The sequence below is a fragment of the Dickeya undicola genome, from assembly GCF_000784735.1.
GTDB lineage: Bacteria > Pseudomonadota > Gammaproteobacteria > Enterobacterales > Enterobacteriaceae > Dickeya > Dickeya undicola.
On the sequence record NZ_JSYG01000034.1, the window covers coordinates 1 to 57,671 of the forward strand.

General features: G+C 55.3%; 50 protein-coding genes and 1 tRNA gene (1 of these 51 running past the window's edge). 25 read left to right on the forward strand and 26 right to left on the reverse strand.

Annotated elements, in window-relative coordinates; all coding sequences use genetic code 11:
* Window positions 1–126: 126 nt before the first annotated feature.
* The 4 genes from OB87_RS15800 to lptF all read right to left on the reverse strand — a co-directional run bounded on the left by OB87_RS15800 (window position 127) and on the right by lptF (window position 4,088).
* Window positions 127–1,404 carry a tyrosine-type recombinase/integrase gene (locus OB87_RS15800; RefSeq protein ID WP_033570377.1) on the reverse strand — a complete coding sequence of 426 codons (1,278 nt, stop codon included), beginning with the start codon at window positions 1,402–1,404 and terminating at the stop codon, window positions 127–129.
* Window positions 1,405–1,621: 217 nt separating this feature from the next.
* Window positions 1,622–1,706 (reverse strand) — tRNA-Leu (locus tag OB87_RS15805).
* A gap of 191 nt (window positions 1,707–1,897) precedes the next feature.
* Window positions 1,898–2,968, reverse strand: coding sequence for an LPS export ABC transporter permease LptG (gene lptG, locus OB87_RS15810; RefSeq protein ID WP_033570378.1), 1,071 nt, complete (start codon window positions 2,966–2,968; stop codon window positions 1,898–1,900).
* Between the two features lies 1 nt (window position 2,969).
* Window positions 2,970–4,088, reverse strand: a complete 1,119-nt coding sequence (lptF, locus tag OB87_RS15815) for an LPS export ABC transporter permease LptF (RefSeq protein ID WP_033570379.1) — start codon at window positions 4,086–4,088, stop codon at window positions 2,970–2,972.
* 283 nt (window positions 4,089–4,371) lie between these two features.
* Between lptF and pepA the strand changes: the two genes are divergently transcribed.
* The 3 genes from pepA (at window position 4,372) to OB87_RS15830 (ending at window position 9,331) form a co-directional block, all read left to right on the forward strand.
* Complete coding sequence (pepA, locus tag OB87_RS15820; protein ID WP_033570380.1) at window positions 4,372–5,880, forward strand: leucyl aminopeptidase; 1,509 nt, start codon at window positions 4,372–4,374, stop codon at window positions 5,878–5,880.
* 114 nt (window positions 5,881–5,994) lie between these two features.
* Window positions 5,995–6,462 (forward strand): DNA polymerase III subunit chi, encoded by a 468-nt coding sequence (locus tag OB87_RS15825; protein ID WP_033570381.1) that lies wholly within the window; start codon window positions 5,995–5,997, stop codon window positions 6,460–6,462.
* A gap of 13 nt (window positions 6,463–6,475) precedes the next feature.
* Window positions 6,476–9,331, forward strand: a complete 2,856-nt coding sequence (locus OB87_RS15830) for a valine--tRNA ligase (RefSeq protein WP_033570382.1) — start codon at window positions 6,476–6,478, stop codon at window positions 9,329–9,331.
* Between the two features lie 132 nt (window positions 9,332–9,463).
* Here the strand turns inward: OB87_RS15830 and OB87_RS15835 are convergent, their stop codons facing one another.
* Together OB87_RS15835 and OB87_RS15840 are read right to left on the reverse strand one after the other, a co-directional pair.
* Entirely contained in the window at window positions 9,464–11,083 is a 1,620-nt protein-coding gene (locus tag OB87_RS15835) for a methyl-accepting chemotaxis protein (protein ID WP_033570383.1), read from the reverse strand.
* A gap of 141 nt (window positions 11,084–11,224) precedes the next feature.
* Entirely contained in the window at window positions 11,225–12,292 is a 1,068-nt protein-coding gene (locus OB87_RS15840; RefSeq protein ID WP_033570384.1) for an alpha/beta fold hydrolase, read from the reverse strand.
* A 550-nt stretch (window positions 12,293–12,842) separates the two neighbouring features.
* Here OB87_RS15840 and OB87_RS15845 point away from each other — a divergent pair.
* Window positions 12,843–13,346 (forward strand): GNAT family N-acetyltransferase, encoded by a 504-nt coding sequence (locus tag OB87_RS15845; RefSeq protein ID WP_033570385.1) that lies wholly within the window; start codon window positions 12,843–12,845, stop codon window positions 13,344–13,346.
* 115 nt (window positions 13,347–13,461) lie between these two features.
* Here OB87_RS15845 and rraB read toward each other — a convergent pair whose 3' ends face one another.
* Window positions 13,462–13,890, reverse strand: a complete 429-nt coding sequence (rraB, locus tag OB87_RS15850; protein WP_033570386.1) for a ribonuclease E inhibitor RraB — start codon at window positions 13,888–13,890, stop codon at window positions 13,462–13,464.
* Between the two features lie 162 nt (window positions 13,891–14,052).
* On the opposite strand from rraB, the gene argF reads away from it, so the two are divergent.
* Entirely contained in the window at window positions 14,053–15,069 is a 1,017-nt protein-coding gene (gene argF, locus OB87_RS15855) for an ornithine carbamoyltransferase (protein ID WP_033570387.1), read from the forward strand.
* A gap of 92 nt (window positions 15,070–15,161) precedes the next feature.
* Here the strand turns inward: argF and OB87_RS15860 are convergent, their stop codons facing one another.
* The 4 genes from OB87_RS15860 to OB87_RS20745 form a co-directional block, all read right to left on the reverse strand.
* Entirely contained in the window at window positions 15,162–16,598 is a 1,437-nt protein-coding gene (locus OB87_RS15860) for a 6-phospho-beta-glucosidase (protein WP_033570388.1), read from the reverse strand.
* 66 nt (window positions 16,599–16,664) lie between these two features.
* A complete protein-coding gene (locus tag OB87_RS15865) occupies window positions 16,665–18,089 on the reverse strand; it encodes a PTS transporter subunit EIIC (RefSeq protein ID WP_033570389.1) in 1,425 nt (474 codons plus the stop codon).
* Between the two features lie 232 nt (window positions 18,090–18,321).
* On the reverse strand, window positions 18,322–18,789 hold the full coding sequence (locus tag OB87_RS15870; protein WP_033570390.1) for a YhcH/YjgK/YiaL family protein: 468 nt from the start codon (window positions 18,787–18,789) through the stop codon (window positions 18,322–18,324).
* Between the two features lie 9 nt (window positions 18,790–18,798).
* A complete protein-coding gene (locus tag OB87_RS20745) occupies window positions 18,799–19,158 on the reverse strand; it encodes a hypothetical protein (RefSeq protein ID WP_152605904.1) in 360 nt (119 codons plus the stop codon).
* Window positions 19,159–19,199: 41 nt separating this feature from the next.
* On the opposite strand from OB87_RS20745, the gene pyrB reads away from it, so the two are divergent.
* The 7 genes from pyrB (at window position 19,200) to OB87_RS15905 (ending at window position 25,310) form a co-directional block, all read left to right on the forward strand.
* Entirely contained in the window at window positions 19,200–20,135 is a 936-nt protein-coding gene (gene pyrB / locus OB87_RS15875; protein WP_033570391.1) for an aspartate carbamoyltransferase, read from the forward strand.
* Window positions 20,136–20,151: 16 nt separating this feature from the next.
* The gene (gene pyrI / locus OB87_RS15880) at window positions 20,152–20,616 is read left to right on the forward strand and encodes an aspartate carbamoyltransferase regulatory subunit (RefSeq protein ID WP_033570392.1); all 465 of its coding nucleotides are present in this window, start codon (window positions 20,152–20,154) and stop codon (window positions 20,614–20,616) included.
* A 113-nt stretch (window positions 20,617–20,729) separates the two neighbouring features.
* The gene (ridA, locus tag OB87_RS15885; RefSeq protein ID WP_033570393.1) at window positions 20,730–21,116 is read left to right on the forward strand and encodes a 2-iminobutanoate/2-iminopropanoate deaminase; all 387 of its coding nucleotides are present in this window, start codon (window positions 20,730–20,732) and stop codon (window positions 21,114–21,116) included.
* A 249-nt stretch (window positions 21,117–21,365) separates the two neighbouring features.
* The gene (locus OB87_RS15890; RefSeq protein ID WP_033570394.1) at window positions 21,366–22,805 is read left to right on the forward strand and encodes a circularly permuted type 2 ATP-grasp protein; all 1,440 of its coding nucleotides are present in this window, start codon (window positions 21,366–21,368) and stop codon (window positions 22,803–22,805) included.
* Window positions 22,799–23,728 carry an alpha-E domain-containing protein gene (locus OB87_RS15895; RefSeq protein WP_033570395.1) on the forward strand — a complete coding sequence of 310 codons (930 nt, stop codon included), beginning with the start codon at window positions 22,799–22,801 and terminating at the stop codon, window positions 23,726–23,728. Before OB87_RS15890 ends, OB87_RS15895 begins: the two co-directional genes overlap by 7 nt.
* Entirely contained in the window at window positions 23,725–24,546 is an 822-nt protein-coding gene (locus OB87_RS15900; protein ID WP_033570396.1) for a transglutaminase family protein, read from the forward strand. The genes OB87_RS15895 and OB87_RS15900 overlap by 4 nt, the downstream gene beginning before the upstream one ends.
* A 29-nt stretch (window positions 24,547–24,575) precedes the next feature.
* A complete protein-coding gene (locus OB87_RS15905; protein ID WP_033570397.1) occupies window positions 24,576–25,310 on the forward strand; it encodes a proteasome-type protease in 735 nt (244 codons plus the stop codon).
* A gap of 125 nt (window positions 25,311–25,435) precedes the next feature.
* On the opposite strand, the gene OB87_RS15910 is transcribed toward OB87_RS15905, so the two are convergent.
* The 7 genes from OB87_RS15910 to OB87_RS15940 all read right to left on the reverse strand — a co-directional run bounded on the left by OB87_RS15910 (window position 25,436) and on the right by OB87_RS15940 (window position 33,887).
* A complete protein-coding gene (locus tag OB87_RS15910) occupies window positions 25,436–25,825 on the reverse strand; it encodes a lysozyme inhibitor LprI family protein (protein ID WP_235425290.1) in 390 nt (129 codons plus the stop codon).
* Window positions 25,826–25,940: 115 nt separating this feature from the next.
* Window positions 25,941–27,641 carry a HEPN domain-containing protein gene (locus OB87_RS15915; protein ID WP_033570398.1) on the reverse strand — a complete coding sequence of 567 codons (1,701 nt, stop codon included), beginning with the start codon at window positions 27,639–27,641 and terminating at the stop codon, window positions 25,941–25,943.
* A 198-nt stretch (window positions 27,642–27,839) separates the two neighbouring features.
* Entirely contained in the window at window positions 27,840–29,447 is a 1,608-nt protein-coding gene (locus tag OB87_RS15920; protein ID WP_033570399.1) for an ABC transporter ATP-binding protein, read from the reverse strand.
* Complete coding sequence (locus OB87_RS15925; protein WP_033570495.1) at window positions 29,440–30,261, reverse strand: ABC transporter permease; 822 nt, start codon at window positions 30,259–30,261, stop codon at window positions 29,440–29,442. Before OB87_RS15925 ends, OB87_RS15920 begins: the two co-directional genes overlap by 8 nt.
* A 28-nt stretch (window positions 30,262–30,289) precedes the next feature.
* Window positions 30,290–31,288 carry an ABC transporter permease gene (locus tag OB87_RS15930; protein WP_050515741.1) on the reverse strand — a complete coding sequence of 333 codons (999 nt, stop codon included), beginning with the start codon at window positions 31,286–31,288 and terminating at the stop codon, window positions 30,290–30,292.
* 16 nt (window positions 31,289–31,304) lie between these two features.
* Complete coding sequence (locus OB87_RS15935) at window positions 31,305–32,846, reverse strand: ABC transporter substrate-binding protein (RefSeq protein ID WP_033570401.1); 1,542 nt, start codon at window positions 32,844–32,846, stop codon at window positions 31,305–31,307.
* Between the two features lie 132 nt (window positions 32,847–32,978).
* Entirely contained in the window at window positions 32,979–33,887 is a 909-nt protein-coding gene (locus tag OB87_RS15940; RefSeq protein ID WP_033570402.1) for a homocysteine S-methyltransferase family protein, read from the reverse strand.
* Window positions 33,888–34,265: 378 nt separating this feature from the next.
* Here OB87_RS15940 and nrdD point away from each other — a divergent pair, with 378 nt between their 5' ends.
* Entirely contained in the window at window positions 34,266–36,404 is a 2,139-nt protein-coding gene (nrdD, locus tag OB87_RS15945; protein ID WP_033570403.1) for an anaerobic ribonucleoside-triphosphate reductase, read from the forward strand.
* Window positions 36,405–36,506: 102 nt separating this feature from the next.
* Complete coding sequence (gene nrdG / locus OB87_RS15950) at window positions 36,507–36,971, forward strand: anaerobic ribonucleoside-triphosphate reductase-activating protein (RefSeq protein WP_033570404.1); 465 nt, start codon at window positions 36,507–36,509, stop codon at window positions 36,969–36,971.
* Window positions 36,972–37,048: 77 nt separating this feature from the next.
* On the opposite strand, the gene OB87_RS15955 is transcribed toward nrdG, so the two are convergent.
* Window positions 37,049–37,501 carry a YhbP family protein gene (locus OB87_RS15955; protein WP_033570405.1) on the reverse strand — a complete coding sequence of 151 codons (453 nt, stop codon included), beginning with the start codon at window positions 37,499–37,501 and terminating at the stop codon, window positions 37,049–37,051.
* A gap of 490 nt (window positions 37,502–37,991) precedes the next feature.
* On the opposite strand from OB87_RS15955, the gene OB87_RS15960 reads away from it, so the two are divergent.
* Window positions 37,992–38,567 (forward strand): Ail/Lom family outer membrane beta-barrel protein, encoded by a 576-nt coding sequence (locus OB87_RS15960; RefSeq protein WP_033570406.1) that lies wholly within the window; start codon window positions 37,992–37,994, stop codon window positions 38,565–38,567.
* Window positions 38,568–38,667: 100 nt separating this feature from the next.
* Here the strand turns inward: OB87_RS15960 and casA are convergent, their stop codons facing one another.
* On the reverse strand, window positions 38,668–40,203 hold the full coding sequence (casA, locus tag OB87_RS15965) for a type I-E CRISPR-associated protein Cse1/CasA (protein WP_033570407.1): 1,536 nt from the start codon (window positions 40,201–40,203) through the stop codon (window positions 38,668–38,670).
* 181 nt (window positions 40,204–40,384) lie between these two features.
* Window positions 40,385–40,582 carry a hypothetical protein gene (locus OB87_RS20905; RefSeq protein ID WP_152605905.1) on the reverse strand — a complete coding sequence of 66 codons (198 nt, stop codon included), beginning with the start codon at window positions 40,580–40,582 and terminating at the stop codon, window positions 40,385–40,387.
* Between the two features lie 647 nt (window positions 40,583–41,229).
* Between OB87_RS20905 and OB87_RS15970 the strand changes: the two genes are divergently transcribed.
* The 5 genes from OB87_RS15970 to OB87_RS15990 all read left to right on the forward strand — a co-directional run bounded on the left by OB87_RS15970 (window position 41,230) and on the right by OB87_RS15990 (window position 47,876).
* Entirely contained in the window at window positions 41,230–42,153 is a 924-nt protein-coding gene (locus OB87_RS15970) for an aminoimidazole riboside kinase (protein WP_033570408.1), read from the forward strand.
* Window positions 42,154–42,345: 192 nt separating this feature from the next.
* A complete protein-coding gene (locus OB87_RS15975) occupies window positions 42,346–43,941 on the forward strand; it encodes a carbohydrate porin (RefSeq protein ID WP_081977405.1) in 1,596 nt (531 codons plus the stop codon).
* Window positions 43,942–44,024: 83 nt separating this feature from the next.
* Complete coding sequence (locus OB87_RS15980) at window positions 44,025–45,395, forward strand: sucrose-specific PTS transporter subunit IIBC (RefSeq protein ID WP_033570409.1); 1,371 nt, start codon at window positions 44,025–44,027, stop codon at window positions 45,393–45,395.
* Window positions 45,395–46,807 (forward strand): glycoside hydrolase family 32 protein, encoded by a 1,413-nt coding sequence (locus OB87_RS15985; RefSeq protein ID WP_033570410.1) that lies wholly within the window; start codon window positions 45,395–45,397, stop codon window positions 46,805–46,807. Before OB87_RS15980 ends, OB87_RS15985 begins: the two co-directional genes overlap by 1 nt.
* A gap of 49 nt (window positions 46,808–46,856) precedes the next feature.
* Complete coding sequence (locus OB87_RS15990; protein WP_033570497.1) at window positions 46,857–47,876, forward strand: substrate-binding domain-containing protein; 1,020 nt, start codon at window positions 46,857–46,859, stop codon at window positions 47,874–47,876.
* Between the two features lie 81 nt (window positions 47,877–47,957).
* Here the strand turns inward: OB87_RS15990 and exbD are convergent, their stop codons facing one another.
* On the reverse strand, window positions 47,958–48,377 hold the full coding sequence (gene exbD / locus OB87_RS15995; RefSeq protein WP_033570411.1) for a TonB system transport protein ExbD: 420 nt from the start codon (window positions 48,375–48,377) through the stop codon (window positions 47,958–47,960).
* Window positions 48,378–48,381: 4 nt separating this feature from the next.
* Window positions 48,382–49,320, reverse strand: a complete 939-nt coding sequence (exbB, locus tag OB87_RS16000) for a tol-pal system-associated acyl-CoA thioesterase (RefSeq protein WP_081977406.1) — start codon at window positions 49,318–49,320, stop codon at window positions 48,382–48,384.
* Between the two features lie 258 nt (window positions 49,321–49,578).
* Here exbB and metC point away from each other — a divergent pair, with 258 nt between their 5' ends.
* Window positions 49,579–50,772 carry a cystathionine beta-lyase gene (gene metC, locus OB87_RS16005; RefSeq protein WP_033570412.1) on the forward strand — a complete coding sequence of 398 codons (1,194 nt, stop codon included), beginning with the start codon at window positions 49,579–49,581 and terminating at the stop codon, window positions 50,770–50,772.
* A gap of 338 nt (window positions 50,773–51,110) precedes the next feature.
* Window positions 51,111–51,770 carry a DedA family protein gene (locus tag OB87_RS16010; RefSeq protein WP_033570413.1) on the forward strand — a complete coding sequence of 220 codons (660 nt, stop codon included), beginning with the start codon at window positions 51,111–51,113 and terminating at the stop codon, window positions 51,768–51,770.
* A gap of 95 nt (window positions 51,771–51,865) precedes the next feature.
* On the opposite strand, the gene OB87_RS16015 is transcribed toward OB87_RS16010, so the two are convergent.
* Window positions 51,866–52,780 (reverse strand): AraC family transcriptional regulator, encoded by a 915-nt coding sequence (locus OB87_RS16015; protein WP_081977407.1) that lies wholly within the window; start codon window positions 52,778–52,780, stop codon window positions 51,866–51,868.
* A gap of 204 nt (window positions 52,781–52,984) precedes the next feature.
* Between OB87_RS16015 and OB87_RS16020 the strand changes: the two genes are divergently transcribed.
* The 3 genes from OB87_RS16020 to dkgA all read left to right on the forward strand — a co-directional run bounded on the left by OB87_RS16020 (window position 52,985) and on the right by dkgA (window position 55,948).
* The gene (locus tag OB87_RS16020; protein ID WP_033570414.1) at window positions 52,985–53,725 is read left to right on the forward strand and encodes an NADPH-dependent oxidoreductase; all 741 of its coding nucleotides are present in this window, start codon (window positions 52,985–52,987) and stop codon (window positions 53,723–53,725) included.
* A gap of 21 nt (window positions 53,726–53,746) precedes the next feature.
* Window positions 53,747–54,910 (forward strand): alcohol dehydrogenase, encoded by a 1,164-nt coding sequence (gene yqhD, locus OB87_RS16025; RefSeq protein ID WP_033570415.1) that lies wholly within the window; start codon window positions 53,747–53,749, stop codon window positions 54,908–54,910.
* 192 nt (window positions 54,911–55,102) lie between these two features.
* Window positions 55,103–55,948, forward strand: coding sequence for a 2,5-didehydrogluconate reductase DkgA (dkgA, locus tag OB87_RS16030; protein WP_033570500.1), 846 nt, complete (start codon window positions 55,103–55,105; stop codon window positions 55,946–55,948).
* 60 nt (window positions 55,949–56,008) lie between these two features.
* On the opposite strand, the gene ftsP is transcribed toward dkgA, so the two are convergent.
* On the reverse strand, window positions 56,009–57,418 hold the full coding sequence (gene ftsP, locus OB87_RS16035) for a cell division protein FtsP (protein ID WP_033570416.1): 1,410 nt from the start codon (window positions 57,416–57,418) through the stop codon (window positions 56,009–56,011).
* Window positions 57,419–57,505: 87 nt separating this feature from the next.
* On the reverse strand, window positions 57,506–57,671 hold the 3' end of the coding sequence (locus OB87_RS16040) for a 1-acylglycerol-3-phosphate O-acyltransferase (RefSeq protein ID WP_033570417.1). Its footprint extends 572 nt past the window's final position; 166 of the gene's 738 nt are visible here — the last part of the coding sequence; its start codon lies beyond the right edge, outside the window — the gene reads right to left on this strand; the stop codon is at window positions 57,506–57,508.

Genomic DNA, 57,671 nt, shown 5'->3' on the forward strand with positions numbered 1-57,671 from the left:
CTGATTTATTCAACAAAGTCCGCAACGAGTTAAGAGGCACTCTCTATGAATATTTGTTTTCCCCTAGTTACTCACTGTAGGTGCCAAAACTGACCACTTCAATAAACACTAACGTGTGATAAACTTTCAAGGTAAATCATTTCGCTTTATTGTTATCCTTGCAAAATCATAAGGTGTAATATAGCTATCACGATTAGCATCAAGATAATCCGCCCACCACTGCACCATTAACCGCCGCTCATCCAGATACTCAGAAGTGTGAGTGTAAGCCGCCCGGACATTGTTCCGCTCAGAATGACTTAACTGACGCTCTATCGCGTCGTCACTCCACATGCCAGATTCCCCTAACGCGCCTCGCGCCATCGTTCTGAAACCGTGTCCGCAAACTTCGGTTTGCGTATCGTAACCCATTGCTCGCAGCGCATTATTGACCGTGTTTTCGCTCATCACTTTTTCCGGGTCATGATCACCAGGGAAAAGGCATCTGTTGTCGCCGCTAATTGTCTTTAACTGCTCCAGCAGCGCTACGGCCTGACGACTGAGCGGCACGATGTGCTCTTCCTTCATCTTCATGCCACGATAGGAGTAACGCACACCTTTGATCGCTTCCCGCTGTGCCGGAACCCGCCAGTAAGCTTTATCAAAATCAAACTCGCACCATTGGGCAAAACGAAGCTCGCTGGAACGTACAAACGTCAGCAACGTGAGTTCGACTGCGATACGTGTCATCTGGCGGCCACGATAAGCCGCAAGACGTGACAGGAACTCATGAAGACGTTCCGGCGGCAAGGCGGGATAGTGCCGTGCTTTCGTCGTCGTTAATGCCCCGCTCATGTCACTGGCCGGGTTAGAGTCAATATAATCGTTCTGCACGGCATAGCGCATAATCGCCGTAACACGCTGTTGCAGGCGTTGTGCTACATCGTGCTTGCCGCTGGCATCCACCGCTTTTATCGGTGCTAACAGATGGCTGGTTTTGAGTTTACGGATATCTGCCGTGCCAATATGCGGAAAAATGTACAGTTCAAGATAACGCATCACCCGTGCACGGTGATAATCGCCCCAGCGCTTGTTGCTGGCGTGCCACTGCCGGGCGATAGTCTCAAAGGTATACGCCCCCGCAGTTTCAGCCTGTGCCTCTTTTTGTTCAGCCTTTGGGTCAATACCTTGCACCAGCAGCTTTTTAGCTTCATCACGTTTAGCGCGAGCCTCAGCCAGGGTGACTGTCGGCCAAACACCAAAAGCCAGCCGGTCTTCTTTCTTGTCATCAGGACGCCGATACTTCATGCGCCAGTATTTTGAACCGCGTGGGGTAATTTCAAGATATAAGCCGCCCCCATCCGCCATCTTGTAGGTTTTCTCTTTGGGTTTGGCAGTCTCGACCTGACGGGCGTTGAGCTTCATTTTGGGGGCACATATCTTATCGAAGTGGAGATGCCCCCGATTATGCCCCCAACAACTTCTGGATTACAACGGATGCAAAAAGACCGCTGTGGAAAAAACACACAATCCACCCAGACAATAAAATCAGATTAAATCTTTATTTAACAATTATATATGGAAGTTACTGGACGATGACGGACAAAAAAAGCCACCCGAAGGTGGCTTGATTTTTGAATTTTGGTGCCGAAGGCCGGACTCGAACCGGCACGTATTTCTACGGTTGATTTTGAATCAACTGCGTCTACCGATTTCGCCACTTCGGCACGAAGTAGTACTTTGCGGAAAACGTGGGGGATTATACCGTGGTGCGAGCCCGGTGCAACCTTAATCCGTCGTATGGCGTTGCAAGCGCTGAAAAAATCGCCGTTGTCGGGGTGATGTCGATGGATGACCCATGCAACCGGATAAAAAAAACGGGCAAGCCGAAGCACGCCCGTTTGATGTAAAAGGTGAATCAACGACGTTTCAGCAGCAGCATGACGCTAATAAACAGGAACAACGCGCTCGGTAACAAAGCGCCCAGCACTGGCGGGATGTGGTACACCAGACTGAGCGGACCGAAGATCTGATCCAGCACATAAAACAGAAAACCGAAGCTGATGCCAATGACAATTCGCATACCCGCAGGGACGCTACGCAGCGGACCAAAGATGAACGACAACGCCATCAACATCATTACAGCCACAGAAAGCGGCGCGAACAATTTGCTCCACATGTTGAGCAGGTAACGATTGGCCTCTTGCCCGCTCTGGCGCAAGTAGGTGATGTAGTCATATAAGCCGCGAATAGACAGCGCATCCGGCTCCAACGCCACCACGCCAAGCTTGTCCGGCGTCAGGTTGGTTTTCCATTCGCCGCTTACCGTTTGGCTACCGCCAATCTGCTTACTGTCGCGCAGATCAGACTCTTCAACCTGAGACAGTTTCCAGGCACCATTCTCATATACCGCCGACGCAGCGTAACGAACAGAAAGCAGTTTACTTTGTTTGTCGAAATGATAGATGTTGACGCCGACCAGCTCATTTTCCCCCGCCACACGCTGAATGTAGACGAAATCGTTGCCGTCTTTGGCCCACATCCCGCTTTGGGTCGACAGCATCGAGCCGCCGTACATCATCTGTGAACGGTAATTACGGGCCATCTGCTCACCCGCTGGTGCCACCCATTCGCCAATCGCCATGGTCAACAGCACCAATGGAATAGCTGTTTTCATTACCGAACCGGCGATCTGCAAGCGGGTAAAACCAGAAGCCTGCATCACGACCAGTTCGCTGCGGGTGGCTAGCGTTCCGAGCCCGAGCAGTGCGCCCAGCAGCGCGGCCATCGGGAAGAAGATCTCAATGTCTTTCGGCACGCTGAGTAAGGTATACACCCCGGCTCCCGCCACCGAGTAACTGCCTTGCCCCACTTTGCGTAGCTGATCGACAAACTTGATGATGCCGGACAGCGACACCAGCATGAACAGCGTCATCATGATGGTGTTGAAAATGGTTTTACCGATATAGCGGTCCAGTACGCGAAACATCTCAGGCCGCTCCTTTTATTTTCTGACGATTACCCGATTTCAAGCTGGCGCGCATTTTACGCGCTGGCACGCTGTCCCACAGGTTTAGGATGATGGCAAGCGCAAGATAGGCAAGGTTGGTCAGCCACATCCACACCATCGGGTCAATTTTGCCCTTACTGGCGTTGGAACGTAGCGAACTTTGCAACAGGAAGAACACCAGATACAGCAGCATAGCAGGCAACATGCTTAGCACCCGGCCCTGACGCGGGTTGACCACACTTAGCGGTACGACCATCACCGCCATGATCAGCACCGACAGAACCAACGTCAACCGCCAGTGAAACTCAGCTCGGGCGGCAATGTCCGAAGAGTGCCACAACGCCTGCAGACTCATCTGCTCGACATTGCTCGGGTCGACCGCGGCCGATTGATAACCAACGGTGGCTTGATAATTGGTAAAATCGGTGATGCGGAAATCACGCAGCATCGCCGTTCCTTCATAACGGGTGCCTTTATTGAGCGTCACGACCTGAGAGCCGTCGCTACGCGCCGCAACCGTCCCACGATCGGCCACGACCACTGACGGCCGGGTGTTCTCACGCGGATGCAACTGCGCCAGAAAGACCCGCTCAAATTCGCTGCCGTTTACCTTGCCGACGAACAGCACCGAGTTGCCATCTTGCGACTGCTGGAACTGGCCTTCCGCCAGCGATGCCATACCAGGGTTAGCGCGCGCCTCCGCGAGCACTTCGTCCTGATGGCGCGACGACCAGGGACTGAGCCACAGCACGTTCGCGGCGGCAAGCGCTCCCGTCAACAGCGACAGCAACAACGCGGCCTTGAGCAACACGCTTTTACTCAGCCCGCAGGCGTGCATGACGGTGATTTCACTTTCAGCATAGAGCCGCCCGAAGGTCATCAGCAGCCCGAGGAACAGACTCAACGGCAAAATCAGTTGCGCCATCGCAGGCACACCCAGCCCCAGCAGGGACAAAACCAGATTCGTCGGGATGTCGCCGTCCACGGCAGCGCCCAGTATTCGCACCAGTTTCTGACAGAAAAAAATCAGCAACAGGACAAACAGAATGGCCACCTGGCTCTTAAAGGTTTCCCGGACCAGATATCGAATGATGATCACGCTTAATTACGCCTGTGAAAACTTGTATTTTTGCAGGAAAGTCGATAGTTTTTTCGCTAACTCGCCATTTACACTCATTTGTGGCAACCTTCGTAGCTAAAGCTTTATTAAAACATCCCTGTTTGTGGGATGTTTATCAGAACCTGCTGAGTATCCTCTGCACAGATTCGCTACGTCGTTTAGATTAACACAGGTTATGTTAACGCAACGGCGGGAAAATATTACGGAGTGTCACATTCTAGCCGTAGATCCTGCCGTTGTCTTTAAAGATTCAGGAGAGTACATGGAGTTCAGCGTAAAAAGCGGTAGCCCGGAAAAACAACGCAGTGCCTGCATTGTCGTCGGCGTGTTCGAACCGCGTCGGCTGTCCCCTATCGCAGAACAACTCGATAAAATCAGCGACGGTTACATCAGCGCGCTACTTCGCCGTGGCGAACTGGAGGGCAAGGTTGGGCAATCCCTGCTCTTGCACCATGTACCCAATATCCTTTCCGAGCGCATTTTGCTGATTGGTTGCGGCAAAGAGCGTGAGCTTGATGAGCGCCAGTACAAGCAGGTTGTCCAGAAAACCATCAACGCGCTCAATGAAACCGGCTCGATGGAAGCCGTCTGCTTTTTGACCGAGCTGCATGTAAAAGGCCGCAACACTTACTGGAAAGTGCGTCAGGCGGTCGAAACCGCCAAAGAGACGCTCTACACCTTTGATCAACTGAAGACCAACAAGGTCGAGTTGCGTCGCCCGTTGCGTAAGATGGTGTTCAACGTGCCAACCCGCCGTGAGCTGACTTCCGGCGAGCGCGCCATCCAGCACGGCCTGGCGATTGCCTCTGGTATCAAGGCGGCCAAGGATTTGGGCAATATGCCGCCCAACATCTGTAATGCTGCTTATCTGGCCTCGCAGGCACGTCAGCTGGCCGACGGCTACAGCCAGGTGACCACCCGCGTCATCGGCGAACAGCAGATGAAAGAGCTGGGTATGAACGCGTATCTGGCGGTAGGACAGGGCTCGCAGAACGAATCGCTGATGTCGGTGATCGAATACAAAGGCGACCCAGACAACAACAGCAAACCGATCGTGCTGGTAGGCAAAGGCCTGACCTTTGACGCCGGTGGCATCTCGATTAAACCGGCCGATAGCATGGACGAAATGAAGTACGACATGTGCGGCGCGGCTTCGGTTTATGGCGTGATGCGCGTAGCGGCGGAGCTGGCATTGCCGCTCAACATCATCGGCATTCTGGCTGGTTGCGAAAATATGGTCGATGGCCGTTCCTATCGCCCCGGTGACATTCTCACCACCATGTCCGGCCAGACGGTCGAAGTGCTGAACACCGACGCTGAAGGCCGTCTGGTGCTGTGTGATGCCCTGACCTACGTCGAGCGTTTCGAGCCAGACGTGGTGATTGACGTCGCCACCCTGACCGGTGCCTGCGTCATCGCACTGGGCCACCACCTGACCGGACTGATGTCGAACCACAACCCACTGGCGCACGAACTGCTGGGGGCATCGGAACAGGCGGGCGATCGCGCCTGGCGTCTGCCGTTGGGTGACGAGTATCAGGAACAACTGGACTCCAACTTCGCCGACATGGCCAACATCGGTGGTCGTCCTGGCGGGGCAATCACCGCCGCCTGTTTCCTGTCGCGCTTTACCCGTAAGTACAGCTGGGCGCATCTGGATATCGCTGGCACCGCCTGGCGTTCTGGCAAAGCCAAAGGCGCGACCGGCCGCCCGGTGGCACTGCTGTCGCAGTTCCTGCTGAACCGCGCCGGGTTGAATGACGCCGAGTAATCATCGGCAATCGCCACCGTCAACCGGTGGCGCATTCATTCCCTTCCGGCCTGATCCCCGCGCTTGCGGGGATTTGTTATTCTGTCTGTGACCCTCATCGGTATGCGGAGCACCATGAAAAACGCGACCTTCTATCTTATTGATCACGAAAGCCTTATTGATCACGACCACCCCAGCGGCGAACTGAACGCCTGCGAGGCGTTGGCCTGCGAGCTGGCGGCGGCGCGCTGGCGTACCGGCCAGCGAGTGCTGATCGCCTGCGAGGACGAACAGCAGGCATTAAGGCTGGACGAAGCGTTGTGGCAACGCGAACCTCACGCGTTCGTCCCACATAATTTGGCCGGAGAAGGGCCGCGACAGGGTGCACCGGTGGAACTGGCCTGGCCGCAAAAGCGTGGCAACGCGCCGCGCGACGTGCTGATCAGCCTGCTGCCACAGTTCGCAGATTTTGCCACCGCTTTCCATGAAGTGATAGACTTCGTTCCTTACGAAGAATCTCTGAAACAGTTGGCGCGCGACCGCTACAAGGCCTATCGCAGCGTCGGCTTCCAATTGACCACGGCGACGCCGCCAACTCACTGACTTTTTGAGCATAATGGAAAAGACATACAACCCGCACGATATTGAGCAGCCGCTGTACGAGCACTGGGAAAAACAGGGCTACTTCAAGCCCAACGGCGACACCAGCCAGGAAAGCTTCAGCATCATGATCCCGCCGCCCAACGTCACCGGCAGCCTGCACATGGGTCATGCTTTCCAGCAAACCATTATGGATACGATGATCCGCTACCAGCGTATGCAGGGTAAGAACACCCTGTGGCAGGCCGGGACCGACCACGCCGGTATCGCCACCCAGATGGTAGTGGAACGTAAGATCGCCGCCGAAGAAGGCAAAACCCGCCACGATTACGGCCGCGAAGCGTTTATCGATAAAATCTGGCAGTGGAAGGCAGAATCCGGCGGCACCATTACCCGCCAGATGCGTCGTCTGGGCAACTCGGTAGACTGGGATCGCGAGCGCTTCACCATGGACGATGGCTTGTCCAACGCGGTGAAAGAAGTGTTCGTCCGTCTGTATAAAGAAGACCTGATCTACCGCGGCAAACGCCTGGTGAACTGGGACCCGAAACTGCGCACCGCGATTTCCGATCTGGAAGTGGAAAACCGCGACGTTAAAGGCTCAATGTGGCACCTGCGTTACCCGCTGGCGGACGGTGCTAAAACCGCCGAAGGCAACGATTATCTGGTGGTCGCCACCACCCGTCCGGAAACCGTGCTGGGTGATACTGGCGTGGCGGTGAATCCGGAAGATCCACGTTATAAGGATCTGATCGGCAAATTCCTGATCCTGCCGCTGGTCGGCCGCCGCATTCCGATCGTCGGCGACGAACACGCCGATATGGAAAAAGGCACCGGCTGCGTGAAAATCACCCCGGCGCACGATTTCAACGACTACGAAGTCGGTAAGCGTCATCAATTGCCGATGATCAACATCCTGACCTTTGACGGTGATATCCGCCAGGAAGCAGAAATCTTCAGCACCAACGGTGAAGCCAGCACCGCTTACAGCAGCGACATCCCAGAAGCGTTTCGCGGACTGGAACGTTTTGCCGCCCGTAAAGCAGTCGTGGCCGCCTTTGACGAACTGGGCCTGCTGGACGACATCAAGCCGCATGATCTGACCGTGCCGTATGGCGACCGTGGTGGCGTGGTTATCGAACCGATGCTGACCGACCAGTGGTACGTGCGTGCTGGCGTGCTGGCTAAACCAGCCGTCGAAGCGGTGGAAGACGGCCGTATCCAGTTCGTGCCGAAGCAGTACGAAAACATGTACTTCAGTTGGATGCGCGATATTCAGGATTGGTGTATCTCCCGCCAGCTGTGGTGGGGTCACCGTATCCCGGCGTGGTACGACGACAACGGTAAGGTCTATGTCGGCCGTGATGAAGCCGAAGTACGCCGCGACAACAACCTGCGCGACGATATCGCGCTGCGTCAGGACGAAGACGTGCTGGACACCTGGTTCTCCTCCGGGTTGTGGACCTTCTCTACTCTGGGTTGGCCGGAACAGACCGCGGAGCTGAAAGCCTTCCATCCAAGCAGCGTGATGGTCAGCGGCTTCGACATCATTTTCTTCTGGATTGCCCGCATGATCATGCTGACCATGCACTTCATCAAGGATGAAGACGGCAAGCCGCAGGTGCCGTTCCACACCGTGTACATGACGGGGCTTATCCGCGACGAGGAAGGCCAGAAGATGTCCAAATCCAAGGGCAACGTGATTGACCCGCTGGATATGGTGGACGGTATTTCGCTGGAAGCGTTGTTGGAAAAACGCACCGGCAACATGATGCAGCCGCAGCTGGCGGAAAAAATCCGCAAGCGCACCGAAAAACAGTTCCCGAACGGTATCGAGCCGCACGGCACCGATGCCCTGCGCTTTACGCTGGCGGCGCTAGCTTCCACGGGTCGCGACATCAACTGGGACATGAAACGCCTGGAAGGTTACCGCAACTTCTGTAACAAGCTGTGGAACGCCAGCCGCTTCGTGCTGATGAATACCGAAGAGCAGGATTGTGGCTTTAACGGTGGTGAGAAAGTCCTGTCGCTGGCAGACCGCTGGATCCTGGCAGAATTCAACCGCACGGTGAAAGCCTACCGCGAAGCGCTGGACGGCTACCGTTTCGACCTGGCCGCCAACGTGCTGTACGAATTCACCTGGAACCAGTTCTGCGACTGGTATCTGGAACTGACCAAACCGGTGATGACAGGCGGCAGCGAAGCCGAACTGCGCGGCACCCGCCATACGCTGGTCACCGTACTGGAAGCACTGCTGCGCCTGGCTCATCCGATCATCCCGTTCATTACCGAAACCATCTGGCAACGGGTGAAAGTGCTGAAAGGCGTGACGGCCGACACCATTATGCTGCAACCGTTCCCGGCCTTTGACGCCGCGCTGGACGACGAACAGGCATTCAACGACCTGGAGTGGATCAAGCAGGCGATCATTGCGGTGCGTAACATCCGTGCCGAAATGAATATCGCGCCCAGCAAGCCGCTGACGCTGCTGCTGCGTGATGCCTCCGCCGAGGCAGCCCGCCGCGTGCAGGACAACCTCGGCTTCATCCAGACGCTGGCGCGTCTGGAGAGCATCACGCTGTTGCCTGCGGGCGACAAAGGCCCGGTATCCGTGACCAAACTGGTGGAAGGTGCCGAGTTGCTGATCCCTATGGCGGGTCTGATTGACAAAGTCGCCGAGTTGGACAGGCTGGCAAAAGAAGTGGCGAAGCTCGAACTGGAAATCAGCCGCATCGACAGCAAACTGTCCAACGAAGGTTTTGTCGCACGTGCACCGGAAGCGGTTGTCGCCAAAGAGCGCGAAAAACGCGACGGTTACGCGGTCGCCAAAGCCAAGCTGCTGGAACAGCAAGCCACCATCGCCGCGCTGTAATCAAGCCACAGGCTAACGCCAGTCAACACTGGCATTAGCCTGATGGATAACCGATTGATTAAAAGAAAAAAAGCCCCGCAGGTTACCGCTGGGCTTTTTATTTGATGTGATTCTGATGATATCGAGCGGGGGTTACCGCGCGCCAACCAGTGCCACACGCGACGGCGCATTGAGACTGCCGCCCGGCACCGATTGCGCCTCATTGTCGAGACGGAAGCTGGCGATCGACTGTTGCAGATGCGTCACCTGCGCCTGTAGCGAGCTGGCGGCCGTCGCCACCTCCGCCACCAGACTGGCGTTCTGCTGGGTCACCCCGTCCATCTGATTGATGGCGATATTGATCTGTGAGATACCCCGGCTCTGTTCACCGGAAGACAGCATGATCTCGCCCATGATATCCGCCAATTTACGAACATCCGACAGGATCTCATCCATCGTCTTACCCGCCACTTCTACCAGTCCGGCACCTTTTTCGATACGCCCCAGCGAGTTATCGATCATCGTACCGATCTCTTTGGCGGCCGTAGCACTGCGCTGGGCCAGAGTACGTACTTCAGACGCCACCACCGCGAAGCCTTTGCCTTGTTCGCCCGCCCGCGCCGCTTCCACCGCCGCGTTCAGCGCCAGCAGGTTGGTCTGGAAAGCAATACCGTCAATGACACCCACGATGTCGGAAATGCGGGACGAGCTCTGCTGGATAGAACGCATGGTATCCACCACTTCCGTCACTACATCGCCGCCGCGAGAGGCGGAATCCGACGCTTTCTTCGCCAGGTCGTTGGCCTTGCGGGTGCTGTCTTCGTTGTTGCTCACCGTCGCCAGAATCTGTTCCATACTGGCGGCGGTTTCATCCAGCGATGCAGCCTGCTGTTCAGTACGGCTGGACAGGTCGATGTTACCGGAAGCGATCTCCTCAACGCCGACACTAATGGCGTCGGTGCCATTACGCACCGCACGCACCATATCTTCCAGCCCGTCGCGCATATGCTGTACCGCACCAAACAGCTGAGCGATTTCATTATTGCCGCGAATCTCAATTTTCGCGCGCAAGTCGCCTTCAGCAATCCGGTCAAACACGGTAATCGCCTGATTGAGCGGTTTTACCACCAGATTGGTCAGAATCGACCAGGCCAACGCCGCCAGCATCAGTGCACACACGATGACGACCGTCAGAATGACCTGCATACGGCTAACGCGCGCATTAGAGTCACTGTACGCCTCATCAATGCTCTGACGCTTGTACTGCACCAGCTTTTTCGCCGCGCCGTCAAAATTGGCGTACAGCGACGTGGATTTACCCGCCCGCTGGCGATACTCATCCAGATTACCAGCCTCCAGCGCGATAAACGCCGGGTTGATGAATTCATTCATCAGGGTGTCGCGTTTGGTCGCCATATCGGAAGAAATGACCTTTTCCTGTGCCGCTTGCGGATAGGTCAAATACTCCTGCCACTTCTTGCCAGCATCATCAATTTTGCCTCTGGCGCGCTTGAGCGCTACCGTGGCGGCATCCTTATCCCCCTTGCCCATCAGCGACTCGTACAACCGTAAATCCAAACGGGCGCGCAATAACAATTCCGAACTTTCATTCAATGCCACCAGCCCCGGCAGCACCACGTTATCTACATGTGCAAACGATTTATTCCCCGACTGGACCGCCACCAACCCCAGGAGGCCCACAATCAATGACAGCACCGCCAGAGAGAACACCATAATACTGAGCGTTGTGCGGATCTTTATCTTACGAAACATAATTGTCCCTGTTGTTTGGTAATAAAAAACATGAGCCTCAGCCCATACATAAACCGCAACAAAAATGAAAAGGAAATTTCATGAAAGGAAATGGCCGACATTATGGTGTTGTTGTCGTCGGCCTAATATTATCAATTTCCGTTATTTATTATGTGGCGGAACCGCCGCCAAAAATGCACCCAGCTTATTCTTGTAAAACTTCGCCGACATCATAGTGGCGTGACCGCTGGTTTCTTTACTTGCCGGAATCAAAAACAGCTCGGCGTGTTTCACTTTTTTCAACTCACTTTCCAGTATTCCTGTTTCAACCGGATTACGTTCATCGTCGGCGGAATTGATCACCAGCAACGGAGCCTTAATACGGTTTAATTCCGGCGAGGCGTTATAATCCGCCGAAGAATTCCAGATATAAATAAAGTCGTTGGCATCGGCCGTGACCGGTGCAGCCAGACGCGCGTCCACCAGTTTGTCTGCCAGAGCACGGGTCGGTGCTTTGCTCTGGTAGCCCAGCGTACCGCCGGTGGTGGCGATGCTGAACATGATATTGGCGGTCTGCAACGACGGCGGCTGAGTCGTGTAATTACCGTTTTTCCACTCTGGATCGCGCTTGATAGTCTCAATCAGCATTCGGCGCAGCATCCAGTTACGACCGGAGAGCTCGTTCGGCTGCGACGCCATCGGCACCAACGCATCCATCATGTCCGGGTATTTTTCACCCCACATCCAGGTGTGCATCCCCCCCATCGAATATCCCATGACCAGACGCAAATGCTTAATACCCAGGCCTTCGGTCAACAGGCGATATTGCGCCAACACCATGTCATCATAGTTATATTGCGGGAATGTAGTGCGCAGTCCGTCTGACGGCTTAGCCGATTTTCCAGAACCAATACTTTCAGGAATGATGATGAAATATTTGCTGACGTCCAGCGGCTGACCGGGGCCAAATAATTCCCCACCAAAACCTGCGGCCAATAAGGCACTGACCGGCTGATTCGTACCATGCAGCAATAATACGGCCGGTTTTTTGCTATCGCCCAACGTGTAATAGTGAATACGGAGATTATTGATGGTTTCTCCGGTATGGAATCGGAATTCGGGCGCGGTCCAATTTCCTTCTTGTGGTTGTAGTGTTTCTGCGGTTGAAAAGGGGGATAAAACAAAGAGAAAAACCAGACCAGCCAGTCCAGACAACAAGCGATTAACCATAAAACAACTCTTCCGTAATCATAGGCGGGGGGACTCTGATGTTAATGTTTCCTGTAAAATATCCAATAATGCTCGCGGACTAATCATTAAAAAGATAATTATCTGCCAATAATTTTAGTTATCACGCTATATAATTTACCCCCGGACAAGACTTATGAAACAATTCGTGCCCCGATTCTGTTCAGACATACGCCATTTACCGCAAATGTCGCTTGCCGTTACCTTCCGGTTGCCGATATTGTCACCTGTACGCAGGGGTGATGGAGATAAACCAAGCCGTCATCTATAGCGACAGATGCAGGAACTGATTGGTCAGGTCATCGTTGCGGATCACCAGCGGCTCCCGTGGGGATGTGTTTGTCATTCTCTTCGGCTCCGTTGTACTTTTCGTCGTTACGCATGTTTATTTATAACAGGGTTTTGAGCCGACGTGTCGATACGTATAATCGGGGGTATGTGTAACCGACAGTGCGTAAGGTTTCATTAGGAAACGCCAGCCGGTTACCGACGTTTTTAACCTGACAGGATTCTGCCGACAAGAGTGAGCAACATGACAACCCCTGCGTCCATACCGCTGCTGACCCGTCCGATTACTGCCGCCGACAACACGGCGATTGCCAGCGTGATACGCCGTGTTTCTGCTGAATTCGGCCTCACTGCCGACAAGGGATATACCGTTTCCGACCCCGACCTGGATCGGTTGTTTGAGCTTTATAATCGGCCTCACAGCGCCTACTGGGTGGTGGAATGCAATCACGAAGTGGTTGGCGGCGGCGGCCTGGCTCCGCTGTCTGGCGGTGAGTCGGATGTCTGCGAATTACAAAAAATGTATTTTCTGCCGCTGGCACGCGGCCAGGGCATTGCCCGGCGATTGGCAGAGCAGGCGCTCACCTTCGGCCGCGAGCAAGGGTTTCGCCGCTGTTATCTGGAAACGACCGCACACCTGACCAGCGCTATCCACCTGTATGAAAAACTCGGCTTCAAACATATCACACACGCTATGGGCAACACCGGCCATGTGGACTGTGAAGTCAGGATGTTGAAAACGCTGTAGAGATCTTGAAAACACAGTAGAGCTTTTGAAAAAACAGTAAAAATGCCTGCACCGTCAATGGTACGGCGTAGAAAGCACACCGCCCGGCGATGCCGGGCGGTGGATAACAGCAGAATCAGTGACGTTTGCCGTCGTCATCCTCATCATAAAAATCTTCGTCTTCCCCGAATTCGTCTTCATCCTCGCCGTCCGGGTCTTCGAAATAGGTGCCCCAGCCGTCGTAGTTGACGCCATGACGCTCGGCCAGCGCCAGCAGTTGTTCCACTTGTTGATCAATCAGCTCAGCGTTCAATGCCACCTCACTGATAGCATCGCAGCACATCAGCACCACGCCGTCTTCCATTTCCATTTCTTCGGCGTCAGTCACTTCATAGCCCAGCTTGAATGCTTCAACCGCCACTTTCTCCAGTTCGTCAAACTTCTCGGCTGAGAAATGGTGTTCGATGGTGTAGAGCGCATCAGGATCGCTACCATCCTCCAGCAATTCTTCAATGATCAGACGAGTTTCTTCACGTTGTTCTTCCAGCAGTTCGCGGTTTGCCATGTCTCAGTCCTCTTAAAAGCGGCAAAGATGGTGCTATTTTCCCACAGGCTAGCCTCTCTCTCCACCAGAAAGTTTGAACGCGGCACTTGAATTTGAATATTTACACATATAAAGTGAATTTTAATTCAACCTTCAGTGTTGAGCCACATGGAGAAGACAACGATGAACCCGTTCTACAAACGCCATTTTTTACGGCTGATGGATTTTACGCCGACTGAAATCAACGGCCTTCTGGCTCTCGCCGCCACCCTCAAAACCAACAAAAAAAACGGCACCGAGAACCGCTACCTGCAAGGTAAAAACATCGCACTCATCTTCGAAAAAGATTCGACCCGCACTCGTTGCTCTTTCGAAGTTGCTGCATACGATCAGGGCGCACAAGTCACCTACCTCGGCCCCAGCGGCAGCCAGATCGGTCATAAAGAATCAATGAAAGACACCGCCCGCGTGCTGGGCCGCATGTACGACGGTATCCAGTACCGCGGTTACGGCCAGGTGCTGGTAGAAACGCTGGCCGAGTTTTCCGGCGTGCCGGTCTGGAACGGACTGACCAACGAATTCCACCCCACCCAGTTACTGGCAGACCTGCTGACCATGCAGGAGCACCTGCCGGGTAAATCGTTGTCGGGCATGAAGTTGGCCTACGTGGGCGATACCCGCAACAATATGGGCAACAGTATGTTGGAAGCCGCCGCCATCACCGGGTTAGATCTACGACTAATCGCCCCGCAAGCCTGCTGGCCGGATGCCGGTCTGGTGGCGGAGTGTCAGGCCGCCGCAGCCAAAACCGGCGGTTCGATTACGTTAACAGAAGATGTGGCGGCCGGAGTGAACGGCGTGGACTTCATCTATACCGATGTATGGGTTTCGATGGGGGAACCGAAAGAAGTATGGCAGCAGCGTATCGACCTGCTGCGCCCATACCAGGTCAACACCGCGATGATCGCCGCAACTGGCAATCCGCAGGTGAAATTCCTCCACTGCCTGCCTGCGTTTCACGACGATCAGACCACGCTCGGCAAACAAATGGCAGAGCAGTACGGCCTGCACAATGGTATGGAAGTCACCAATGATGTGTTTGAATCTGCCCACAGCATTGTGTTCGACCAGGCGGAAAACCGTATGCACACCATCAAAGCGGTGATGGTGGCGACATTAAGCCAGAGCGTCGAGATTTAATTTAAGATGAGCCAAATCCACAGGTGATTTGGTTCAGCGGATGGGCCGGATAAACCGGCCCTATCGGCCCAGGCAACAGCGCCCGCCCCGGCTTACAGATCTTCGCCGTTCGAGCTAATTACCTGCTGATACCAGTGGAAGGATTTCTTCGGTGTCCGTTTCAACGTCCCGGTGCCGTCGTCATGCTTCTCGACGTGGATGAAACCGTAACGCTTCGCCATTTCGCCCGTGGTGAACGACACCAGATCGATGCAGCCCCACGGGGTATACCCCATCAGGTCAACGCCATCTTCCCACACCGCCGCCTTCATGGCTTCAATATGGGAACGCAGATAATCGATACGGTAGTCATCCTGACACACGCCGTGCGCATCCGGCTTATCGACGGCACCTAACCCGTTCTCCACGATAAACAACGGCACTTCATAACGCTCATACAACGTCACCAGCGCATAGCGCAGCCCGGTCGGGTCAATCTGCCAGCCCCAGTCACTGGCTTTCAGGTGCGGGTTGGCAATAGAATGCTCGGAACTGCCGTCCATACTGGCGTCAATATCGTTCTGCACATCGTGTTTCACCACGTTCGACATGTAGTAACTGAAGCCGATATAGTCCGCCTTACCTTCCTGCAGAATCCGCTCATCTTCCGGTTCCATATGAATGTGGTAGCCCTTGAGCGCCCATTCGCGTTTCGCGTAGGCCGGATAGTGACCGCGCACATGCACATCGGAAAAATAGAAACGGTCGTGCATTGAACGTGCCGCCAGCATCACGTCTTCCGGATGGCAGGAATACGGGTAGTACGGCACAAACGAGCACATGCAGCCCACTTTGATATCCGGGTTGATGTCATGCGCGGTTTTCACCACCAGCGCGCTGGCGACGAACTGATGGTGCACCGCCTGATACATCGCCTCTTCCGGTTTTTCCTTCTGCGGGAACTTCACCCCGGAACACATCCAGCCGAAAATCTCGGCCGACACATTCTTCTGGTTGTTGATCTCGTTGAAGGTCATCCAGTACTTCACTTTGTGCTGGTAACGCGCGATCACCGTGGCGGCGAAATGCACAAAGCAGTCCAGCGTTTTGCGGCTCATCCAACCGTCGTACTGCTGCACCAGATGCAGCGGCATCTCGAAATGGCTGAGGGTCAGCACTGGCTCGATACCGTGTTTGAGCAGTTCGTCGATCAGGTCATCGTAAAACTTCAGCCCGGCTTCGCACGGCTCCGTTTCGTCGCCGTTGGGGAAAATACGCGTCCAGGCGATGCTGGTGCGAAAACATTTGAAACCCATTTCCGCAAACAACGCGATATCGTCCTTATAACGATGATAAAAGTCGATTGCCTCGTGGTTCGGGTAGGACTCGCCGGGAATCACGCCGTCGGTAATGCGGCGCAGTTTACCGTGCGCACCGGCGGTCAGCACATCCACCACGCTGACGCCCTTGCCGCCTTCACTCCAGCCGCCTTCCAGCTGATGCGCCGCTACCGCGCCTCCCCATAAGAACCCTGCGGGTAATTGACTCATACTCTCCACCTCCTCTTTCAACACCGCCATACGCCGACGGTAAGGCACTCAATATTCATAGTCATATCAAACCGGTGTGCTGGTCTGGGCCGATGCCGTTCCCGCTGGGGCCGTGGCCGTTTCTTCCACCGGGTCGTCAAATCCCACCACCATCACCAACCCGATAGTCAGCACGATTGCCACACCGCAACCCGCCAACTCGCCGATAAACGACATCGGTGCGGACGGGTTGATGGCGTTGATCACCGTCAGCACGCCTGGCAAGGCGGCAAAGGCGTAATACAGCGACCCAAACAGACTGGCGACAACCGCACCGACCGCACCGCCGATGCAGCCGCAGATAAAGGGTTTCTTGTAGCGCAACGTCACCCCGTAAATAGCCGGTTCGGTGATGCCAAAGATCGCCGTTACCCCCGCTGACATCGAACGCGTTTTCAGTTCACGGTTTCGTGTTTTCAAAAAACAGCCGAAGGTAGCCGCCATCTGGGCGACTACGGCGATAGTTTGAAACGCCTGGAACGAGTCATGGCCGTTAAGATCGAAATTCGCCATAACAACGGGCGTGATGCCCCAGTGCACGCCGAAGATCACAATGATCTGCCAGACACCGCCGATAATCGCGGCCGCCAGCGCCGGGAAGGCGTTAAACAACGCGTTGTAACCCGCTGCGATCCCGGTAGCGACCCAGGTGCTGGCCGGGCCTATCAACAGCAACGTCAGCGGCACCACAATCACAAAGCAGATCAACGGGGTAAACAGCGCACTGACGATATCCGGCAGCCGCTTTTCCACCCGACGTTCTACCCATGCCAGCAGCCACACCAGAAACAATGGCGGCAGCACCGATGCGGTATACACCGTCTTCGCCAGCGGCAGCCCCAACAGCGTGATCGACTCACCGGCGGCGATTTTCCCCGCCATTGCCGTCCATTCCGGGTTGATCAGCGCGCAGCAGCACAGTACCGCGATGTAGGTGTTGCAACGAAAATGACGGGAAGCTGTCAGGGCAATAAACACCGGCAGAAAGGCAAACGGCGTCCAGGACATGAAATTGAGCACGCGGTAGGTGCCGGTGAGGGCAAAACCGTCGGAGAACTGCTGAATAACGATCAGTATGCCTTGCAGTATCCCTGCGGCCGCCAGAATATACACAATTGGCGCGAACACCGCCGACATGGTGGCGATCACTGTATCCAGTACACGCCGACGGGGCTCTTCGCCGTGCATAGCACCCTCGCCGAGCAGCGCTGCCATCTGGCTATACACTTCCGCCACATGTACACCGATGACCACCTGAAACTGACCCGCACTCTCCACCACTCCAATCACGCCAGGCAGGCTCTGAATCCGCGCTTTGGCGTTCTCAGGCGTTTGCGCCAGTATCAGACGTAGCCGGGTGGCACAACGGGAACAATCGACAATATTCGGCTGACCACCCACTTCCTGCAGAATGCTCTGCGCTAATTTCGCGTAATCTCGAATCCCTGACATGGCGCTACCTCACGTTGATATTCGGTAACCACTTCGTTGATCGACCACAACTGAAACCGGTTTCAGACTGCATGAAAGCCATTACCACTGCAACCGGTTTCATAAAACCTTCAGCCGGTTTTACGGGCGGGATCACATCCGATAGGCTGTTAACAGAAGGGATATCAGGAGAAAAAACGAGGTCGGTCAAAATACAAAAGGCGCTGCTGCGCCTTTTGTCATGAATAGCAGATTACAGCACCAGCGAGGCGTCGATCTTCACAACAGCCTTGCGCACGTGGGCCGGGGCGCCGACTGCACACAGCGGTTTGTGCACTTCACCGGGGAAGAACACCACAAAATCGCCTTTATTCAGCACAAACTGTTTTTCCTGCTCGCCAGCAGGCAGAAACGCGATGTCTTTGTCCGCCAGCCAGTCCACGTCCGGTTTGCCCGCAGGCAGATTGCTGAAGGTCATGCCTTCGGTGCCGTTCAGCACAATCTGGATGTCCAGGTATTTGGCGTGATACTCAGCGCGGCGTTTCTCAAACAGATCCGTGCTGTCGTTTGACACCAACACAAACACCTTATTGCCGTCGATATCATGCTTACCCAGCGGGGTATCGGCGTTGATATGCTGTTTTACATACTCAATCGCCTCGCGCAATTTAGCGGGCAGATAGGGAACCAGCTCCAGATGGTCGACATTACCGGTAATCATGATCGCTCCTTAAAAAAATAAACTGAAACAATGTTTTGATTCCTTATACTCCTGTCGGCAGCGGGCCGCCAGCCAGCGAGAGTAAAAAAGTGATCCGAACGATGCGTTTCTTCTTACTATGAAACAATCAACCGCAACCGATTGCCCGCCGCGAAAAGACAGCGTTTTTCTGCTTGAATTCACTTCTTCGGCGCGTATAATTCCGGACAATTTGCCGGGAGGGAACATGTCTGACGCTGCTGTTTTTGTGAGTGCCGAACCGCAACTGCCTGTTGGCGGCATGACAGCGTTTTTCCTTCCATTGCCTGACAGATTCGTAAAAAAAGCCCCTCGTTGAGGGGCTTTTTTTTGCCTGTCGCCGCCAGTCATACCGTTTGTTTACCGGGCCTAACCGAGGGGAGCATAGCCAAATGGTCAATCCGCTATATAAAAGACACATCATCTCAATCAACGATCTCAGCCGGGACGATCTGGAACTGACGCTCAAGGTGGCGGCCAGCCTGAAAGCCCATCCGCAGCCGGAACTGCTGAAGCACAAAGTGATTGCCAGCTGTTTCTTTGAAGCCTCCACCCGTACCCGCCTGTCGTTTGAAACCGCCATTCACCGGCTGGGCGCGTCGGTGGTCGGGTTTGCCGACAGCAACAACACCTCGCTCGGCAAGAAAGGCGAAACCCTGGCGGATACGATTTCAGTTATCAGCAACTATGTGGACGCCATCGTGATGCGCCACCCGCAGGAAGGCGCAGCGCGACTGGCAACTGAGTTCTCCGGCGGCGTGCCGGTGTTCAACGCCGGTGACGGTGCCAACCAGCACCCGTCCCAGACACTGCTGGACCTGTTCACCATTCAGGAAACCCAGGGCCGCCTGAACAACATCAATATCGCCATGGTCGGCGACCTGAAGTACGGCCGCACCGTCCATTCTCTGACGCAGGCGCTGGCTAAGTTCGACGGCAACCGCTTCTACTTCATCTCCCCGGACGCGCTGGCGATGCCGGATTACATCCTTAATATGCTGAAAGAAAAAGATATCCCCTACAGCCTGCACACCAGCATTGAGGAAGTCGCACCGCAACTGGACATTCTGTACATGACCCGCGTGCAGAAAGAGCGGCTGGACCCGTCGGAGTACATCAACATCAAGTCACAGTTTATCCTGCGCGCCGCCGACCTCGGCAGCGCCCGCGACAATCTGAAAGTACTGCACCCGCTGCCGCGCATCGATGAAATCACCACCGACGTGGACAACACCCCTTACGCCTACTACTTCCAGCAGGCAGGCAACGGTATTTACGCGCGCCAGGCTCTGCTGGCGCTGGTTCTGAACAGCGAACTGGTTCTGTGAGAGAGGAGCATACAGCATGACTCACGACAATAAATTACAGGTAGAAGCCATCAAACGCGGCACCGTGATCGACCATATTCCGGCGCAGGTGGGCTTCAAGTTACTGACGCTGTTCAAACTGACCGCCACTGACCAGCGCATCACCATCGGCCTGAACCTGCCGTCCAACCATCTGGGCCGCAAGGATCTGATCAAGATCGAAAACATTTTCCTGACCGATGAGCAGGCCAACCAACTGGCGATGTACGCGCCACAAGCCACCGTGAACCAGATTGATAACTACGAAGTGGTGCGCAAGTTGCAGCCACAGTTACCGTCTCACATTGAAGGCGTGTTGACCTGCCCCAACAGCAACTGCATCAGCCGCAGCGAGCCGGTCAGTTCATCGTTCAGCGTGAAACAGCGCGGCGGCGACGTGCAGTTGAAATGCAAATACTGCGAGAAAGAATTTGAACGCCAGGCGGTGCTGAACAGCCACTGATAGGCGGTTGCCGTCAGGAAAATACGGCCTATCGGATTGCGGTATTGGCCTGACGGCGGGCTTTTTGGAATAATGCGGGAGTCGCATCATTTCAGACATAATCAGGAGAAAACATGTCACGCATTATCAGTACGGAACAGGCTCCGGCCGCTATCGGTCCTTATGTTCAGGGTGTTGACCTGGGCAGCATGATCATCACCTCCGGCCAGATCCCGGTGGATCCGAAAACCGGCCTGGTGCCGGACGACGTCACCGCACAGGCGCGTCAGTCGCTGGAAAACGTGAAAGCCATCGTGGAAGCGGCCGGTCTGAAAGTGGGCAACATCGTCAAAACCACGGTGTTCGTGAAAGATCTGAACGACTTCGCCACGGTGAACGCCGCCTATGAAGCCTTCTTCACTGAGCACAACGCGCCGTTCCCGGCCCGTTCCTGCGTGGAAGTGGCTCGTCTGCCGAAAGACGTGAAAATCGAGATCGAAGCTATCGCGGTTCGCGGCTAGAGTCAGTTACCCGGCCGCGCTGCACCGCGCGCCGGGTGTTTCACGCCGGTGCACCCGCCCCCACTTCCGCACCATTTTATTTCGTTATTTTCGCTGCATCACCCCGCCATAGCGCACCGTTCGTCGTAATTTGCACCAGTGACGTGCAGTTTTCCCCTACCGTCAGCAAGAAGCGCCTCATTTACCACGCTGGCATGTTTTCTGCATTTTTCTCAGTATCTTCCATCAAGCGGAATGCAGGGGATGACAATGATAAAAATGACGCTTCCGACCGCGCCTTACTACGATGAGATGCTCAGCGCAGAAGGCGGGCAACGACAGCACTACGACGCCTACTGGCAATGGCTGCAACAGACCGACCAGCACGCTATCCGCCAGAAGAAAGAACAGGCGGAACTGCTGTTCCACCGGGTGGGGATTACCTTTAACGTGTATGGCGAAGAAGGCGGTACTGAGCGCCTGATTCCTTTTGACAGCGTACCGCGCATCATTCCGGCCCATGAATGGCGTATGCTTGACCTTGGCATCCGTCAGCGCGTCAAAGCCCTCAACGCCTTCCTCTACGATATCTACCATCAGCAACACATTCTCAACGCCGGTATCGTGCCCCGTGAACAGGTGCTCGCCAATGAGCAATACCAGCCCTGTATGCAGGGTGTTGATTTGCACAACAATATCTACGCTCACATCACCGGCATCGACATGGTGCGCAACAGCGACGGCCATTATTATGTGCTGGAAGACAACCTGCGCACGCCGTCCGGTGTGTCCTATATGCTGGAAAACCGCAAGATGATGATGCGGCTCTACCCGGACCTGTTCGCCAGCCAGCACATCGCGCCGGTGGAGCGTTACCCCAGCTACCTGTTGCAGACGCTGCGGGAAAGTACCCACGTCGACGACCCGACAGTGGTAGTGATGACGCCGGGCCGCTTCAACAGCGCCTATTTCGAGCACAGCTTCCTCGCCCAGCAAATGGGGGTGGAATTGGTGGAAAGCGCTGACCTGTTTGTCAAAGAAGGCGCGGTGTATATGCGTACCACCGAAGGCCCGTGCCGGGTGGATGTGATCTACCGCCGCATCGACGACGCCTTTCTTGACCCGCTGGCGTTCCGCGCCGATTCGATGCTCGGCGTGCCGGGGCTGCTGTCGGTATACCGCAGCGGCGGCGTGGTGCTGGCGAACGCCATCGGCACCGGCGTGGCAGACGACAAATCCATCTACCCTTACGTGCCGGAGATGATCCGCTTTTACCTGTCCGAAGAGCCGATCCTCGGCAATATTCCCACCTGGCAGTGCCGCAAGCCCGACGATCTCAGCTACGTGCTGGCTCATCTGGACAGCATGGTGGTGAAAGAAGTTCATGGCGCAGGCGGCTACGGCATGTTGGTCGGCCCCAAATCCACCCGCCAGCAAATCGAGGATTTCCGCCAGCGGCTGTTGGCTAACCCCGGCAACTATATTGCTCAGGACACGCTGGCGCTCTCCACCTGCCCAACATTCGTGGAGGAAGGGCTGGCACCACGCCACATCGACCTGCGCCCGTTCGCGCTGTACGGCGAGGAGATCCGGCTGGTGCCGGGCGGGCTAACCCGCGTAGCGCTGACCGAAGGCTCACTGGTGGTGAACTCCTCGCAAGGCGGTGGCACCAAGGACACCTGGGTGATGGAGGAGGACCAATCATGCTAAGCCGTACCGCCAGCGAACTGTACTGGATGGCCCGTTATCTGGAACGGGCAGAGAGTTTTGCCCGCGTGCTGGACGTCACCTACAAACTGTCGATGATGCCGCGTCACAATCAGCAGCAGCATGACCTGTCACTGCCGCTCAACCTGACGTTTACTCACGAGCTGTTTCAGGAGCGCTATGCTCGCTTCACCATGAACAACCTGCTGAACTTTTTTGCGCTGGACAGCCACAACCCCAGCAGCATCTACAGTTGCATCGAAATGGCGTGGAATAACGCCCACGCGGTGCGCGGCAGTTTGTCTTCCGAAGTGTGGGAATGCATCAACACCACCCGCATCGATATCCGTAATCTGCGGCAGTCCGGGGTGGACAAGATCGGCATCGACACGTTTTTCGACTGGGTGAAAGAACGCGCACACCTGTTTCGCGGTGCTATGTTCGGCACCCTGCTGCGCAACGACGCCCAGTGTTTTATCCGCATCGGCACCCTGATCGAGCGGGCGTTCGCTACCGCGCAATTACTGACAGTCAAGGACCAGCAACTCAACAACGACCCGGACCCGGTGCGTGAATACTATCGGCTCGACACCCTGCTGCGCGCGGTAAGCGCCCGCGAGGCGTACCACAGTATTTATCGCCAGCCCATCAGCCGGGAAACCGTCACCGAATTGCTGGTGCTGCGCAACGACGTACCACGTTCACTGCACGCCTGCGTGGGCGACCTGGTGCAACAGCTGGAAATGATCGGTAGCGAGCGCGCGCGCATCCCGCAGCGGCTGGCTCACCTGCTGCACGTGGAACTGCGCTTCGGCTCGATAGACGATGTACTGGCCGACGACCTGCAACATTATCTCAGTGATTTCATCATTAAAATCAACGAACTGGCTGACAGCATCCGTCATACCTATCTGGAGGCGCTATGAAACTCACCATCAATCACCTGACCCACTACCGTTACGATGAAGAAGTGAAGTTCAGCACCCAGTACCTGCGACTGACGCCGCAAAATTCCGCCCATCAGCGCATCCGCGACTGGAAACTGACGCTACCAGCCTCGGCGGTCGCCACCACCGACGCTTACGGTAACCTGATGCACGTGCTGACGCTGGACCACCCTCATCACGACATCCTGATCCACGCTCAGGGCGTGGTGGAAATTGCCGATAACGGAGAAGAACAACCCGAGGAGAGCAGCGAGTCGTTGTCGCCGTTAGTCTTTCTGCGTGGCACCGAGCTGACCGAGGCGGACGAGCCAATCCGCGAGTTTGCCCGACGCTATTACCGCGAGGCCGATCCGGTCGGCAGCCTGGAAACGCTGATGGCGGAACTGCGGCTGAAAATGCCGTATACTCCCGGCGCTACGCAGGTGCACGACACCGCAGCGGCGGCTTTTGCCAAAGGCAAAGGGGTATGTCAGGATCACACCCACGTGTTTCTGGCCTGCTGTCGCAGCCTGCGCATTCCGGCACGCTATGTCAGCGGCTATGTCTACAGCCGGGATACCGAGCACGTGGCGATGCACGCCTGGGCCGAAGCCTGGCTGAACGAACGCTGGCACAGTTTTGATATCACCAATAACACCCGACGGCTCAATCAGCACTTGCGGCTGGCGGTGGGAATGGATTATCTGGATGCCTGCCCGGTGCGCGGCAGCCGCCTCGGCGGTGGTTGTGAAGAGATGTTTTCCGAGGCTGAAGTGAGCCTGTTTGAGCGACAACAACAGGCACAGCAACAGCAATAGTGAGTCCTGTTTAACTCAAAAGGTGTTGTATGACCTACTGTGTGGCCATGCGTCTGTCTGACGGTCTGGTTTTCGCTTCCGACTCCCGCACCAACGCGGGGGTCGACCACATCGCAACCTTCAGAAAGCTCCATGTGTTCCGTCAGGAAGGCGAACGGGTGCTGGTACTTCAGTCCGCCGGTAATCTCGCCACCACCCAGAGCATCATCAGCTTGCTGAACGCCCGCATTCAGGACCAGCACACGCCGAATCTGATGCAGACCAGCACGCTGTACGACGCCGCCACACTGGTGGGCGAAACCGTGCGCGAGGTCATCCACCGCGACAGCCAGGCCCAGCAAAACGGTAGCAGCACCAATTTCGGCTGCAACCTGCTGCTGGGCGGTCAGATTGGCGATGAAACACCGCGGCTGTTCCACATCTACCCGGAAGGTAATTTTATCGAAGCCACCGTCGACACCCCCTACTTTCAGATTGGCGAAAGCAAGTACGGCAAACCGATTATCGACCGGGTGCTGACGGCGGACACCTCGCTGGAACAGGCGATGTGCTGCGCGCTGATTTCCATCGACTCTACACTGCGCAGCAACCTGTCGGTCGGCCTGCCGCTGGACGTGATGATTTATCGCACCGGCAGCTTCGATGCCAGCGAGCAGCACCGCATCACCGAAAGCGACCCTTATTTCATCGCCATCCGCAAAGCCTGGTCGGAAGGGTTGCAGAACACCTTCCGGCAGTTGCCGCCGTTTCCGGCGCAGGGATAAGGCGTGCGTTGTCGTCGAGGAGTATTCAAAGATTGCCCCTCGACCCTAAATAATTTGAGTTACAGGTGCGTTGGTTTTCCTGCAACTCACGTTATTTTTGAATCGAGGTATATTGCATTAAAAAATCAGAATGGGTAATTTTTATAAAAAGTCACTCTGGTTCTGTAAGCTTTAATCATGCACTCATTATAAGCGATAGCATAAGCTGGAGAGTCTTTGATGTTTAACAACCCTTCAGCCTGGCACTCACTGTTAATATATTTTTCCCAAAAAACTTTAGCGTCATTAGTTGATTCAATAAAATCATTATAATTAGCTAAATCTTCACGCCGAATAATTTTGATGAAACTATCATATTCATCATGGTATTTTTTATTCTCATCATGAGCTAAAGCCTCCATGCAACTCTGAATATATGCTGTCACTTTTTTATCATAACAGGATTGAATATCACTTGCCTGAGATGAAAATGATAAAGGAAGCATTAAAAGCAAAAAAATTATTTTCCTAGCCATATCCACCTACATTATATAAACGACATAAATCACATTACATATCTCTAAAGTAATCACCATACAGAGATACCCTTATGGTAGGGTAAACCCACCATCGACAAGGCTTTATAATTTTCTATGACCCAAACGACCTGTCTATCAAGTACACGTTGTTAACCTCAACGAATTCGTCATCAAAATAAGCATGAATGATATTCATATGTTTACACTGATATCCTTCGAAATCATCTTTACAAAAATGACTTTCAATAAAATCGCAGTCATTTGATTTACCTTTAAGCTTAATGTTATATAAGTAATTATCTTTAAAGAAAGAATTTAAATTATCATTATAATGAAAAACATCCCCAGCCCTGACAAGGACAACACCAAAATAATTTTCGTGCATTATCTTATCAATATCACCACGTCTCACCTTAATTGAAAAAATTTCATCAACAACCCTGCGCAACCATTTATTTTCAAAACCAGAACCAATTTTTATTGGGTTAATACTTAGAATTACAGAGCAAGCAAACTCTTTCTCACTGAGATGAAAACCCTTTAAAAAAAAGTAACAAATAGAGATAATCAATTTATCACGTATTTCAAAAATTCTTTTAAAATCCTTATGTTTTTTATCCAACCTAGGTGTCATATGCGCAATGTCATCTCTTATTTTTTTTATTTCATGAAAATCACTACTATTTAACCCAATAGCTTTTTTCGCGCTAAAATCCATACTATTCATAAATCTAACATAGCGATCTTGAAGCGTCATATTTCTGCTGCTAAATATCATCAATTTATCTTTTACTCTTAAATACTCTTCTCTGTCTCTAGTACTTTCAAAGTGTAAATCTGGATCCAGATTAGAAATAATCTCATTTAATTTATGCCTCAGCGAGTTAGGCAACTTATTATTTTTCTCATAAACTTTACTGGCAAGGTAAGCATCAAATATACTAACAAAGCCTAAAACATCGAACTCCCAATAACCGTCATATGATAGCATTCCGCTAAACCTTGGACATAGCCGTTTAAAATCAAAATCAGAATAAGCACCATTGAATATCTTAGCCCATAGACTACCATCTAACATGCTCAGATTTAGAAAAGAGCTTCCCCAATGATACCTATCACCTTTATCCACTTCTGACTTGTCAGAAAGAAAATAAAAAGGGTATTTTCTTTTCTTGCCATCACTTTCAGATACCAACCAAACATAGCTAATATCCAGACGTAAGAGCGTGAGTGTAGAAAAAAGGCTGATAATAAATTTGACCTGTCTATCTACATCAGTCATTTCAAAACAATCAACAGCATCCAACCTGATAATATGTCGTTGAATAACATTAACGGAATAACCATCGGCGTTACTTGCTTTAGAGAAAATACCCCATCTATCATAGATCCTCTTAATTTCATCATGATTTTCAATCGATACATCGAAGTTATTTATATTCTTAGAAATACAAAACGCTCCTTCACGAAAGACTAAGGAATTATTAACACCATTTATAACATGATGAAGGCTGTTTATATTCAACTCAATAGAAGTTATCTTAAAATAATCATTTAGCCCAATAGCAATATGTTCTGCATAGATCTTATCACCATATAAAGAGCACTGATTTAAGTAAAAATATTTTTCTTCGCTGTAACATAAGATAGCATCTTGAGAATTTAAAACTTCATTATCTATTTTCAAACCATCATTAAGCCTAAATAAGATTTCATTTCTATTACCAAATTCAAGCACACCATGATAGATATTACCATTCAGATCAAAATAGGCTGAAGATGAAAATTCAGAATCGAAATTAAACTCATCCATTACTCAAGAACACCATTAAATAAAATAATATTTAACTTACAATTGAAGGTAAGTAAAATATAGATTATAAGGGAAAAGACAAGCATACACTGAATTCTGTCAATAAAGTCAATGTTAGTTTACCTGCTGTGAATACCAGACAAACAGCATGTTTGCCCGGTAATAGCGGATGATACGTTTGTCTCCCAGCGTATTCGGTTATGACAAAGCAGAACTTTCCCGCGCCATCACTTCCCGCAGCCAGCCGCAGCGCATTTCCGGCACCGCCAGCAGCAGTTGCTGGGTGTAATCGTCCAGCGGCGGCGAGAGCGCTTGCGTCACCGGCCCTTGTCGGACAATACGCCCCTGGCGCAACACCGCCACGGTGTCAGCCACTTCCCGCACCACGTGTAAATCATGGGTGATGAACAGATAGGCGACGCCGGTTTCCTGCTGGATCTGGCGCAGTAGCGAGAGCACGTCGCGCGCTACCAGCGGGTCCAGCGCCGAGGTCGGTTCGTCGCAAACGATCAGCGACGGCTGCGCCGCCAGCGCGCGGGCAATACATACCCGCTGTTTTTGACCGCCGGACAGCGCGGTGGGATAACGCTGCGCCATCTCCGGCAGCAATCCGACCTGATGCAGCAGGTCGCTGATGCGTGCACGTCGTGCGGCAGCATCCAAATCGGTCAGGCACACCATCGCCCGCTCGATCTGCACGCCGATTGGTAAGCGCGGGTTGAGCGCGGTATCCGGGTGCTGGTGAATCATCTGAACAGCTTGCAGCTGGGCGCGACTGCGCTGCGCCAGCCGTGGCGGCAAGGTATCGCCATTGAGCCGAATCTCGCCACCTGCCGGGGCCAGCAGCCCGCACAGGGTACGCCCAAGCGTCGATTTGCCGGAGCCGGATTCGCCGATCACCGCCAGCGTGCGCCCGCGTTCCAGTTGCAGCGAAACGTCCTGCAATACCGGCTGTTGCTGATAACGAGCGCCGAGATGACGAATATCCACCAGCACATCGTCTACCGCAGGCAGCGGCGTTTTAGGTTCGCCACGCGCCTGTAACAGTGCACGGGTGTACTCTTCAGCCGGGTTTTCCAGCAATAACGCGGTGTCGCCGGTTTCTACCTGACGACCATGACGCAGCACCATGATGCGATGGCTGATTTGCGCCACCACCGCCAGATCGTGACTGATATACAGCGCCGCCACGCCGGTCAGGCGGATAATCTTATCGATGGCGTTGAGCACCCCGAGCTGGGTAGTGACGTCCAGCGCGGTGGTCGGCTCGTCAAAAATAATCAGGTCGGGACCGGCACACATCGCCATCGCGATCATCGCCCGCTGCAACTGCCCGCCGGACACCTGATGCGGGTAGCGCTGAAAAAAGATCTGCGGTTCCGGCAGCGACAGTTGGGTAAACAGTTCGATCGCCCGTGCGATGGCCTGCTGACGCGACAGCACGCCGTGGCGTACCGCCGTTTCAATCACCTGCTCGCCGATACGCTGCGCCGGGTTGAACGATGCGCTGGCCGACTGCGCCACATACGCGATGCGCGTGCCGCGCACCCGCCGTAACTGCCGCTCCGATAACACCGCCAGGTCACTGCTTTTATCACCGCTCTGAAACCAGATGTGCCCACTGTCGATACGCATACCGTGACGACAGTGGCCGAGAATCGCCTGACCGATGGTGGATTTGCCCGCGCCGGACTCGCCAATCAGCCCCAGTACTTCGCCTTTATTGAGGGTAAAGCTGATGTCCTGCACCAGCGCCCGTCCGCCCGCCGTGACACGCAGTTGTTCAACCCGCAGCAACTCACTCATGACGGCCTCCGCGCCAGTTACGCCCATCGCGGCCGAGCAGCCAGTCGGCCACCACATTAAGCGACACCGCCAGCAGGGCGATAGCCGCCCCCGGCACCAGCGCTGCCCACACACCAAACAGAATGCCGTCTTTGTTGTCACGCGCCAGCCCGCCCCAGTCGGCGGTTGGCGGCTGAATGCCCAGCCCCAGAAACGACAGCGCCGACAGGAATAGCAGAATGAAGATGAAGCGCAGCGCGAATTCCGCCACCAGCGTGTTACGTGCGTTCGGCAAAATTTCACGCCACAGAATCCAGCCCATCGACTCGCCACGCAGGCGCGCCGCTTCGATAAACTCCTGCGTGGCGATATCCACCGCCAGCGCGCGCGAAACACGCAGCACACGGGTGGCCTCCAGCACGCCCAGCACCAGAATGATGATTAGCGTGCTTTTCGGCAGCATCGCCAATACCACCAGCGCCAGAATCAGCGTCGGGATCGCCATCAGCACGTCGTTAACGCGGGAAATCAGTTGGTCAACCCAACCGCCGCACACCCCAGCCAGAAACCCCAGCCCGGTGCCCAGCACAAACGCCAATGCGGCAGCCAGCGCGGTCACCGCCAGCGAGGTGCGGGTGCCCCAAATCAAGCGGGAGAACAGATCGCGCCCGATATTGTCGGTGCCGAGCCAGGCCTGCGGCATCGGCCCCAGCCAGGCACCGCCGACCACCTTGTCGGCCGGGTAAGGCGCAATCCAGGGCGCAAACAGCGCGACCCCAATAAACAGGCCCAGCCCCAACAGGCCGAACACCACGGAAGGTTTCACAGCAGGCATGTACAGATTATCCATTCGGTTGACGGCATTACCGCCGGGCATGACGCAAACGCGGGTTCGCCATCAGCGATACCACGTCCGCCAGCAGATTAAGCAGGATGTAAATCGTCGCCAGCACCAGCGCACAGCCCTGAATCACCGGCATGTCGCGCTTGCTGATGCTGTCGACCATGTACTGCCCCAGCCCTGGGTAAACAAACACGCTTTCGACGATCACCACCCCTACCATCAGATACGCCAGGTTGAGCACGATAACGTTGATGATCGGCCCCCAGGCGTTGGGCAGCACATGGCGCAACAGAATAGCAGAAGGCGACATCCCTTTTAGCAACGCCGTGTCGACATAGGCCGCGTTTTGCGCGCCGATTAGCGCCGCTCGGGTCATGTTGCTCATGTGCCCCAGCACCGCCAGCACCAGCGTCAGACACGGCAGCGCGATGGCGGTCAGATGCGCGCCGAGTGGCATCCCCTCGCTCACATTACTGTTGCTCGGCAGCCAGAACAGGGTGATGGAAAAAATCAGAATCAGCAGGTAGCCGGAGAAAAACTCCGGCAGCGCCACCGCGACGCGGGTAAACAGGTTCAGCAGCTTGTCCAGCCAGCTGCCCTGATAACGCACCGACAGAAAGCCAATCAGCAGCGCCAGCGGCACCGCAATCACCGCCGTGCACCCGGCCAGAAACAGCGTGTTTTCCAGCCGGTAGGCCAGCACCGGCGCAATGCTCTGACGGCTGGTGAAGCTGTGGCCGAAATCGCCGCCCAGCACGCCCCACAACCAACCGAGATAGCGGGACACCGCCGGTTGATCCAACCCCAGTTGAGCATTCAGCGCCCGCACCGCTTCTGGCGTTGCCGTCTGCCCCAGAATGGCGGTGGCGGCGTTGCCCGGCAACAGTTGGATACCGGCGAAAATCAGCACCGATACCACCGCAACCATCGCCACGCCCGCCAGCAGACGCCGCAGAATCAGCGTCAGCAGCGGGTAGCGTTCAGTCCATCGGTAAAGATCGGTCCATCGGTGAAGAATCGTCACGTTACCCGCCTTAAGCCAGCCACACTTTTTCTGCCGCGCGGTTACCACTGAGTGGGAAGCCCGGAATGGCGCTCAGCCCTTTCACCTTGTTGCTGCACGCATCGAGCGCGTCGGCGTACAGCGGGATGATTTCGCTGCCCTTGTCCACCAGCATCACCTGGATGTCGTGATAGATCTGACGACGTTTTTCTTCGTTCACTTCACCACGTGCCGCCTGCACCAGTTGGTCGAACCCGGCGTCTTTCCAGGCCGACTCGTTCCACGGTGCCTGGCTGGTGAACACCAGCGACAGCAGTGCATCGGCGGTCGGGCGTACCGACCAGTTGGAGGAGACAAACGGTTTTTTCATCCACACATTGTCCCAGAAAGCGTCATCCGGCACGCGCTCCACATTCAGCGCAATACCGGCTTTCTGCGCTGATGCCTGATACAGCTGACCGGCGTCTACCGCGCCGGGGAAACCGGCATCAGCGACCGACAGCGTCAACGGGCCGCTGAAACCGGCTTTCTGCCAGTGCCATTTGGCTTTTTCCGGGTCAAACGGACGCTGGGGAATGTCTTTGGCGAAATAACGGTTAGACGGAAAAATCGGGTTGTCGTTGGCTACGCTGGCGTAGCCGCCCAGCACGGTGTCGATGATCTGTTGGCGATCGATGGCGTATTTCAACGCCAGTCGGCCGTCCTCGCTGTTGAACGGTGCCACATTGCCAAGACCGGGGAACGTGAAAATCTGGCTGTCGCGCGAGCGCAGCAGTTGCAGGGTCGGCATATTCTGGATACGGCCGACGATGCGCGGGTTAACACGGTTAATGATGTGCGCCGAGCCACTCACCAGCGCCGCCACACGGGCGGTAGAGTCGTTCATCGCCAGCGTTTCTACCGAGTCAACGTGACCGCGTTCGCTGTTCCAGTGATTCGGGTTACGTTTCACCAGCGTGCGCACGCCCGGCTGGAAACTCTCCAGAATAAAGGCACCGGTGCCGATGCCTTTATCGAAGTTCTCGTTTTCCGGGGTAATAGCAAAGTGCACGTCACTCAGCAACGCGACAAACTCCACGTTCGGTTCGTTCAGGCGGATAGTGACTTCATGGCTGCCGGTGGCGTCCATCGCTACCACTGGGTCCAGATAGCCTTTCACCGACGAGCTGGATTTTTCACCGCGGTGGTGATTGAGCGAGTAGATCACGTCTTTGGCACTGAGTGTGCGGCCATCATGGAACTGCACGCCTTTGCGGATGTGCAACACCCAAGTACGGCCGCCGTCTTTGCTGTCCCAGGAGTCGGCCAGCGATGGCACCAGCTCGCCTTTTTCGTCCAGCTCCAGCAGATTGTTGAACAGTTGGGAACCCACGAAGTACATATAGGTTTCGAACCAGAACGCCGGGTCGAGGCGGTCGGTGCTGGAGGCGTTATCCACCCCGACAATCAGGTGACCGCCCTTTTTTGGCTGTTCACCGGCTTGTGCTCCCCAGGCGGCACTCAACGGCCAGCTGCTAGCGGCTGCGGCGACAGACAAGGCGCAGGCGCTCTTGATAAAATGACGACGATTCATGTTGTGTTCCCTTCGTGAGTGCTTACCCGTTACGGATAGTTATTATCCCCGTCATACTTCAAGTTGCAGGTGCGTTGGCTTTCCTGTAGCTCGAATTATTTAGGGGATATATCGTTATATTTTTCGCCGCCATCAGGACTGACGGTGGAATGCCTGCGCCAGACGGGCGATGTGCTCCGGGCCGATGCCGCAGCAGCCGCCGACCAGCGACGCCCCCTGCGCCACCCACTCCTGCGCCCATTGCAGATAGCCTTCCGGGTGGGTGTCGGTACGTAAACGGCTCAGCCCTTCGTTAGCACCACGCTGGTTATCTTCCGGCTCGAAAGCGTTGGCGTACACACCCACGCCGATCTTCGCGGACTGCGCTTGCAGCACCGCGCTGGCTTGTGCCACCGCCGGTGCCATCACTTCCGGTCGGCTACAGTTAAACAGCACATGGGTAGCATTCAAACGGGCAGCCGCTTGCGCCGCAGCCGCCACGGTTTCGCCGGAACGCAGCCGGGCGTGACCGTCGGCATCCCGTTCATCCTGTAAGGTAAACGACAGCCACAGTTCACGTGGGTCGTTCGCCAGCAGCTCGCGCACCAGCGTCACTTCCGCCAGCGAGCTCTGGGTTTCTGCCAGCCACACATCCACATAGGGATTCAGGGCATCGATAAGCGTTTTCAGAATCGGCGTCGCTGCGGCGACATCGAACAGATCCGGACGATACGAACCCAGCACCGGCGGCAGTGAACCCGCAACGCGCACCGGGTGAGCGGCTGCGTCCGCCGCCTGACGGGCCAGTTGCCCGGCCAGCACCGCCAGCGCATGACCGCGCTCATTGAACACCGCGTCGCTGATATGGAAAGGCACCACGGCGTAGCTGTTGGTGGTAATCACCTGCGCACCGGCAGCAATAAAGCTGTCGTGTACCTGGCGTACATGCTGTGGCGATTCCATCAGCGCCAACGCCGACCACTCCGGCTGACGAAAAGGTGCGCCGATGCGTGCCAGTTCACGCCCCATTCCCCCGTCCAGAATCAGAACGTTGTCTGCCATCGTCTTTCCTTATTGCGTAAAAAATTTTCCCGCCACCATACAAAAACCCTATATGGATGTCTAGATGCCTTGATAGCCAAAAAGCACAGACTGCCGTCAGACCAGTGATAGCGGGGCTGCATCGCCCTCGCTTATTTTTGGTCATTATTTACACAAGATTGATTTATCTACGATGCTGAAATTTCCTTGAGCCAGGTCAATTCTGGCGCAATAAAACCGGGTCACCCTCCAGGCGAATTCAATATATAGTGTCTATCCTTTTACAAGAACCTACATATTGTGTTTATCCACAAGAACATCCACAGCCTCCGCACCCGTTGTCAGCCGCGGCTTCCGCCTGTGGATAACATCAACAAAGGAAGAACACCGAGGAACAACATGAAACCAGTAGTGATTAAACGGGACGGCTGTCAGGTATCTTTTGACGAAAACCGAATCAATGACGCAGTCATCAAAGCGGCCAAAGCCGCAGGCGTTGATGATGCGGACTACTGTGCCACCGTCGCCGGTGCCGTCGCTCAGCAGGTGCAGGGAAAAGCGCGCGTTGATATTCGCGAGATTCAGAATCTGGTGGAAAACCTGCTGATGTCTGGCAAATATAAACAGCTGGCGCGTACCTATATCGAATACCGCCACGATCGTGATGTGGCTCGTGAGCGTCAGGGCCGGTTGAATCAGGAAATTCGCGGACTGGTAGAACAAAGTAATGTCGCCCTGCTCAACGAAAACGCCAACAAAGACAGCAAGGTTATCCCTACCCAGCGCGACCTACTGGCGGGGATTGTCGCCAAACATTACGCCAAACAGCACATCCTGCCGCGCGATGTAGTGCTGGCCCACGAACGCGGCGAGATCCATTACCACGACCTCGACTACTCGCCGTTTTTCCCGATGTTCAACTGTATGTTGATCGACCTCAACGGGATGCTGACGCAGGGTTTCAAGATGGGAAACGCGGAAATCGAACCGCCCAAATCCATCTCCACCGCTACAGCGGTCACCGCGCAGATCATCGCGCAGGTCGCCAGCCATATTTACGGCGGCACCACCATCAACCGTATCGATGAAATTCTGGCACCGTTCGTCACCGCCAGCCACGAAAAGCACTGTGCGGTGGCACGTGAATGGCAAATCCCAGACGCCGAAGGCTACGCTCTCAGCCGCACCGAGAAAGAGTGCTACGACGCGTTCCAGTCGCTGGAGTACGAAGTCAACACCCTGCACACCGCCAACGGCCAGACACCGTTCGTCACCTTTGGTTTTGGGCTTGGCACCAGTTGGCAGTCACGGCTGATTCAGCAGTCTATCCTGCGCAACCGTATCGCCGGGCTTGGCAAAAACCACAAGACGGCGGTGTTCCCGAAACTGGTGTTCGCCATCCGTGACGGTGTTAACCACAAGCCGGGCGATGCGAATTACGACATCAAGCAGTTGGCTCTGGAGTGTGCCAGCAAGCGCATGTACCCGGATATTCTCAATTACGACCAGGTGGTGGACGTCACCGGTTCGTTCAAAACACCGATGGGCTGCCGCAGCTTCCTGGGGATATACGAAGAAAACGGCGAGCAAATCCACGACGGGCGCAACAACCTGGGCGTCATCAGCCTGAACCTGCCGCGTATCGGGCTGGAAGCCCACGGCGACGAAGCGCGTTTCTGGCAACTGTTGGACCAGCGACTGCTGCTGGCGAAAAAGGCACTGATGACGCGTATCGCGCGGCTGGAGAATGTAAAAGCGCGTGTAGCGCCTATACTTTATATGGAAGGGGCCTGCGGAGTGCGTCTGAAGGCGGACGACAATATTGCCGAGATTTTCAAGAACGGCCGCGCGTCGATTTCACTGGGTTACATCGGTATCCACGAAACCATCAATGCGCTATTCGGTAATCAGGTTCACGTGTTTGATGATGAAACCCTGCGGCAGAAAGCGGTGGCGATTGTCGCTCGTTTAAAAGCCGCAACAGAGAGCTGGAAAGAAGAAACCGGTTATGGTTTCAGCCTGTACAGTACGCCAAGCGAAAACCTGTGCGACCGTTTCTGCCGCCTGGATACCGCTGAATTCGGCGTGGTCGTCGGCGTGACTGAAAAAGGCTACTACACCAACAGCTTCCATCTCGACGTGGAGAAAAAGGTTAATCCGTACCAAAAGATTGATTTTGAGGCTCCTTATCCGCCGCTGGCGAATGGCGGTTTTATCTGTTACGGCGAGTACCCTAACTTGCAGCACAATCTCAGGGCGCTGGAAGACGTATGGGACTATAGCTACACCCGAGTCCCCTATTACGGCACCAACACACCGATCGACGAATGCTACGAGTGCGGCTTTACCGGCGAGTTTGACTGCACCAGCAAGGGCTTTACCTGCCCGCAGTGCGGTAACCACGACTCCTCGCGTGTTTCGGTAACGCGGCGGGTGTGCGGCTACCTGGGCAGCCCGGATGCACGTCCGTTCAACGCCGGTAAACAAGAAGAGGTCAAACGCCGGGTAAAACACCTTTCCAGCGGGCAACTGGGCTGACAGTCTGCGCCGCGTGCCCACCGGGCGCGCGGCCTCCAGTACGACTGCGGCGTTAGTTAGGCTGATGCCGCCCGACGGGCGGCCTTTTGGACGGTCATCACTATGAACTACCATCAATACTACCCGGTGGATGTGGTCAACGGTCCGGGAACACGCTGTACGCTGTTTGTAGCAGGCTGTGAGCACCAATGCCCCGGCTGCTATAACCAGAGTACCTGGCGAGTGAACTCTGGGCACCCTTTCACGCAGGAAATGGAAGATCGCATCATCGCCGATCTGCAAAACACCGACATACCATTGCAGGGGTTATCGCTGTCGGGCGGCGACCCGCTGCATCCGGAGAATCTGCCCACCATTCTGCGGCTGGTGAAGCGGGTGCATGACGAATGTCCCGATAAAAATATCTGGATGTGGACCGGTTATCGGCTGGATGAACTGACAGCAGAACAGCGCGACGTTGTCGATTTGATCAACGTGCTGGTGGACGGCCGTTTCGTGCAGGAACAACGGGATTTGACGCTGGTATGGCGTGGCAGCCGCAATCAGGTGATTCACCATCTGCGCTGAGCCAGCACAGGAATAAACAGACCGCGTGGTGCAGACGTCGCACCACGCGGATTCTGTTATATGGAAACCGACGTCGATTACATCGGTTCTGCTACCGTATCACGACGCCAAAGGTGCTTTTTCCCAAACCCCAGCGCGTTATCGGTCATCTTCATTTCGTTGAGCGACAGCTTCCAGACTGGCGCACCGCTGCTGCGGGCTATCGGAAAGCGCACGTTATAGCGACTGCGCGCCTGTACTTCTTCATCGCCGGTCAACCGGCTGATCTCCCCCAGAAACTGCACGCCTTTAATCAGCAACACGCTCTTCGGCTGACCATTAACCGTGCCTGCCACCTGCGAGCACCGCCGCATGATCTCGCCATGTCGCGTGTCCGGCTCCGTCATCAGGTAGAAGGCTATCTGTTCATCATCAAACACATAAAAGCAGTTAGCGCACCATAAATCGTCATCGTCGCTGACACACAGCGTCAGTACGTGCAATTTCTTCAAATAGCGGGAAATGACTCCCAGGGTATTACCTGCTTCCACGGCCCCTCTCCCGGTAAAACGTCGTTAATCCTTGCCTGACCGGATAGCATCAGTCCCTGTTATCACGAACTGCACATAATGCCACTTCTCGGGCAAAAGATAGACCTGTTACGCCGGTATTTTGTCCGAAATTGATAGAAAAAACGGATAACATCTTCACAGAAAGGGAAATTTTGGTGACGTTGGCGGTGGGTATCACCCCCCTGCCGTAAACCGGCAACAATACAGTATTCCTCATTGATGCCTTCTGCTATGAACTCCTTCGTCTCCCCGCCGATAACACACTGGCATGACAACGGGGAACCTATGAAACCTATGTGCGTTCTCAATTCGGCTACATATACCCCCAAAACATTCACGTTGCAGGACAAAACATTCACGTTGTGAACAACGTGGCCGATTACGGCCCGTAACATCCTGTGTGTAAGCCGCCTCCGGCATAGCGTGCTCGCAGGCAAAACCAAAATATACTGTTCAAATGGATGGGATAATGAAAAAAATAGTGTTCTCGGCATTGCTGGCAAGTGGATTACTCTGCGGAATGAGTGTTCGCGCTGACATGAATACCTTTTCTGTTGGGTACGCACAAAGCAAGATTCAGGATCTAAAACGCCTGGGTGGCGTGAACATACAATACCGTTATGAATGGGACTCCGCGCTCAGCCTGATAGGCTCCTTTTCTTACCTCAGCGGCGATGCCGACGCTTCAAGCCCGATTGAGAACGATGTCATCCGTAACCACGCCGACAGCAAGTATTATTCCTTCCTGATTGGTCCTGCTTACCGCATCACACCGATGATCAGTGCCTATGCACTGCTCGGCGCGGCTCACGTGAAAACTGATGTGTCTTCTGAATGGTTCAACTTCGAAAACAGCAGAGGGCTGGTCAGCCAGGGCACACAAAAGCGCACATTCACCTCCAATGCTTTCGCTTACGGTGCCGGGATTATCATCAATCCAATCAATAACCTGTCCGTCAATCTGGGTTACGAAGGAACACAGGCTGACATCAACGGTGATCACGCGATAAACGGCTTTACTATCGGCATGGGTTATAGATTCTGATTCTAAAACAGAGGGTTATCCCCGCTGGCGCGGGGAGCCCGGTTTTGTAATGTGTTAATTCGCCGCTGCCGGTGCATCTATCACCAGCAGCATTGCGGTATTACCCATTCACCGCCTCCTCCTGAGGTTGCATTTGTTTAAACAGCTTCATCGATTTCTGACCGTGGAACAGCTTCACCATCTCGCTGCGTGCTTTCACCGCCTGCGTCAGGTCGCTCTGTTGATCCGGGTTGCCAAACGTCAAGCGGTCGAAGGTGCCGATCAGGTATAAGTAAAGCTGGTTCTGCCAGGCTTTCAGCGCGCTGATGGCGCACTTGCCAGCGGCGATGGAGCGGTAAAGCTGGCGGAAAAACTGTTCGGTTTCCTGCCAGAACGACACATCGATAAAACTGAAATCGCCACCCATGTCTTTTGGCCGACGGAACCAGGCCGCCTTCACCGACTGACGCAGCAGTTGCTGAGCCTCCAGGGCCATCTGCAAGCCCAGCGGCAGGTAGTCGTGCACTGCCGGGGTGAGGTCTTTCCACACCGGCACATGGTGTTCGTACCAGCAGCGCGCTTTCATGTTGTCCATGTCGTAGCCGAAGCACCACAGCCCGACTTTGTGCCGCAGTGGCACCCGTTGCCGGTTGCGGCTCACCACAAGGGCGGGCAATGTCTGGTTGAGTGCGTCCTGCGAGCCAATCACCAACCCCAGCCAGTCGCGGTACGACAATCCGCCCGGTTGGCCTTTTACCGATAGCAACATGCCGTCTTTGTTTGACTGGCGATACGGCGTCAGCGGGTGCTGCCAGTGTTCGTACTGTACGCCGTAATTTTTGCTGCGGTAGTGCGTGAACAAGTGGTCCGACTTATCGCCGCACAGGTCGCAATGCCCGGCTTCGGTATGGTCGAAGTCCAGTTCAATGCGGCGTGGCATCCCCCAGTACGCCTGCAAGCAGTGCGCGTTTTCCGGCGTCACCTTGTCTTTATCACCTTCGCTGGTGCGGGTAGCTGCCAGCCAGGGGAATACCGCCGCGACGCAATCACCGCGTTCGTCAGGCGTGACGTTAGCCCACAGTTTGCGCCACAGCGGCACCGGATTTTGCGCGTCGTAAGGCATCAGCAGGGTGGTGATCGGCCCACCACAGCGCACACCGCCCCGGTGCCCCAACTCGCCCGACGGCGCGTTGGTTTGCAGCGTGTAGAGCGCCAGCACGGCGCAATGCGGGCAGATGGCGTTCACCGTGCCACGCTTGACGAAGTGGTCTTTGCTAAGCTTGAGGGTATTACCGCCCGGTGCGTCGATCAGCAAACCAGAGATCGGGCTGTTGTCAGCATCCAGCGGGGAAAAATCCTGCATAAACGAGGGTTTATCGGCACCAAAGTTGAGCGCGGGAGCCAGCGTGTCGAGCGCGTGCGCCCAGCCGTCACCCAGCCCATCGCGCCAGATGTCCTCCCAGTCTTCCTCATCTGATGGGGCATAGGCGGTTTGCAACAGGCCGATCAGCAGTTGCCAGGCCGCGCCCTGAAAATCGGGCCGTGGACACGCCAGATCAATAATCCGGTCGTCGGCCAATTGCCGTGGAGAAATGTGGGTGCGGTGTCCGTCTGCGCCCAATACGGGTAACCAGGGTGTGTCAATCAGTGAAAACATGAACTACCTCTTCAATAAGGCCTCATCCGTGAGGTCGTCATGATTCCTGTTATTGTTTTCTGCCCCGGCGCGGCCAGAGTTCACGCCAGTGGCACCGATGTTTCCCGGTGGACAAAACTGCTAACGCAGTAAAAAACTGTGAAAAAACAGTCGTATTACAGACAAATTCATCATGGACTGACTACCGTGCAACGAGTCCCCTATCTGTAGGGTAGTAATCTGCCGCGTCGCCCTGCGCCAGCGGCGCAGCAGGGTTCTGGTAGCGCTGTTGAAAACCACGGGCGAACTTGCCGATATCGTGCTCAGAAAACGATCGCGCGTTTCCCCAATAATGAAAATAGGACTCAGACAACAGTTCCGAATGAACTGCTTCGGGCATGGGCTACCTCACCACTAAAATATGTGACTATTTATTAAGTATGGAAAACAAATAGGCAGTGACAAGATAATTTTTATAAATAAAAAAGCGACTTATTACATAGGTGATATTCGTTAGCCGATGAATAATATTTAATGATGAATATACCCGTCAGACTTCACGTTGCAGGTGCGTTGGCTGCGTTACTCGGCCCATTTCATGGGCCTCGCCCTTTCGGGGCCGCGGCCAGCAGCGTTCAAAACGCAAAACGTTTTGTCCTGCAACTCGCATTATTTTGGGAATATAATTAAATTCCAATAATAATTACTGGAAATTATTTCTCATTTCGGCGAGATAATTATTTTTTATGGCTCCGCTCCCGTTTTTTTATTGTTATAAATTCAACCACCTGATATCAGTGACGCCTTACCCGATACGGATAAAGGCGCAGTAGCCAACCTGTGCGACTAGCTTGAAAATCGTGATGACGTTAAACGAGAGACTGAAACGCGTGTAACGGCAGAGCGATGTCGGGTATCCCTCACAACAGCCATAAACCACGTCTCTGATGAGCTTTTCATGCCCCTTGCCGATCAACAGGTTGCTTAGCTAAACCGTTTCTTCTATTTTAGCAAACAGTTTAACTATCCCCGATAAAGAGTGTAATTATGTCTCACAAAGTATGGGTAATGGGCGATGCGGTGGTCGACCTCATTCCGGAAGACGAGGAACGCTATCTGAAATGCCCAGGGGGCGCACCGGCTAATGTCGCCGTGGGCGTCGCCCGATTGGGTGGAAACAGCGGCTTTATCGGCCGTGTCGGTGAGGATGTATTCGGCCACTTCCTGCGTGATGTACTGGCCCGCGAACAGGTGGAAGTCAGTCATATGCAGCCAGACGCCGAGCACCGTACCTCCACCGTGGTGGTGAGTCTCGATGATCAGGGTGAACGCACCTTCACGTTTATGGTACGCCCCAGCGCCGACCTGTTCCTGCAACCGTCTGACCTGCCGACGTTTCAGCGCAGCGAATGGCTACACCTGTGTTCCATCGCCCTGTCGCGCGAACCATCACGCAGCACCGCGCTGGAGGCAATAAAGCGAATTCGTGCGGCGCAAGGGTGGGTCAGTTTTGACCCGAATATCCGCGCTGACCTGTGGCACAGCGAGCAGGAATTGAGAACCTGTCTGGATCAGGTGCTGGCGCTGGCGGACGTGGTGAAACTCTCGCAAGAGGAATTCCTGTTTCTCAGCGGCAGCGAGGACATTCGTCAGGGTAGCGCCACCCTGATGGCCCGATACCCGATTAAGCGATTGCTGGTTACTCAGGGCGGCGATGGCGTCTGGCTGCATGACGGTCAGCAATTGCGGCACTTCCTGGCGCAACGTGTTACCCCGGTCGATACCACCGGGGCGGGTGATGCCTTTGTGGCGGGTATGCTCGCGGCGCTGGCCCGCTACGATAGCCTGTATCAGATCGACGACTGGCATTCCGTACTCACGCAGGCACAGCGCTGCGGCGCGCTGGCAACCACCGCCAAAGGCGCGATGACGGCGTTGCCGTTCGCCCATCAACTCAGCAGCGTGTTATAGCCTTCAAAGCCCGCTCCCAACGGCCGTCTTACACCGTCGGGAACGGGTTTTGTTGTCATGATCACAGTTAGCACAGCAAGAAAACAAAATTCCTTGCCAACCCCTCTCAGCCCATTTAGCTTTCGCTGCATAACCGGTTTAGCAATTTAGCAAAACAAAAAAACCATCTGACCATTCAAGGGAAACCCCAACATGATAAAGCCAGGTTATCTTGCCGCCGCCGTGGGACTTGCACTCTGTACCTCTCAGGCGCTGGCCGCCCCCGCTGATAGCATTGAGGCGCGACTGAACGCGCTGGAGCAACGTCTGTTGCAGGCAGAACAACGCGCGAAGCAAGCGGAAGCCCGCGCCGACGCCGCCGAAAAACAGGCTAAACAACTGGCGGCCCGCACGGCGCAGGTCGAACAGAAAACCCAGCAGGTAGAACAAACTACCCAGCAGGTTGCCGCACGCACCACACAAAATGAGCAACAAACCCAACAAGTCGCGCTGAAAACTGACTCGCTAGCCAACAAACGCAATATTGCCGATGGTTTTGAATTCCACGGTTATGCCCGTTCTGGCCTGGCTATCCACGATTCCGTTACCAGCTCGAAGGCGAACATTGGCCCGAGTATGACACCAGCCGGTGAAACCGGTGGTCATGTTGGCCGACTGGGTAATGAAGACGATACCTACCTGGAACTGAAACTGGAGCACCGTACCAAGCTCGACAACGGTGCCACCACCCGTTTCAAAGTGATGATGGCGGACGGCCAGCGCAGCTATAACGACTGGACCGCCAGCACCAGTGACCTGAACGTGCGTGAAGCGTTTGTGGAACTGGGCTCGCTGCCGACCTTCACCGGTGCCTTCAAAGACACCACGCTGTGGGCCGGTAAACGCTTTGACCGCGATAACTTCGACATCCACTGGATCGACTCCGACGTGGTGTTCCTGGCTGGGACCGGCGGCGGTATCTACGACGTGAAACCGGTGGACGGCTGGAAAACCAACTTCTCTTTGTACGGCCGCAGCCTCGGTGAGATCACCACGCTGGATAACGAAATCCAAAACTATATTGTCACCAGCAATAACTTCGTCGGTCCGTTCCAGTTCATGCTGAGCGGCCTGCGCGCGCGCAACAACGATGTGAAGGAAAACACCGGGCGTAACAACGCCAACAATGTCACCAACACCAACGCTGGCGACACCGGTTACCATGCACTGGTTGCCTGGCACGGTGACAGCTTCTACGGCTTGCGTGATGGCACATCCAAAGTGGCGCTGCTGTACGGACACGGCCTCGGCGGTGAGGTTAAAGCCATCGGCTCCGACGGCAACCTGACACAGAATGCCAACACCTGGCGTCTGGCGACCTACGGTACGACCGCACTGAATAAAACCTGGAGCTTCGCCCCGGCCATTCTGGCGCAAAGCAGCAAAGATCGTTACGTTCAGGGGGATGACTACCGCTGGGTGACATTTAATGCGCGCTTTGTTCAGGAAATCACCGAAAACTTCGCGCTGGCCTATGAAGGCAGCTATCAATATATGAATCTGGATCCTCAGGGATACTTATCGCGTAATCAGGTAAGCGGCGGGTTCTACAAGCTGACATTCGCCCCGACGTTCAAAGTGGGTGACATCTCCAACTTATTAAGCCGTCCGGAACTGCGCGTCTTCGCCAGTTATATGGATTGGGACAAACGACTGGATAACTACGCCAGCGACGATGCTTTCGGTTCCACAGGCTTCAAAGCCGGTGGTGAATGGACCTTCGGCGTTCAGATGGAAACCTGGTTCTAACGGTTAACGCGGCCGTCACCGGCAAGGCGTATGCTACCGGTGACGGGTGACCGCACACCTGTTATTGATAAAAGAGGAATACTATGGATATTCATGCCACTGCGGCATCCCTGATCCCCTTGTTGGGAGGCAGGGAAAACATCGCCAGCGCCGCGCACTGCGCCACCCGCCTGCGGCTGGTGCTCAACGATGACAGTCTGGCCGATAAAACTGCCATTGAAAGCGTCGAGGGCGTCAAAGGGTGTTTCCAGAATGCCGGACAGATGCAGATCATTTTTGGTTCCGGGCTGGTGAACAAGGTCTACGCTGAGTTCATCAAAGCCGCTGGCATCAGCGAAGCCAGCACCAGCGAAGCCGCAACACTGGCAGCGCAAAAGCTTAATCCGCTGCAACGGCTGGCACGCTTGCTGTCGAACATTTTCGTGCCGATTATTCCGGCGATTGTTGCCTCCGGCCTGCTGATGGGCCTGCTCGGCATGATCAAGACCTACGGCTGGGTTGACGCCAACAGCGCCATTTTCGTGATGCTGGATATGTTCAGCTCCGCCGCGTTCATCATTCTGCCGATTCTGATCGGCTTTACCGCCGCGCGTGAATTTGGCGGCAACCCCTATCTGGGCGCAACGTTGGGGGGCATCCTCACCCACCCGGCACTGACCAACGCCTGGGGCGTGGCGGGTGGTTTCAAAACCATGCACCTGTTCGGCCTGGAATTTGCCATGATCGGCTATCAGGGCACCGTGTTCCCGGTGCTGCTGGCGGTATGGTTCATGAGTCTGGTGGAAAAGCGCCTGCGCAAAGTGGTGCCAAACGCGCTGGATATCATCGTGACGCCGTTCCTGACCGTGATCATTTCCGGCTTCGTCGCCATGCTGGTGATTGGCCCGGCGGGCCGCATGTTGGGCGACGGCATCTCTCTGGTACTGAGCACGCTGATTACCCACGCGGGCTGGCTGGCCGGGCTGCTGTTCGGCGGTCTGTATTCGGCGATTGTGATTACCGGTGTGCACCACAGTTTCCACGCTATTGAAGCCGGGCTGCTAGGTAATCCGTCTATTGGCGTCAATTTCCTGCTGCCGATCTGGGCGATGGCTAACGTGGCGCAAGGCGGTGCCTGTCTGGCGGTGTACTTCAAAACCCGCGATGCCAAAATCAGAGCTATCGCCGTACCCTCGTCGCTTTCCTGCCTGCTCGGCATTACCGAAGCGGCGATCTTCGGGATTAACCTGCGCTTCATCAAACCGTTCCTGGCCGGGCTGGCGGGCGGGGCGCTGGGTGGTGCCTGGGTGGTGGCTAACCATGTCAATATGACAGCGGTCGGGCTGACCGGCATTCCAGGCCTTGCCATCGTGCAGGCTGGCTCAATCCTGAGTTATCTGATTGGTATGCTGATCGCCTTTGGCACCGCCTTCCTGATCTCTTTGTTGCTGAAATACAAAACGGACAACGCATAATGAAGGAAATCCATCTGTTAAAACGCATGGCCTACGCGCTGATGTCTGGACCATCACGGCAAACCTATGACCCGCATCGTCCGCAGTGGCACCTGTCACCGCAGGTCGGGCTGCTGAACGATCCCAATGGGTTTGTGCAGCATAAAGGGCGTTACCATCTGTTTTATCAGTGGAATCCGCTGGCCTGTGCTCACGGTGCCAAGTTCTGGGGGCACTGGAGCTCCGCCGATCTGGTGCACTGGCGTCACGAACCGGTGGCGCTGGTGCCATCAGAAAGCTATGAAAGCCACGGCTGTTACTCAGGTTCAGCCGTGGTGGATAACGATGCGCTGACGCTGATTTATACCGGCAATGTAAAATACGACGACGGTTCACGCACTGCGTATCAGTGCCTGGCACGTGCCAATGACGATGGCGAATTCGACAAGTTCGGCCCGGTTTTGTCATTACCGGAAGGCTACACCGGCCACGTCCGTGACCCAAAAGTCTGGCGTCATCAGGACAACTGGTACATGGTGCTGGGCGCACAGGATAAGGACTTACAGGGCAAAGTGCTGCTGTATCGCTCATCCGACCTGCTGCAATGGCACTCTCTGGGTGAAATCGCCGGTTCTCGCCTCAACGGACTCGGCGATTTCGGTTACATGTGGGAATGCCCGGACCTGTTCGCACTAGAAAACCATGAGGTGCTGGTTTGCTGCCCACAGGGGCTACCTGCCGAGGAAGAGCACCACCTGAATACCCATCAGTCCGGTTATTTCATTGGCTCACTCGACTATGACCACGGCCGCTTCACCCATCAGGCGTTCCACGAACTGGATCTGGGCTTCGAATTTTACGCGCCGCAAACCACGCAGAGCGAAGATGGCCGCCGTCTGCTGTTCGGGTGGATGGGTGTGCCGGATCAGAATGAGTTCTTCCAGCCCACCATCACGCACGGCTGGATCCATACCATGACCTGCCCGCGTGAGCTGACGCTGCACGATGATCGAATTTACCAGCAACCAGCGCGCGAGCTGCAAAGCTTGCGTCATCTGGAACATCTGTGGCAGGGCGTTGCTGATTACGCGCCCGCGCTGCCTGCCAGCAGTGCGGAACTGATGCTGGACACCCAGGGCGAATTTCAGATCAACTTCGCCGAGGTGATGGTGCTGTGCTGGGACGGCGAGCGTCTGACGCTAAGCCGCCGCAACCGCCGCACCAACGAGCCGGAACACCGTTACTGGCATGACGGCCCGCTGCACCACTTGCAGATTCTGTGCGACCGCTCCAGCGTGGAAATTTTTATCAACCACGGGCAGGCGGTGATGTCATCACGCTATTTTCCCACCAGCGACGCCATGGTCAGCTTCAGTGGCTCGGGTCACATCACGTTGCAACACTGGCTGTTGGCACCATGCGTGATAGAATAAGGTTCCTTTTCATGCCATTAAAGGCACATTGTTCTCTAAAGATATCACGGTGAAACAGACCAAACGCGTCACAATTAGCGACATCGCACGACTGGCGGGCGTCTCCAAATCCACCGCCAGTCTGGTTCTTAATGGCCGCAGCAAAGAGTTCCGCGTTTCGGACGAAACCCGTGACCGGGTGCTGGCGCTGGCACAGCAGCAACGCTATCAACCCAGCATCCACGCCCGCTCTTTGCGCTCCAGCCGTAGCAACACGCTGGGGCTGGTGGTGCCGGAAATGACCAACTACGGTTTTGCGATGATCTCCCGCGAACTGGAGTGCCTGTGCCGGGAAGCCGGGTTGCAATTGTTGATTGCCTGTACCGATGAGAACGCCAGCCAGGAAATGATGGCGGTCAACAGCCTGATTCAGCGTCAGGTAGATGGCCTGATCGTCGCCTCCAGCATGTTGAGCGATGTTGAATACCAGAAGATTAACCAGCAGTTGCCGGTGTTGCAGTTCGACCGGGTGATCGGTGAATCCGACCTGCCGATGGTGGTATCCGAAGCGGTGGAATCTACCGCTTCGCTGGTGGAAAACATCGCTCGTCAGCATCCGGACGAATGCTATTTCATCGGCGGTCAGCCACGGATTTCTCCCACCCGCGATCGACTGGCTGGTTTTCAGCTTGGGCTGGAACGCGCCGGTGTCGAGTGTCGTCCAGAATGGATTATCCACGGTAACTATCATTCCAGCGCCGGTTACGAGATGTTCGCCCAGCTGTGCGCCCGTCTCGGTCGCCCGCCCAAGGCGCTCTATACCGCCGCCTGCGGCCTGCTGGAAGGGGTGCTGCGCTACCTGAGCCAGCACAACCTGATGGACTGTGATATGCGGCTATGTAGCTTTGACGATCACTACCTGTTTGATTGCCTGCCGATGAAGATCGATACCGTGGCGCAGGATTGCGAGATGCTGGCGCGCAACAGCTTCAACATGATCAACGCGCTGATTGAAGGGCAACCGTTGCAGGAAAGCCGCGTCTATGTACCGACCCGCCTGCACTGGCGTCACCCGGATTCTCTCACCTGAAAACACCCGGCGGACCTTACGCAAACCGCATAAAAAAACCACCGCCGGAGCGGTGGTTCTGTTCAGACGGCAAACCGCGCCTTAGCGCGCTTTCTCCGCGCCCATCAGGCCAATCTTGAGATAGCCCGACTCACGCAATGAATCCATCACCCGCATCAGGGTTTCGTAATCCACACTTTTGTCTGCCTGGAAGAAAATGGTGGTGTCTTTATTGCCCAGGGTTTTGGCTTCCAGCGCCTGAGCCAGCGTCGCCTCAGTGACCGCATCATCACCCAGATAGAGCTGTTTATCGGCCTTCACCGTCAGGAACACCGGTTTTTCCGGGCGCGGTTGCGGCGTAGCGCTGGAGGCAGGCAGGTTAACCCGCACATCTACCGTCGCCAACGGCGCAGCCACCATGAAGATGATCAGCAGCACCAGCATAACGTCGATAAACGGCGTCACGTTGATGTCATGCATTTCACCGTTTTCACTCTGCCCGTCGTTCAGATGCATCGCCATCGACTTACCCTACCCGCAGTTTCTGTGCCGGTGAAGAAGAGGCGTTGCCGACACTGGCGGCAATATCGAGATCACGGCTCTGCAACAGCAGAATCTGCGCGGCCACATCGCCCACGATCGCCTTATAGCTAGCCGTCCAACGTGCGAACACGTTATAGATCACTACCGCCGGAATCGCCGCGACCAGACCGATGGCCGTCGCCAGCAGCGCTTCGGCGATACCCGGTGCCACTACTGCCAGGTTGGTGGTCTGCGACTGGGCAATGCCGATAAAGCTGTTCATGATGCCCCAAACGGTGCCAAACAGACCGATAAACGGTGCGATAGCGCCGACCGTCGCCAGATAACCGGTTCCGCGCCCCATCTGACGCCCGGTAGCGGCCACACGGCGTTCAAAACGAAACGCGGTACGCTCTTTGATGCCGTTATTGTCATCAGAACGTTCGGACAGCTCCTGCTCATTACGGGCGTCTGCCAGCAATTGCAACGACACACTGCCCGGCTGAAACACGCTTGCGATATCCTGCGCGTCATCCAGCGTGCGGGCATCTTCCAGCGCCTGATGTTCCCGACGAATACGCTTTTTGGCACTCATCAGACTGGCACTCTTGCCAAAGAAAATCGCCCAGGTTACGACGGATGCCAGCAACAAGCCGATCATCACCGTTTTTACTACCACGTCAGCGTGCTGATACATTCCCCAAACGGACAGATCTGTGCTCATCAGGCTACTGACCGCGCCCGGCGGCGCAGACGGTGCCGCAGCCACAGCTACCGTCGTACCGGTCGCGATCGGTGCCGACGTCGGCGCAGCCAGTGCGCTGCCAGCCATACCCAGCAACGTGAACGCCATCAAACGATGAGTAAAGCCTCCGAACATACGGCCGGGCTTACGCCAGACTGATGATCCCCGTTGGTTCATATTCTTGTCAGCCGTATACACGCTGTACCTCCACCAATCATTTTCATGCCACGTTAATCTGGCGAAAATGATACCAAACCCACAATTAATTGATAGTCGTTCTCATTATTATTTGCGCATTTTGCTGCACGCTTTCCCCGGCACACCGTTTCTGCGCACATTTGCCACCCCGTCTCAGCGACATGTTCATCTTGATAAGAAAAGCCGCCCCCTGTCATCCCAGCCGTGATAACGTAAAGCGCTCAACGCAAGGAATGTTTAAGCTACAGGTGATGCCGTATGACGAGTAAAAAAATCGCCACCACGCTGGTGGCTGCCGGGCGCAGCAAAAGAGTGACCCAGGGGGCGGTCAACCCGGTGATTCAGCGTGCTTCTTCGCTAGTATTTGACAGCGTGCAGGACAAGAAACAGGCTACCATCAACCGCGCTAAAGGTGCCTTGTTTTATGGTCGCCGTGGCACCCTGACCCACTTCGCATTTCAGGACGCCATGACCGAACTGGAAGGTGGTGCAGGCTGCGCGCTCTATCCTTGTGGTGCCGCCGCGATCGCTAATGCCATCACCGCATTTGTCTCGGCAGGCGATCACCTGCTGGTGACGGGTTCTGCCTACGAACCCACGCAGGACTTTTGTAACAAAGTGCTGACCAAAATGAACATCAGCACCACCTTTTTTGATCCGATGATTGGCGATAACATCGCCAGCCTGATCCAACCGAATACCCGTGTGGTGTTTCTGGAATCACCCGGCTCCATTACCATGGAAGTACAGGACGTTCCGTCGATTGTTGCCGCCGTTCGCCGCGTTAACCCGGATATCGTCATCATGATCGACAACACCTGGGCGGCGGGTGTGCTGTTCCGGCCGCTCGATCTTGGCGTAGATATCTCGATTCAGTCCGGCACCAAATACATCACGGGTCACTCCGATGTCATGATTGGCACCGCTGTCGCCAACGCACGCTGCTGGGATCAACTGCGCGAGCAATCCTACCTGATGGGGCAGATGGCCGATGCCGACAGCGCCTACATGGCCAGCCGTGGACTGCGAACACTCGGCATCAGGTTGCAGCAGCATCAGGAAAACGGCCTGCGCGTGGCGCGCTGGCTGGCGGAGCGCCCGGAAGTCGCAACGGTCAACCACCCGGCGCTGCCTGGTTGCAAAGGGCATGAATTCTTCGTGCGAGATTTCAGCGGTGCAAATGGCCTGTTCTCATTCGTGCTGAAAGAGAAGCTAAGCCGTGAGCAATTGGCCCATTATCTCGACCATTTTAGCCACTTCCACATGGCCTACTCCTGGGGCGGTTTCGAGTCGCTGATCCTGGCGAATCAGCCGGAAGAACTGGCGGCGATTCGCCCGGCAGGCGGTGTCGACTTTACCGGCACGTTAGTGCGACTGCACATCGGCCTGGAAGATAGCGACGATTTGATCGCCGATTTGGAAACTGGCTTCAGGAGATTGCAGGAAATGTGACGCCACTATCCCTCCAGCCCCTTGATGCCGCTGTGGGAAGCGAAGGAAAGCGTATATGATGAACAGTAACAACAATGACGATACGTTTACCTTTTTTCCCCTATCCTGATGCTCGTTTTTCAGGCTTAGAGCCTATCCCAATAGGCATCATTGGCGCAGCCAGTTTGGACACGGACAGCACGAAGAACCCAGAGCGTACACACAGACACATAGTACGTGAGGCGTTCGAGCACGGCCCAGGACCAAAGTGCCAAGTAAAATAGCTTTATTGGGATAGGCTCTTAGTGCGGCGTATTCACGCCGTTTCAGGGGTTACAGCAAACCAGACAGGATGCGATATGAGTGTTGTTCATGAAATTATTCAGGCGCTGTGGCAGCAAGACTTCAGTGCCTTAGCCGACCCACACGTGGTATGGGTTATTTATGGCATACTTTTCACTACCCTGTTTCTGGAAAACGGTTTGCTGCCTGCCGCCTTTCTGCCGGGCGATAGTCTATTGCTGCTGACCGGTGCCATGATCGCCAAAGGCGTGATGAGCTTCATTCCCACCATGGTGCTATTGACTGTGGCCGCCAGCCTCGGTTGCTGGCTGAGTTATCTGCAAGGGCGCTGGTTGGGAGATACCCGGCTGGTGAAGAAATGGCTGCATCAGTTGCCTGCTCACTATCATCAACGCACCCATAGTCTGTTCCATCAGCACGGGCTGGCAGCGCTGCTGATTGGCCGTTTTCTGGCATTTGTGCGGACGTTGTTGCCGACCATTGCCGGGGTGTCTGGGTTGAGCAGCACCCGCTTTCAGATCTTTAACTGGTTGAGCGGTTTTCTGTGGGTCACCGGTATTGTCACGCTGGGCTATGCCCTCAGCCATATTCCACTGGTCAAACGTTACGAAGACCAGGTTATGACCGCATTATGTATTCTACCGCTGGTGTTGTTGTGCTGCGGGCTGGTGGGAATGCTGCTGGTACTGTGGCGTAAAAAACGGGCAATGGCCTGAGAAACACCGGCGAGCAGACTGGCTCGTCTGCCTGCCAGGACACCAATTGGCGTATCCCGTGCTTACGGTGCAACACCGACCACTGGATACACAGTTTAGCTACTCTCCACAACGCCTGACCCCGAACGCAGTCTGGCGACTTCATCACCTGGTGTCACACCAAAGAAGCGCTTGAATTCCCGGCTGAACTGCGAAGCGCTTTCGTATCCCACCTGCATGGATGCGGTATTGGCTTTCAGCCCGTCATGTACCATCAGTAAACGTGCTTTGTGCAGCCGGTAGGACTTCAGGTACTGCACAGGCGAGGTGTTGGTCACCGCCTTAAAGTTATGGTGAAACGCCGACACGCTCATGTTCACTTCCATTGCCAGACGCTCCACGCTCAGGTTGTCTGCATAATGGTTTTCGATATAGCGCAGCGCGCGGGCAATCTGGCTGAAATGGCTGTAGCGGTTCATCAACGCCTGTAGTGAATCGCCACAGGGCCCACACAACACATGATAAAGGATTTCACGCACAATCCACGGCCCCAGCACCCTGGCGTCACGGGCGTTCGCCATCGCCTCCAGCAACCGCTCCGTCGCACACAGGATGGCCTCGCTCAGCGGCACACTGTTGATGCCCGTGCTATTGGCACGACGTTTCTCGCCGCAGTTGTCATCCCCTATTTCGATCAACAGGTCTTGCAGAATTGGGATATCCACCCGAATGGAAATGCCGACCAGCGGGTTATCCGGGCTGGCAAAGCTTTCGCACTCAAACGGCAACGGCACCGTCATCAGCAAATAGTTGTCCGGGTCATACTGGAAAACTTTATCCCCCAGATACCCCACCTTGTGCCCCTGAAAAATGATCACGATACAAGGGTCGTACAGCACCGGTGCCCGTGTGCAGTGGCGATCGATGTAGATCATCTTGACCTGCGGAATCGGGGTTTGACTGACGCCAGTGCCGACGGTGTGCGGCATCGCCAGATTGACCAGATGCTGGCGTGGACCAGGATTTTGCATATATTCATCTCTTATTGATAACGGAAATAAAGTGACACATTCGGACCATATAATCACCCTTTTCTCCTAATCTTTGCAGAAAAAGGCAATACATAGCGAGAAATGAGCATTGTCGGAATGTAGATAGACACCGAAAATAAACCCCATCGCCTTACCACCTGATCACCATGACTCAACCTCGGTCTGGTATGACAAGGAATCCGCATGAATCAAACCATTGAGCTACTCACCCACCATCGTAGCGAGCGCAGTTATCTGAATAAGCCGATCCCGGAAGATGTGTTGTCCGCCATTATCAACAGCGCGCATCTGGCACCGACATCGGTGAATTCACAGCAGGTTTCCATCGTGGTGACACGCGATCCGGCCCGACGCGCCCGCATCGCCGAACTGGCGGGAGGACAGCCCTGGATTGCACAGGCACCGGTTTTCCTGACGCTGGTATTGGATATGCATAAAACCGCCACCGGCATTGCCATGAGCGGTAAAGAACAGCACGCTCACGAGAGCGTCGAGAGCATTGTGTCCGGCGCGACCGATGTCGGCATCGCACTGGGGTCGCTGATCGCCGCCGCGCATTCCTTCGGGCTCGGCATCGTGCCAATCGGCGGTGTGCGTCGTAGTCCACAAGGCATGATCGACCTGCTGGAACTGCCGCCGCTGACATTCCCGGTTGTTGGATTGGTGCTAGGCTATGTAGACCAACCAGCGCACCAGAAACCGCGCCTGCCGCTGGAGACGTTTCTCCACGACGAGGTTTACCGCTCCGAACCGCTGGCGGCGGCGATCGAACAATATAACGACACCCTGATTACCCACTGGAAGCAAACGGGACGTCACGATGGCGAAGCCTGGGGCAGCAATACCGCCAGCTACTATCAGCACGTCTATTACCCCCATGTCCTGCCTGCGCTGTTACAGCAAGGCTTTAAACTGGACCAGTAACCTTACAAGGGATTTATAACCATGCAGAATTTTACTCTCCATACCCCGACCAAAATCCTGTTCGGCGAAGGGCAAATCGCCAGCCTGGCTGAGCAAATCCCGGCAGATGCCCGTATCCTGATCACCTACGGCGGTGGCAGCATCAAGAAAAACGGCGTATTCGACCAGGTGATCAACGCGCTGAAAGGCCACAACGTCCTGGAATTCTCCGGTATTGAACCGAACCCGACCTACGAAACGCTGATGAAAGCGGTGGAGATTGTCCGCAAGGAAAAAATTGACTTCCTGCTGGCGGTAGGCGGCGGTTCAGTGGCGGACGGCACCAAGTTCATCGCCGCAGCGGCACACTACACCGCGGCCGAAGATCCGTGGCATATACTGGAAACCTGGGGTGCGCAGGTCGAAAGCGCGATTCCGCTGGGCGTGGTGTTGACCCTGCCAGCAACGGGTTCAGAATCCAACAGCGGCGCGGTCATCACCCGTAAGAGCAGCGGCGACAAGCGGGCATTTATGAATCCGCTGGTGTGCCCGCGCTTCGCCGTGCTTGACCCGGTCGTCACCTACACCTTGCCTGAACGTCAGATCGCCAACGGCGTAGTCGATGCCTTTGTCCATACTGTCGAACAGTACCTGACCTACCCGGCTAACGCCAAAGTGCAGGACCGCTTCGCCGAAGGGTTGCTGCTGACGCTGATCGAAGAAGGTCCGCGTGCGTTGAAAGAGCAGCAAAACTACGATGTGCGCGCCAACGTGATGTGGAGCGCCACCATGGCACTTAACGGCCTGATCGGCGCAGGTGTGCCACAAGACTGGTCAACCCATATGTTGGGCCATGAAATCACCGCTATGCATGGGCTGGATCACGCCCAGACGCTGGCTGTTGTGCTGCCGTCGATGCTCAATGAACGTCGTGCTCAGAAGCGTGAAAAACTGCTGCAATACGCAGAGCGCGTCTGGAACCTGCGTGATGGCACCGAAGATCAGCGCATTGATGCCGCTATCGCCGCTACCCGCGCCTTCTTCGAACAGATGGGTGTACCGACCCGTCTGTCCGACTACCAGTTGGACGGCAGCTCCATTCCGGCAATGGTAGCGAAGCTGGAAGAGCACGGCATGACCGCACTGGGTGAGCACCAAGACATCACGCTGGATATCAGCCGACGTGTGTATGAAGCCGCTCGCTAACCGCAGCGGACCGACTTTCTACTACACTTAAGGGCAGGCCGCTGCTGGTGCGCAGGCACCGCCTGATGTGAAAACCGGCATTAAGACGCCGCCGTTCAGGCGGCGTCTTTGTCTTATCGCCACATCATCGCCACCATACCGTCTGGCTATTCCAACCGCTGGGCGTTGAACGCGCATAACAAGGAGAATGACATGACGACGCAACCTCTGGTTAAACTGGCTGACGGCAATATCATGCCCCAGCTAGGACTTGGCGTCTGGCAGGCCAGCAACGAACAGGCTGCCGCTGCCGTTACCGAAGCCCTGAACATCGGTTATCGCGCCATCGATACCGCCGCCATTTACAAGAATGAAGTGGGTGTTGGCAAAGCATTACAGGACACCGATATCCCACGTAGCGATATGTTCATCACCACCAAATTATGGAACAGCGATCAGGCGCATCCGCGTCAGGCGCTGGAGGAAAGCCTGCGTAAACTGCAGTTGGAATATGTCGACCTGTATCTGATTCACTGGCCGTTACCGGAGCAGAATACCTACGTCGAAGCCTGGCGCAGGTTACTCAACCTCAAGGAACAGGGGCTGGCGAAAAGCGTCGGCGTCTGCAATTTCAATACGCACCACCTGCAGCGCCTGAAAGAAGAAACCGGCACAATGCCGGTTATCAATCAGATAGAACTGCACCCGCTGTTCCAGCAGCGCATGTTGCACACCTGGAACACCACCCACCACATCCAGACCGAATCCTGGAGCCCGCTGGCACAGGGGGGCGAAGGTCTGTTCGACCATCCGGTGATTCACGCGCTGGCGAAAAAATACGGCAAGACACCGGCGCAAATCGTCATTCGCTGGCATTTGGATAACGGTCTGGTCGTGATCCCTAAATCCGTGACGCCGACGCGTATCCGGGAAAACTTTGAGGTGTTTGACTTCAAACTGGAGAAAGAAGAGTTAAGCGAGATGGCTACGCTCGACTGTGGCAAACGGCTGGGGCCGGACCCTGACCTGCCGCGCAGCGATGCACCACGCAAAGACTAACCTCGCCCAGACCGACATTGCACCGGTTCCTGCCCGCGCCTGACGCGCGGGCGACGTCGGTCAGGGCTGTACGACCAGTTGGGCGGTAGAGCCACGATCCGCCATTTCCAGCGTGTGGCTGTAATACAGGAACGGAAACTGCGGCGTGGAGAACTGGCCGAAATACACCAACAGCTCCACATCATTTTCCACCCATACGGTGTCTTTCCAGCCACTGTCTTCCGGTGGCGTCAAACCGCCATTGACACTACGCACCAGAAACATCGCGCCCTGGATATGGAACGGCTGCGGCTGATCGGCATGTACAATCCAGCGTTCATAACGCCCGACCTGTGTTTGTACATCCACACGATTCATGTCCCACATCGCGCCGTTGATGCCCGGCAGGCTGTCGCCAAGGCGGAACTCACGCGTCCGGCTGACTGCGCCGTCAATGATATTGTCCGCCAGCAGGCGCATCGGTAACGTGTTGGTCACCAGCGGCAGCAGCCCAGTAGGCCGCAGGGTCAAAATCGCTGATGACACCAAAATAGTGGACGGTTCAAACAACCCGCGCAGCCGCTGCATGATACTGGCCGACGCGCCAGCGGTCAGTGTCACCTCATTGCCCTGGGACATATCAACCAGCACCTCGCGACGCTCGCCGGGTGCCAGCGAAATTTGGTTCAGTGTCATCGGCGCGGGCAGAAAGCCCTGATCGTTAGCGATAAGGCTCATCGGTCGACCGTCACTCATGCGCATCACATAGCGACGGGCATTGGATGCATTAAGCAGCCGCAAACGTACCCAGCCACGGGAGACTTCCACATACGGGTTCTGCGCGCCGTTCACCAACAGCGTGTCCCCCATAAAGCCACCGCTGCCAGGCGGGTTGTACAGCGGAGCACCAAAGTTATCCAGCCGTTTGTCCTGAATAATCAGCGGGAAATCATCTACGCCATAGTGGTTCGGGATAGGCAGCGACTTGCTGATATTGTCCTCGACCAACCACAACCCTGCCAGACCGTTATAGACGTGCGGAGCCATACGATTGGGCGTATTCGCATGATACCAGCAGGTGGCTGCCGCCTGACGAACCGGTAACACTGGCGACCAATCCATGTTCGGCTGAATCATGCGCCCGGCTCCTCCCATCAGCGAGCCCGGCACCTGCAAACCACTGACGGTCATCGACACCGGCTCATTAAGGCGGTTGCTGTAAATCAGCTTAACGTCATCATTGCTGTATACCCGCACCGTTGGGCCAAGATAGCGGCCGTTAAACCCCCATACCGGGTTTTTCCGCTCGCCGGAGAAAGACCAGTGCGCCCGCTGCATGGTCAGAAAGACTGGCTGCCCGCGCCGGGACTCCAGCAGAGGGGGAATGGGCAGCGGGTTTTGCCCGCCATCAGCTCTGGCCGTCAGCGGCATTGCACCCGCACACAGCGCAATGCCCGAGGCCTGAAGAAACTGACGCCGACTCAATGACATAATGACTCCGAAAACCTATTCAATCCTTTACTCCATCCCGAGCTAACATTTAGCCCGCAAGGTCACGCCGCGCATCCTCGCGCTGACTTAGCGTTTTTCTGCCGCTTCGCGTTGTGCGACTTCGGCATCCAGCTCTGCAATTTTCGCCGCCATCAGCTCATGGCAATGAGCGGCCAGTTCACGGACCTGTTCTTTACCGTAAGCACTGCAATCGACCGGCGGCAGCACTTCAACGATCACATGACCGTTGTTC

What these genes read in the sequence shown, in the direction of transcription:
- OB87_RS15905 (WP_033570397.1), top strand. Translation starts at nt 24,576, where the DNA reads ATGACCTACTGTGTGGCCATGCGTCTGTCTGACGGTCTGGTTTTCGCT.
- metC (WP_033570412.1), top strand. Translation starts at nt 49,579, where the DNA reads ATGACGAGTAAAAAAATCGCCACCACGCTGGTGGCTGCCGGGCGCAGC.
- pepA (WP_033570380.1), top strand. Translation starts at nt 4,372, where the DNA reads ATGGAGTTCAGCGTAAAAAGCGGTAGCCCGGAAAAACAACGCAGTGCC.
- OB87_RS15915 (WP_033570398.1), bottom strand. Translation starts at nt 27,641, where the DNA reads ATGGATGAGTTTAATTTCGATTCTGAATTTTCATCTTCAGCCTATTTT.
- rraB (WP_033570386.1), bottom strand. Translation starts at nt 13,890, where the DNA reads ATGGCAAACCGCGAACTGCTGGAAGAACAACGTGAAGAAACTCGTCTG.
- OB87_RS15860 (WP_033570388.1), bottom strand. Translation starts at nt 16,598, where the DNA reads ATGAGTCAATTACCCGCAGGGTTCTTATGGGGAGGCGCGGTAGCGGCG.
- casA (WP_033570407.1), bottom strand. Translation starts at nt 40,203, where the DNA reads ATGTTTTCACTGATTGACACACCCTGGTTACCCGTATTGGGCGCAGAC.
- OB87_RS16015 (WP_081977407.1), bottom strand. Translation starts at nt 52,780, where the DNA reads ATGCAAAATCCTGGTCCACGCCAGCATCTGGTCAATCTGGCGATGCCG.
- OB87_RS15970 (WP_033570408.1), top strand. Translation starts at nt 41,230, where the DNA reads ATGTCTCACAAAGTATGGGTAATGGGCGATGCGGTGGTCGACCTCATT.
- OB87_RS15890 (WP_033570394.1), top strand. Translation starts at nt 21,366, where the DNA reads ATGATAAAAATGACGCTTCCGACCGCGCCTTACTACGATGAGATGCTC.
- pyrB (WP_033570391.1), top strand. Translation starts at nt 19,200, where the DNA reads ATGGTCAATCCGCTATATAAAAGACACATCATCTCAATCAACGATCTC.
- OB87_RS15835 (WP_033570383.1), bottom strand. Translation starts at nt 11,083, where the DNA reads ATGTTTCGTAAGATAAAGATCCGCACAACGCTCAGTATTATGGTGTTC.
- argF (WP_033570387.1), top strand. Translation starts at nt 14,053, where the DNA reads ATGAACCCGTTCTACAAACGCCATTTTTTACGGCTGATGGATTTTACG.
- OB87_RS15865 (WP_033570389.1), bottom strand. Translation starts at nt 18,089, where the DNA reads ATGTCAGGGATTCGAGATTACGCGAAATTAGCGCAGAGCATTCTGCAG.
- OB87_RS15825 (WP_033570381.1), top strand. Translation starts at nt 5,995, where the DNA reads ATGAAAAACGCGACCTTCTATCTTATTGATCACGAAAGCCTTATTGAT.
- OB87_RS15900 (WP_033570396.1), top strand. Translation starts at nt 23,725, where the DNA reads ATGAAACTCACCATCAATCACCTGACCCACTACCGTTACGATGAAGAA.
- pyrI (WP_033570392.1), top strand. Translation starts at nt 20,152, where the DNA reads ATGACTCACGACAATAAATTACAGGTAGAAGCCATCAAACGCGGCACC.
- lptG (WP_033570378.1), bottom strand. Translation starts at nt 2,968, where the DNA reads ATGTTTCGCGTACTGGACCGCTATATCGGTAAAACCATTTTCAACACC.
- OB87_RS15845 (WP_033570385.1), top strand. Translation starts at nt 12,843, where the DNA reads ATGACAACCCCTGCGTCCATACCGCTGCTGACCCGTCCGATTACTGCC.
- OB87_RS15800 (WP_033570377.1), bottom strand. Translation starts at nt 1,404, where the DNA reads ATGAAGCTCAACGCCCGTCAGGTCGAGACTGCCAAACCCAAAGAGAAA.
- ftsP (WP_033570416.1), bottom strand. Translation starts at nt 57,418, where the DNA reads ATGTCATTGAGTCGGCGTCAGTTTCTTCAGGCCTCGGGCATTGCGCTG.
- OB87_RS15920 (WP_033570399.1), bottom strand. Translation starts at nt 29,447, where the DNA reads ATGAGTGAGTTGCTGCGGGTTGAACAACTGCGTGTCACGGCGGGCGGA.
- OB87_RS15985 (WP_033570410.1), top strand. Translation starts at nt 45,395, where the DNA reads ATGAAGGAAATCCATCTGTTAAAACGCATGGCCTACGCGCTGATGTCT.
- OB87_RS15925 (WP_033570495.1), bottom strand. Translation starts at nt 30,261, where the DNA reads ATGCCTGCTGTGAAACCTTCCGTGGTGTTCGGCCTGTTGGGGCTGGGC.
- OB87_RS20905 (WP_152605905.1), bottom strand. Translation starts at nt 40,582, where the DNA reads ATGCCCGAAGCAGTTCATTCGGAACTGTTGTCTGAGTCCTATTTTCAT.
- nrdG (WP_033570404.1), top strand. Translation starts at nt 36,507, where the DNA reads ATGAACTACCATCAATACTACCCGGTGGATGTGGTCAACGGTCCGGGA.
- OB87_RS15910 (WP_235425290.1), bottom strand. Translation starts at nt 25,825, where the DNA reads ATGGCTAGGAAAATAATTTTTTTGCTTTTAATGCTTCCTTTATCATTT.
- OB87_RS15980 (WP_033570409.1), top strand. Translation starts at nt 44,025, where the DNA reads ATGGATATTCATGCCACTGCGGCATCCCTGATCCCCTTGTTGGGAGGC.
- OB87_RS16010 (WP_033570413.1), top strand. Translation starts at nt 51,111, where the DNA reads ATGAGTGTTGTTCATGAAATTATTCAGGCGCTGTGGCAGCAAGACTTC.
- OB87_RS15840 (WP_033570384.1), bottom strand. Translation starts at nt 12,292, where the DNA reads ATGGTTAATCGCTTGTTGTCTGGACTGGCTGGTCTGGTTTTTCTCTTT.
- OB87_RS15870 (WP_033570390.1), bottom strand. Translation starts at nt 18,789, where the DNA reads ATGATTACCGGTAATGTCGACCATCTGGAGCTGGTTCCCTATCTGCCC.
- OB87_RS20745 (WP_152605904.1), bottom strand. Translation starts at nt 19,158, where the DNA reads ATGACTGGCGGCGACAGGCAAAAAAAAGCCCCTCAACGAGGGGCTTTT.
- OB87_RS15895 (WP_033570395.1), top strand. Translation starts at nt 22,799, where the DNA reads ATGCTAAGCCGTACCGCCAGCGAACTGTACTGGATGGCCCGTTATCTG.
- OB87_RS15830 (WP_033570382.1), top strand. Translation starts at nt 6,476, where the DNA reads ATGGAAAAGACATACAACCCGCACGATATTGAGCAGCCGCTGTACGAG.
- OB87_RS16020 (WP_033570414.1), top strand. Translation starts at nt 52,985, where the DNA reads ATGAATCAAACCATTGAGCTACTCACCCACCATCGTAGCGAGCGCAGT.
- OB87_RS15940 (WP_033570402.1), bottom strand. Translation starts at nt 33,887, where the DNA reads ATGGCAGACAACGTTCTGATTCTGGACGGGGGAATGGGGCGTGAACTG.
- exbD (WP_033570411.1), bottom strand. Translation starts at nt 48,377, where the DNA reads ATGGCGATGCATCTGAACGACGGGCAGAGTGAAAACGGTGAAATGCAT.
- dkgA (WP_033570500.1), top strand. Translation starts at nt 55,103, where the DNA reads ATGACGACGCAACCTCTGGTTAAACTGGCTGACGGCAATATCATGCCC.
- yqhD (WP_033570415.1), top strand. Translation starts at nt 53,747, where the DNA reads ATGCAGAATTTTACTCTCCATACCCCGACCAAAATCCTGTTCGGCGAA.
- OB87_RS15935 (WP_033570401.1), bottom strand. Translation starts at nt 32,846, where the DNA reads ATGAATCGTCGTCATTTTATCAAGAGCGCCTGCGCCTTGTCTGTCGCC.
- nrdD (WP_033570403.1), top strand. Translation starts at nt 34,266, where the DNA reads ATGAAACCAGTAGTGATTAAACGGGACGGCTGTCAGGTATCTTTTGAC.
- OB87_RS15975 (WP_081977405.1), top strand. Translation starts at nt 42,346, where the DNA reads ATGATAAAGCCAGGTTATCTTGCCGCCGCCGTGGGACTTGCACTCTGT.
- ridA (WP_033570393.1), top strand. Translation starts at nt 20,730, where the DNA reads ATGTCACGCATTATCAGTACGGAACAGGCTCCGGCCGCTATCGGTCCT.
- OB87_RS15960 (WP_033570406.1), top strand. Translation starts at nt 37,992, where the DNA reads ATGAAAAAAATAGTGTTCTCGGCATTGCTGGCAAGTGGATTACTCTGC.